The organism is Streptococcus sp. 544 (genome assembly GCF_013277385.1).
Lineage (GTDB): Bacteria > Bacillota > Bacilli > Lactobacillales > Streptococcaceae > Streptococcus > Streptococcus mitis_BA.
Genome location: NZ_VMMU01000011.1, coordinates 1 through 57464 on the forward strand (window position 1 = coordinate 1; position 57464 = coordinate 57464).

Annotated in this window: 63 protein-coding genes and 1 pseudogene (1 of these 64 running past the window's edge); 53 read left to right on the top strand and 11 right to left on the bottom strand. The window is 39.7% G+C overall.

The window, feature by feature from the left end; all coding sequences use genetic code 11:
• Positions 1–219: 219 nt before the first annotated feature.
• From rpsJ to HT728_RS06260, 32 genes are all read left to right on the top strand, one after another.
• A complete protein-coding gene (rpsJ, locus tag HT728_RS06105; protein ID WP_033630409.1) occupies positions 220–528 on the top strand; it encodes a 30S ribosomal protein S10 in 309 nt (102 codons plus the stop codon).
• A gap of 216 nt (positions 529–744) precedes the next feature.
• Entirely contained in the window at positions 745–1371 is a 627-nt protein-coding gene (gene rplC / locus HT728_RS06110; RefSeq protein WP_000160197.1) for a 50S ribosomal protein L3, read from the top strand.
• 24 nt (positions 1372–1395) lie between these two features.
• The gene (gene rplD / locus HT728_RS06115) at positions 1396–2019 is read left to right on the top strand and encodes a 50S ribosomal protein L4 (protein WP_000024539.1); all 624 of its coding nucleotides are present in this window, start codon (positions 1396–1398) and stop codon (positions 2017–2019) included.
• A complete protein-coding gene (locus HT728_RS06120) occupies positions 2019–2315 on the top strand; it encodes a 50S ribosomal protein L23 (RefSeq protein ID WP_001055347.1) in 297 nt (98 codons plus the stop codon). The genes rplD and HT728_RS06120 overlap by 1 nt, the downstream gene beginning before the upstream one ends.
• Positions 2316–2332: 17 nt before the next feature.
• Entirely contained in the window at positions 2333–3166 is an 834-nt protein-coding gene (gene rplB / locus HT728_RS06125; protein WP_000512911.1) for a 50S ribosomal protein L2, read from the top strand.
• A gap of 103 nt (positions 3167–3269) precedes the next feature.
• Positions 3270–3551, top strand: coding sequence for a 30S ribosomal protein S19 (rpsS, locus tag HT728_RS06130; protein ID WP_000533766.1), 282 nt, complete (start codon positions 3270–3272; stop codon positions 3549–3551).
• Positions 3552–3562: 11 nt separating this feature from the next.
• Complete coding sequence (gene rplV / locus HT728_RS06135; RefSeq protein ID WP_000818137.1) at positions 3563–3907, top strand: 50S ribosomal protein L22; 345 nt, start codon at positions 3563–3565, stop codon at positions 3905–3907.
• Positions 3908–3919: 12 nt separating this feature from the next.
• Positions 3920–4573, top strand: coding sequence for a 30S ribosomal protein S3 (gene rpsC, locus HT728_RS06140; RefSeq protein ID WP_000529936.1), 654 nt, complete (start codon positions 3920–3922; stop codon positions 4571–4573).
• A gap of 3 nt (positions 4574–4576) precedes the next feature.
• The gene (rplP, locus tag HT728_RS06145) at positions 4577–4990 is read left to right on the top strand and encodes a 50S ribosomal protein L16 (RefSeq protein WP_000960946.1); all 414 of its coding nucleotides are present in this window, start codon (positions 4577–4579) and stop codon (positions 4988–4990) included.
• 9 nt (positions 4991–4999) lie between these two features.
• Complete coding sequence (rpmC, locus tag HT728_RS06150; protein ID WP_000772918.1) at positions 5000–5206, top strand: 50S ribosomal protein L29; 207 nt, start codon at positions 5000–5002, stop codon at positions 5204–5206.
• Between the two features lie 24 nt (positions 5207–5230).
• Entirely contained in the window at positions 5231–5491 is a 261-nt protein-coding gene (gene rpsQ / locus HT728_RS06155; protein ID WP_000440801.1) for a 30S ribosomal protein S17, read from the top strand.
• Between the two features lie 25 nt (positions 5492–5516).
• Positions 5517–5885 carry a 50S ribosomal protein L14 gene (rplN, locus tag HT728_RS06160; protein WP_000616545.1) on the top strand — a complete coding sequence of 123 codons (369 nt, stop codon included), beginning with the start codon at positions 5517–5519 and terminating at the stop codon, positions 5883–5885.
• Between the two features lie 78 nt (positions 5886–5963).
• On the top strand, positions 5964–6269 hold the full coding sequence (rplX, locus tag HT728_RS06165; protein ID WP_000497691.1) for a 50S ribosomal protein L24: 306 nt from the start codon (positions 5964–5966) through the stop codon (positions 6267–6269).
• Between the two features lie 23 nt (positions 6270–6292).
• Positions 6293–6835: a 50S ribosomal protein L5 gene (gene rplE, locus HT728_RS06170; protein ID WP_000013542.1), complete on the top strand. Its 543-nt coding sequence runs from the start codon at positions 6293–6295 to the stop codon at positions 6833–6835.
• Between the two features lie 17 nt (positions 6836–6852).
• Positions 6853–7038 carry a type Z 30S ribosomal protein S14 gene (locus HT728_RS06175; RefSeq protein ID WP_001085697.1) on the top strand — a complete coding sequence of 62 codons (186 nt, stop codon included), beginning with the start codon at positions 6853–6855 and terminating at the stop codon, positions 7036–7038.
• Between the two features lie 180 nt (positions 7039–7218).
• Positions 7219–7617: a 30S ribosomal protein S8 gene (rpsH, locus tag HT728_RS06180; protein WP_000245504.1), complete on the top strand. Its 399-nt coding sequence runs from the start codon at positions 7219–7221 to the stop codon at positions 7615–7617.
• Positions 7618–7808: 191 nt separating this feature from the next.
• Complete coding sequence (gene rplF / locus HT728_RS06185; RefSeq protein ID WP_000086622.1) at positions 7809–8345, top strand: 50S ribosomal protein L6; 537 nt, start codon at positions 7809–7811, stop codon at positions 8343–8345.
• 83 nt (positions 8346–8428) lie between these two features.
• The gene (rplR, locus tag HT728_RS06190) at positions 8429–8785 is read left to right on the top strand and encodes a 50S ribosomal protein L18 (protein ID WP_000624044.1); all 357 of its coding nucleotides are present in this window, start codon (positions 8429–8431) and stop codon (positions 8783–8785) included.
• Positions 8786–8802: 17 nt separating this feature from the next.
• Positions 8803–9297, top strand: a complete 495-nt coding sequence (gene rpsE / locus HT728_RS06195; protein ID WP_000874202.1) for a 30S ribosomal protein S5 — start codon at positions 8803–8805, stop codon at positions 9295–9297.
• Positions 9298–9310: 13 nt separating this feature from the next.
• On the top strand, positions 9311–9493 hold the full coding sequence (rpmD, locus tag HT728_RS06200; RefSeq protein ID WP_000057241.1) for a 50S ribosomal protein L30: 183 nt from the start codon (positions 9311–9313) through the stop codon (positions 9491–9493).
• A gap of 144 nt (positions 9494–9637) precedes the next feature.
• A complete protein-coding gene (rplO, locus tag HT728_RS06205) occupies positions 9638–10078 on the top strand; it encodes a 50S ribosomal protein L15 (RefSeq protein ID WP_000766087.1) in 441 nt (146 codons plus the stop codon).
• 12 nt (positions 10079–10090) lie between these two features.
• The gene (gene secY, locus HT728_RS06210) at positions 10091–11401 is read left to right on the top strand and encodes a preprotein translocase subunit SecY (protein WP_049511466.1); all 1311 of its coding nucleotides are present in this window, start codon (positions 10091–10093) and stop codon (positions 11399–11401) included.
• Between the two features lie 263 nt (positions 11402–11664).
• On the top strand, positions 11665–12303 hold the full coding sequence (locus HT728_RS06215; protein ID WP_023932501.1) for an adenylate kinase: 639 nt from the start codon (positions 11665–11667) through the stop codon (positions 12301–12303).
• Between the two features lie 116 nt (positions 12304–12419).
• On the top strand, positions 12420–12638 hold the full coding sequence (gene infA, locus HT728_RS06220) for a translation initiation factor IF-1 (protein ID WP_001029883.1): 219 nt from the start codon (positions 12420–12422) through the stop codon (positions 12636–12638).
• A 24-nt stretch (positions 12639–12662) separates the two neighbouring features.
• Positions 12663–12779 carry a 50S ribosomal protein L36 gene (gene rpmJ / locus HT728_RS06225; protein WP_001808836.1) on the top strand — a complete coding sequence of 39 codons (117 nt, stop codon included), beginning with the start codon at positions 12663–12665 and terminating at the stop codon, positions 12777–12779.
• A gap of 17 nt (positions 12780–12796) precedes the next feature.
• Positions 12797–13162: a 30S ribosomal protein S13 gene (gene rpsM, locus HT728_RS06230; RefSeq protein WP_000090781.1), complete on the top strand. Its 366-nt coding sequence runs from the start codon at positions 12797–12799 to the stop codon at positions 13160–13162.
• A 17-nt stretch (positions 13163–13179) separates the two neighbouring features.
• Complete coding sequence (rpsK, locus tag HT728_RS06235) at positions 13180–13563, top strand: 30S ribosomal protein S11 (RefSeq protein WP_001118385.1); 384 nt, start codon at positions 13180–13182, stop codon at positions 13561–13563.
• 42 nt (positions 13564–13605) lie between these two features.
• Positions 13606–14541, top strand: a complete 936-nt coding sequence (locus tag HT728_RS06240; protein WP_000568988.1) for a DNA-directed RNA polymerase subunit alpha — start codon at positions 13606–13608, stop codon at positions 14539–14541.
• A gap of 11 nt (positions 14542–14552) precedes the next feature.
• Positions 14553–14939 (top strand): 50S ribosomal protein L17, encoded by a 387-nt coding sequence (gene rplQ / locus HT728_RS06245; RefSeq protein WP_000331493.1) that lies wholly within the window; start codon positions 14553–14555, stop codon positions 14937–14939.
• Between the two features lie 264 nt (positions 14940–15203).
• A complete protein-coding gene (locus HT728_RS06250; RefSeq protein ID WP_000644124.1) occupies positions 15204–15470 on the top strand; it encodes an ACT domain-containing protein in 267 nt (88 codons plus the stop codon).
• Positions 15471–15479: 9 nt separating this feature from the next.
• Entirely contained in the window at positions 15480–16817 is a 1338-nt protein-coding gene (locus HT728_RS06255; RefSeq protein ID WP_173234359.1) for a PFL family protein, read from the top strand.
• Between the two features lie 244 nt (positions 16818–17061).
• Positions 17062–17754 carry a histidine phosphatase family protein gene (locus tag HT728_RS06260; RefSeq protein WP_173234360.1) on the top strand — a complete coding sequence of 231 codons (693 nt, stop codon included), beginning with the start codon at positions 17062–17064 and terminating at the stop codon, positions 17752–17754.
• A 102-nt stretch (positions 17755–17856) separates the two neighbouring features.
• Here HT728_RS06260 and HT728_RS06265 read toward each other — a convergent pair whose 3' ends face one another.
• The 7 genes from HT728_RS06265 to HT728_RS06295 all read right to left on the bottom strand — a co-directional run bounded on the left by HT728_RS06265 (position 17857) and on the right by HT728_RS06295 (position 26514).
• Positions 17857–19515 carry an iron ABC transporter permease gene (locus HT728_RS06265; RefSeq protein WP_173234362.1) on the bottom strand — a complete coding sequence of 553 codons (1659 nt, stop codon included), beginning with the start codon at positions 19513–19515 and terminating at the stop codon, positions 17857–17859.
• The gene (locus HT728_RS06270; RefSeq protein ID WP_173234365.1) at positions 19505–20596 is read right to left on the bottom strand and encodes an ABC transporter ATP-binding protein; all 1092 of its coding nucleotides are present in this window, start codon (positions 20594–20596) and stop codon (positions 19505–19507) included. Before HT728_RS06270 ends, HT728_RS06265 begins: the two co-directional genes overlap by 11 nt.
• A 12-nt stretch (positions 20597–20608) precedes the next feature.
• Complete coding sequence (locus tag HT728_RS06275) at positions 20609–21655, bottom strand: ABC transporter substrate-binding protein (protein WP_000731166.1); 1047 nt, start codon at positions 21653–21655, stop codon at positions 20609–20611.
• 162 nt (positions 21656–21817) lie between these two features.
• Positions 21818–22858, bottom strand: a complete 1041-nt coding sequence (locus tag HT728_RS06280) for an ABC transporter substrate-binding protein (RefSeq protein WP_173234367.1) — start codon at positions 22856–22858, stop codon at positions 21818–21820.
• A 292-nt stretch (positions 22859–23150) separates the two neighbouring features.
• Positions 23151–23921: a response regulator gene (locus HT728_RS06285; protein WP_080982457.1), complete on the bottom strand. Its 771-nt coding sequence runs from the start codon at positions 23919–23921 to the stop codon at positions 23151–23153.
• The gene (locus HT728_RS06290) at positions 23914–25563 is read right to left on the bottom strand and encodes a histidine kinase (protein WP_173234369.1); all 1650 of its coding nucleotides are present in this window, start codon (positions 25561–25563) and stop codon (positions 23914–23916) included. The genes HT728_RS06285 and HT728_RS06290 overlap by 8 nt, the downstream gene beginning before the upstream one ends.
• A 174-nt stretch (positions 25564–25737) precedes the next feature.
• Positions 25738–26514 carry a glycyl-radical enzyme activating protein gene (locus tag HT728_RS06295; protein ID WP_173234371.1) on the bottom strand — a complete coding sequence of 259 codons (777 nt, stop codon included), beginning with the start codon at positions 26512–26514 and terminating at the stop codon, positions 25738–25740.
• 121 nt (positions 26515–26635) lie between these two features.
• Here HT728_RS06295 and HT728_RS06300 point away from each other — a divergent pair, with 121 nt between their 5' ends.
• The 11 genes and pseudogenes from HT728_RS06300 to HT728_RS06350 all read left to right on the top strand — a co-directional run bounded on the left by HT728_RS06300 (position 26636) and on the right by HT728_RS06350 (position 39017).
• Positions 26636–27382 carry a DeoR/GlpR family DNA-binding transcription regulator gene (locus HT728_RS06300; protein WP_000824973.1) on the top strand — a complete coding sequence of 249 codons (747 nt, stop codon included), beginning with the start codon at positions 26636–26638 and terminating at the stop codon, positions 27380–27382.
• A 12-nt stretch (positions 27383–27394) separates the two neighbouring features.
• Positions 27395–28375 carry a sugar-binding transcriptional regulator gene (locus HT728_RS06305; protein ID WP_173234373.1) on the top strand — a complete coding sequence of 327 codons (981 nt, stop codon included), beginning with the start codon at positions 27395–27397 and terminating at the stop codon, positions 28373–28375.
• A 195-nt stretch (positions 28376–28570) separates the two neighbouring features.
• Complete coding sequence (locus HT728_RS06310; protein WP_000425250.1) at positions 28571–28891, top strand: PTS lactose/cellobiose transporter subunit IIA; 321 nt, start codon at positions 28571–28573, stop codon at positions 28889–28891.
• A 33-nt stretch (positions 28892–28924) separates the two neighbouring features.
• The gene (locus HT728_RS06315) at positions 28925–29233 is read left to right on the top strand and encodes a PTS sugar transporter subunit IIB (protein WP_000238718.1); all 309 of its coding nucleotides are present in this window, start codon (positions 28925–28927) and stop codon (positions 29231–29233) included.
• Positions 29234–29249: 16 nt separating this feature from the next.
• Positions 29250–30539: a PTS sugar transporter subunit IIC gene (locus tag HT728_RS06320; RefSeq protein WP_173234375.1), complete on the top strand. Its 1290-nt coding sequence runs from the start codon at positions 29250–29252 to the stop codon at positions 30537–30539.
• Positions 30540–30700: 161 nt separating this feature from the next.
• A complete protein-coding gene (locus tag HT728_RS06325; RefSeq protein WP_173234377.1) occupies positions 30701–33139 on the top strand; it encodes a glycyl radical protein in 2439 nt (812 codons plus the stop codon).
• 18 nt (positions 33140–33157) lie between these two features.
• Positions 33158–33826, top strand: coding sequence for a fructose-6-phosphate aldolase (locus HT728_RS06330; RefSeq protein WP_173234379.1), 669 nt, complete (start codon positions 33158–33160; stop codon positions 33824–33826).
• A 17-nt stretch (positions 33827–33843) separates the two neighbouring features.
• Positions 33844–34932 (top strand): glycerol dehydrogenase, encoded by a 1089-nt coding sequence (locus HT728_RS06335; protein ID WP_112444601.1) that lies wholly within the window; start codon positions 33844–33846, stop codon positions 34930–34932.
• 350 nt (positions 34933–35282) lie between these two features.
• Complete coding sequence (leuS, locus tag HT728_RS06340) at positions 35283–37784, top strand: leucine--tRNA ligase (RefSeq protein ID WP_173234381.1); 2502 nt, start codon at positions 35283–35285, stop codon at positions 37782–37784.
• 110 nt (positions 37785–37894) lie between these two features.
• Positions 37895–38590 (top strand): GNAT family protein, encoded by a 696-nt coding sequence (locus HT728_RS06345; protein ID WP_173234383.1) that lies wholly within the window; start codon positions 37895–37897, stop codon positions 38588–38590.
• A gap of 11 nt (positions 38591–38601) precedes the next feature.
• Positions 38602–39017: pseudogene (locus HT728_RS06350) on the top strand (GNAT family N-acetyltransferase).
• Positions 39018–39865: 848 nt separating this feature from the next.
• On the opposite strand, the gene HT728_RS06355 reads toward HT728_RS06350, so the two are convergent.
• The 3 genes from HT728_RS06355 to HT728_RS06365 all read right to left on the bottom strand — a co-directional run bounded on the left by HT728_RS06355 (position 39866) and on the right by HT728_RS06365 (position 41060).
• Positions 39866–39958: a type I toxin-antitoxin system Fst family toxin gene (locus HT728_RS06355; protein WP_000970296.1), complete on the bottom strand. Its 93-nt coding sequence runs from the start codon at positions 39956–39958 to the stop codon at positions 39866–39868.
• Between the two features lie 341 nt (positions 39959–40299).
• Positions 40300–40392, bottom strand: a complete 93-nt coding sequence (locus tag HT728_RS06360) for a type I toxin-antitoxin system Fst family toxin (RefSeq protein ID WP_000970381.1) — start codon at positions 40390–40392, stop codon at positions 40300–40302.
• A gap of 575 nt (positions 40393–40967) precedes the next feature.
• Positions 40968–41060: a type I toxin-antitoxin system Fst family toxin gene (locus HT728_RS06365; protein ID WP_000970382.1), complete on the bottom strand. Its 93-nt coding sequence runs from the start codon at positions 41058–41060 to the stop codon at positions 40968–40970.
• A gap of 133 nt (positions 41061–41193) precedes the next feature.
• On the opposite strand from HT728_RS06365, the gene ruvB reads away from it, so the two are divergent.
• The 9 genes from ruvB to HT728_RS06410 all read left to right on the top strand — a co-directional run bounded on the left by ruvB (position 41194) and on the right by HT728_RS06410 (position 52414).
• Positions 41194–42192, top strand: coding sequence for a Holliday junction branch migration DNA helicase RuvB (ruvB, locus tag HT728_RS06370; RefSeq protein WP_188111569.1), 999 nt, complete (start codon positions 41194–41196; stop codon positions 42190–42192).
• The gene (locus tag HT728_RS06375) at positions 42173–42745 is read left to right on the top strand and encodes a nucleotidyltransferase family protein (protein WP_173234387.1); all 573 of its coding nucleotides are present in this window, start codon (positions 42173–42175) and stop codon (positions 42743–42745) included. Before ruvB ends, HT728_RS06375 begins: the two co-directional genes overlap by 20 nt.
• Positions 42746–43051: 306 nt before the next feature.
• Positions 43052–43810, top strand: a complete 759-nt coding sequence (locus HT728_RS06380) for an isoprenyl transferase (protein WP_000466719.1) — start codon at positions 43052–43054, stop codon at positions 43808–43810.
• An 8-nt stretch (positions 43811–43818) separates the two neighbouring features.
• Positions 43819–44622, top strand: coding sequence for a phosphatidate cytidylyltransferase (locus HT728_RS06385; RefSeq protein WP_173234389.1), 804 nt, complete (start codon positions 43819–43821; stop codon positions 44620–44622).
• Positions 44623–44643: 21 nt separating this feature from the next.
• Positions 44644–45903: an RIP metalloprotease RseP gene (rseP, locus tag HT728_RS06390; protein ID WP_173234391.1), complete on the top strand. Its 1260-nt coding sequence runs from the start codon at positions 44644–44646 to the stop codon at positions 45901–45903.
• A gap of 12 nt (positions 45904–45915) precedes the next feature.
• Positions 45916–47769: a proline--tRNA ligase gene (locus tag HT728_RS06395; RefSeq protein ID WP_173234393.1), complete on the top strand. Its 1854-nt coding sequence runs from the start codon at positions 45916–45918 to the stop codon at positions 47767–47769.
• A gap of 98 nt (positions 47770–47867) precedes the next feature.
• Complete coding sequence (gene bglA, locus HT728_RS06400) at positions 47868–49247, top strand: 6-phospho-beta-glucosidase (RefSeq protein ID WP_173234395.1); 1380 nt, start codon at positions 47868–47870, stop codon at positions 49245–49247.
• Between the two features lie 190 nt (positions 49248–49437).
• Positions 49438–51246: a glutamine--fructose-6-phosphate transaminase (isomerizing) gene (glmS, locus tag HT728_RS06405; protein WP_173234397.1), complete on the top strand. Its 1809-nt coding sequence runs from the start codon at positions 49438–49440 to the stop codon at positions 51244–51246.
• A 118-nt stretch (positions 51247–51364) separates the two neighbouring features.
• On the top strand, positions 51365–52414 hold the full coding sequence (locus HT728_RS06410; RefSeq protein WP_173234400.1) for an LLM class flavin-dependent oxidoreductase: 1050 nt from the start codon (positions 51365–51367) through the stop codon (positions 52412–52414).
• Between the two features lie 345 nt (positions 52415–52759).
• On the opposite strand, the gene HT728_RS06425 is transcribed toward HT728_RS06410, so the two are convergent.
• Positions 52760–56884 (bottom strand): pullulanase, encoded by a 4125-nt coding sequence (locus HT728_RS06425; protein ID WP_240148984.1) that lies wholly within the window; start codon positions 56882–56884, stop codon positions 52760–52762.
• A gap of 474 nt (positions 56885–57358) precedes the next feature.
• Here HT728_RS06425 and HT728_RS06430 point away from each other — a divergent pair, with 474 nt between their 5' ends.
• Positions 57359–57464, top strand: partial view of a thiol-activated cytolysin family protein gene (locus HT728_RS06430; RefSeq protein WP_173234402.1) — the beginning only. The gene runs 1892 nt beyond the window's last position; 106 of the gene's 1998 nt are visible here — the first part of the coding sequence; the start codon lies at positions 57359–57361; its stop codon lies off the right edge, out of view.

Here is a 57464-nt window from a genome sequence, read left to right on the forward strand (position 1 = left end):
GTTACTTTGAGAAGTTACACATTGTAAAAAAACGAAAAAATAGCAACAAATCCCTTGCAATCGCAGGGGCTTTGTGTTATTCTATTATGGTGCTGTAAATTACAGCTTTAGCTTTGATGCAAGAGGTTGCGATACGCTCGGTTGCATTGCCACGCAACACCGCGTCGGTTTTCTTGTGGAGCTAGCCTATTATCTTAAATAGACGAAAAGGAGAAAAAGATGGCAAACAAAAAAATCCGTATCCGTTTGAAAGCTTATGAACACCGTACGCTTGACACAGCGGCTACAAAAATCGTAGAATCAGCTACTCGTACAGGTGCACAAGTTGCGGGTCCAATCCCACTTCCAACTGAACGTAGCCTCTACACAATCATTCGTGCGACTCACAAATACAAAGACTCTCGCGAACAATTTGAAATGCGTACACACAAGCGTTTGATCGATATCGTTAACCCAACTCAAAAAACAGTTGATGCTTTGATGAAATTGGATCTTCCAAGTGGTGTAAACGTAGAAATCAAACTTTAATCTAAAATATAAAAGAGCAGAGGCTGGTGTTTCAATCTAATTGAACACGGGCTAAACTCGGTGTGGAAAAGATAAACTTCCTAGTGCCTGCTAGACACTGCGTCAGTTTTCTATTTTCACTTTGAGTTTGACGCCCTTTGTATCTTAGACTTGAGCATAAAAAACGCTCGTTAAAAACTTTTTGAATAAAAAATATAGAAAAGGAACTATTTTCTCATGACAAAAGGAATCTTAGGGAAAAAAGTGGGAATGACTCAAATCTTCACTGAAGCTGGCGAATTGATCCCTGTAACAGTTATTGAAGCAACTCCAAACGTTGTTCTTCAAGTTAAAACTGTTGAAACAGACGGATACAACGCTATCCAAGTTGGTTTCGATGACAAACGCGAAGTATTGAGCAACAAACCTGCTAAAGGACATGTAGCGAAAGCTAACACGGCTCCTAAGCGCTTCATTCGTGAATTCAAAAACGTTGAAGGCTTGGAAGTTGGTGCTGAAATCACAGTTGAAACATTCGCAGCTGGAGACGTTGTTGACGTAACTGGTACTTCTAAAGGTAAAGGTTTCCAAGGTGTTATCAAACGCCACGGACAATCACGTGGACCAATGGCTCACGGTTCTCGTTACCACCGTCGTCCAGGTTCAATGGGACCTGTTGCACCTAACCGCGTATTCAAAGGTAAAAACCTTGCAGGACGTATGGGTGGCGACCGCGTAACAATTCAAAACCTTGAAGTTGTACAAGTTGTTCCAGAAAAGAACGTTATCCTTATCAAAGGTAACGTACCAGGTGCTAAGAAATCTCTTATCACTATCAAATCAGCAGTTAAAGCTGGTAAATAATAAAGAAAGGGGAAATCAGTCACAATGGCAAACGTAACATTATTTGACCAAACTGGTAAAGAAGCTGGCCAAGTTGTTCTTAACGATGCAGTATTTGGTATTGAACCAAATGAATCAGTTGTGTTTGATGTGATCATCAGCCAACGCGCAAGCCTTCGCCAAGGAACACACGCTGTTAAAAACCGCTCTGCAGTATCAGGTGGTGGACGCAAACCATGGCGTCAAAAAGGAACTGGACGTGCTCGTCAAGGTTCTATCCGCTCACCACAATGGCGTGGTGGTGGTGTTGTCTTCGGACCAACTCCACGTTCATATGGCTACAAACTTCCACAAAAAGTTCGTCGCCTAGCTCTTAAATCAGTTTACTCTGAAAAAGTTGCTGAAAACAAATTTGTAGCCGTTGATTCTCTTGAATTTACAGCTCCAAAAACTGCTGAATTTGCAAAAGTTCTTGCAGCATTGAGCATCGATTCTAAAGTTCTTGTTATCCTTGAAGAAGGAAATGAATTCGCAGCTCTTTCAGCTCGTAACCTTCCAAACGTGAAAGTTGCAACTGCTACAACTGCAAGTGTTCTTGACATCGCAAATAGCGACAAACTTCTTGTCACACAAGCAGCTATCTCTAAAATCGAGGAGGTTCTTGCATAATGAATTTGTATGATGTTATCAAAAAACCTGTCATCACTGAAAGCTCAATGGCTCAACTTGAAGCAGGCAAATATGTATTTGAAGTTGACACTCGTGCACACAAACTTTTGATCAAGCAAGCTGTTGAAGCTGCTTTCGAAGGTGTTAAAGTTGCCAATGTTAACACAATCAACGTAAAACCAAAAGCTAAACGTGTTGGACGTTACACTGGTTTTACTAACAAAACTAAAAAAGCTATCATCACACTTACAGCTGATTCAAAAGCAATCGAGTTGTTTGCTGCTGAAGCTGAATAATCTAAGGAGGAAATATCGTGGGAATTCGTGTTTATAAACCAACAACAAACGGTCGCCGTAATATGACTTCTTTGGATTTCGCTGAAATCACAACAAGCACTCCTGAAAAATCATTGCTTGTTGCTTTGAAGAGCAAGGCTGGTCGTAACAACAACGGTCGTATCACAGTTCGTCACCAAGGTGGTGGACACAAACGTTTCTACCGTTTGGTTGACTTCAAACGTAACAAAGACAACGTTGAAGCAGTTGTTAAAACAATCGAGTACGATCCAAACCGTTCTGCAAACATCGCTCTTGTACACTACACTGACGGTGTGAAAGCATACATCATCGCTCCAAAAGGTCTTGAAGTAGGTCAACGTATCGTTTCAGGTCCAGAAGCAGATATCAAAGTCGGAAACGCTCTTCCACTTGCTAACATTCCAGTTGGTACTTTGATCCACAACATCGAGTTGAAACCAGGTCGTGGTGGTGAATTGGTACGTGCTGCTGGTGCATCTGCTCAAGTATTGGGTTCTGAAGGTAAATACGTTCTTGTTCGTCTTCAATCAGGTGAAGTTCGTATGATTCTTGGAACTTGCCGTGCTACAGTTGGTGTTGTCGGAAACGAACAACACGGACTTGTAAACCTTGGTAAAGCGGGACGTAGCCGTTGGAAAGGTATCCGCCCAACAGTTCGTGGTTCTGTAATGAACCCTAACGATCACCCACACGGTGGTGGTGAAGGTAAAGCACCAGTTGGTCGTAAAGCACCATCTACTCCATGGGGCAAACCTGCTCTTGGTCTTAAAACTCGTAATAAGAAAGCGAAATCTGACAAACTTATCGTTCGTCGTCGCAACGAAAAATAATATTAAACTAGTCGCTTAAGCAACTAGTAAATCCGCCAGCTCGGTAGCGCTCCATGTGAGCGCAAGCCGCTGTGGTACAACATTTAAAGGAGAAAATATAAAAATGGGACGCAGTCTTAAAAAAGGACCTTTCGTCGATGAGCATTTGATGAAAAAAGTTGAAGCTCAAGCTAACGACGAAAAGAAAAAAGTTATTAAAACTTGGTCACGTCGTTCAACGATCTTCCCAAGTTTCATTGGTTACACTATTGCAGTTTATGACGGACGTAAACACGTACCTGTTTACATCCAAGAAGACATGGTAGGTCACAAACTTGGTGAGTTTGCACCAACTCGTACTTACAAAGGTCACGCTGCAGACGACAAGAAAACACGTAGAAAATAAGGAGAACATAAATGGCAGAAATTACTTCAGCTAAAGCAATGGCTCGTACAGTACGTGTTTCACCTCGTAAATCACGTCTTGTTCTTGATAACATCCGTGGTAAAAGCGTAGCCGATGCAATCGCAATCTTGACATTCACTCCAAACAAAGCTGCTGAAATCATCTTGAAAGTTTTGAACTCAGCTGTAGCTAACGCTGAAAACAACTTTGGTTTGGATAAAGCTAACTTGGTAGTATCTGAAGCATTCGCAAACGAAGGACCAACTATGAAACGTTTCCGTCCACGTGCGAAAGGTTCAGCTTCACCAATCAACAAACGTACAGCTCACATCACTGTAGCTGTTGCAGAAAAATAAGGAGGTAAAATCGTGGGTCAAAAAGTACATCCAATTGGTATGCGTGTCGGCATCATCCGTGATTGGGATGCCAAATGGTATGCTGAAAAAGAATACGCGGATTACCTTCATGAAGATCTTGCAATCCGTAAATTCGTTCAAAAAGAACTTGCTGACGCAGCAGTTTCAACTATCGAAATCGAACGCGCAGTAAACAAAGTTAACGTTTCACTTCACACTGCTAAACCAGGTATGGTTATCGGTAAAGGTGGTGCTAACGTTGATGCACTCCGTGCAAAACTTAACAAATTGACTGGAAAACAAGTACACATCAACATCATCGAAATCAAACAACCTGATTTGGATGCTCACCTTGTAGGTGAAGGAATTGCTCGTCAATTGGAGCAACGTGTTGCTTTCCGTCGTGCACAAAAACAAGCAATCCAACGTGCAATGCGTGCTGGAGCTAAAGGAATCAAAACTCAAGTATCAGGTCGTTTGAACGGTGCAGATATCGCCCGTGCTGAAGGATACTCTGAAGGAACTGTTCCGCTTCACACACTTCGTGCAGATATCGATTACGCTTGGGAAGAAGCAGATACTACATACGGTAAACTTGGTGTTAAAGTATGGATCTACCGTGGTGAAGTTCTTCCAGCTCGCAAAAACACTAAAGGAGGTAAATAACCAATGTTAGTACCTAAACGTGTTAAACACCGTCGTGAATTCCGTGGAAAAATGCGCGGTGAAGCAAAAGGTGGAAAAGAAGTAGCATTCGGTGAATACGGTCTTCAAGCTACAACTAGCCACTGGATCACTAACCGCCAAATCGAAGCTGCTCGTATCGCCATGACTCGTTACATGAAACGTGGTGGTAAAGTTTGGATTAAAATCTTCCCACACAAATCATACACTGCTAAAGCTATCGGTGTGCGTATGGGATCTGGTAAAGGGGCACCTGAAGGTTGGGTAGCACCAGTTAAACGTGGTAAAGTGATGTTCGAAATCGCTGGTGTATCTGAAGAGATCGCTCGCGAAGCGCTTCGTCTTGCTAGCCACAAATTGCCAGTTAAATGTAAATTCGTAAAACGTGAAGCAGAATAAGGAGAAGGCATGAAACTTAATGAAGTAAAAGAATTTGTTAAAGAACTTCGTGGTCTTTCTCAAGAAGAACTCGCGAAGCGCGAAAACGAATTGAAAAAAGAATTGTTTGAACTTCGTTTCCAAGCTGCTACTGGTCAATTGGAACAAACAGCTCGCTTGAAAGAAGTTAAAAAACAAATCGCTCGTATCAAAACAGTTCAATCTGAAGCGAAATAATAGACTAGGGAAGGAGAAATTTCAATGGAACGCAATAATCGTAAAGTTCTTGTTGGACGTGTTGTATCTGACAAAATGGACAAGACAATCACAGTTGTAGTTGAAACAAAACGTAACCACCCAGTCTATGGTAAACGTATTAACTACTCTAAAAAATACAAAGCTCATGATGAAAACAATGTTGCCAAAGAAGGCGATATCGTACGTATCATGGAAACTCGCCCGCTTTCAGCTACAAAACGTTTCCGTCTTGTAGAAGTTGTTGAAGAAGCGGTCATCATCTAATCAAACCTGAAAGGAGAAAACTGAAATGATTCAAACAGAAACTCGTTTGAAAGTCGCAGACAACAGCGGTGCTCGCGAAATCTTGACTATCAAAGTTCTTGGTGGTTCAGGACGTAAATTTGCAAACATCGGTGATGTTATCGTGGCATCTGTAAAACAAGCTACTCCTGGTGGTGCGGTTAAAAAAGGTGACGTTGTTAAAGCAGTTATCGTTCGTACTAAATCAGGTGCTCGTCGTGCTGATGGTTCATACATCAAATTTGACGAAAACGCAGCAGTTATCATCCGTGAAGACAAAACTCCTCGCGGAACACGTATCTTTGGCCCAGTTGCACGTGAATTGCGTGAAGGTGGCTTCATGAAGATCGTGTCACTTGCTCCAGAAGTACTTTAATTTTTAGAAACAAACTAGTCCCCTGGATTTACCTCCAGGGTGCCCTTATGGGCGTAAGAAAAATCAAGGAGAAACCTAATGTTTGTAAAAAAAGGCGACAAAGTTCGCGTAATCGCTGGTAAAGATAAGGGAACAGAAGCTGTTGTCCTTACTGCCCTTCCAAAAGTAAACAAAGTTATCGTTGAAGGTGTTAACATCGTTAAGAAACACCAACGTCCAACTAACGAGCTTCCTCAAGGTGGTATCATCGAGAAAGAAGCAGCTATCCACGTATCAAACGTTCAAGTTTTGGACAAAAATGGTGTAGCTGGTCGTGTTGGTTACAAATTTGTAGACGGTAAAAAAGTTCGCTACAACAAAAAATCAGGCGAAGTGCTTGATTAATCACGAAGGAAAGGAGAAGTATAATGGCAAATCGTTTAAAAGAAAAATATCTTAATGAAGTAGTTCCTGCTTTGACAGAACAATTCAACTACTCATCAGTGATGGCTGTGCCTAAAGTAGATAAGATCGTTTTGAACATGGGTGTTGGTGAAGCTGTATCAAACGCTAAAAGCCTTGAAAAAGCTGCTGAAGAATTGGCACTTATCTCAGGTCAAAAACCACTTATCACTAAAGCTAAAAAATCAATCGCCGGCTTCCGTCTTCGTGAAGGTGTTGCGATCGGTGCAAAAGTTACCCTTCGTGGTGAACGTATGTACGAATTCTTGGATAAATTGGTTTCAGTTTCACTTCCACGTGTACGTGACTTCCATGGTGTTCCAACAAAATCATTTGATGGACGCGGAAACTACACACTTGGTGTGAAAGAACAATTGATCTTCCCAGAAATCAACTTTGATGACGTTGACAAAACTCGTGGTCTTGACATCGTTATCGTAACAACTGCTAACACTGACGAAGAGTCACGTGCATTGCTTACAGGCCTTGGAATGCCTTTTGCAAAATAATATAGGAGGTAAATCTAATGGCTAAAAAATCAATGATTGCTAAGAACAAACGTCCAGCGAAGTTCTCTACTCAAGCTTATACTCGTTGTGAAAAATGTGGTCGCCCACATTCAGTTTACCGCAAATTTAAACTTTGCCGTGTTTGCTTCCGTGAATTAGCTTACAAAGGACAAATTCCTGGTGTAACAAAAGCATCTTGGTAATTCTAGCTTTCAATCCCGTCGTGATTCGTCGTTATCTGCTTTTGCCTAACTCAAGTTATGCCTGCAAGCAGATGCCTAGACTCACTTAGGAATTGAAACCTAGAAACATATTCTGAGCCTAGCTCAATCATTAACTAGCAAGTGCAACTTGCAAACTACTAGTAAGAGGAGAAAAACAAAATGGTTATGACTGACCCAATCGCAGACTTCCTAACTCGTATTCGTAACGCTAACCAAGCTAAACACGAAGTACTTGAAGTACCTGCATCAAACATCAAAAAAGGGATTGCTGAAATCCTTAAACGCGAAGGTTTTGTAAAAAACGTTGAAATCATCGAAGATGACAAACAAGGCATCATCCGTGTATTCCTTAAATACGGACCAAACGGTGAGAAAGTTATCACTAACTTGAAACGTGTTTCTAAACCAGGACTTCGTGTCTACAAAAAACGTGAAGACCTTCCAAAAGTTCTTAACGGACTTGGAATTGCTATCCTTTCAACTTCTGAAGGTTTGCTTACTGATAAAGAAGCACGTCAAAAGAATGTTGGTGGTGAGGTTATCGCTTACGTTTGGTAAAATCAAGATACAAAGCTCGTAAAGAACAAAGCAAAATTAGGAAGTTGGAGAAGTTTGTTTACAAACAAGCCAACTTATCTATTTTGCACAGTTCTTAGAGCGTGTTCAGTTCAGCTCTTGAACTAAATAAGTATCTGAACCCCGTGAAAACTGGCCGTTCTGGCCTGACAATCTAACAGGAGAAAATAAACATGTCACGTATTGGTAATAAAGTTATCGTGTTGCCTGCTGGTGTTGAAATCACTAACAATGACAACCTTGTAACTGTAAAAGGACCTAAAGGAGAACTTACTCGTGAGTTCTCAAAAGATATTGAAATCCGTGTGGAAGGTACTGAAGTAACTCTTCACCGTCCAAACGATTCAAAAGAAATGAAAACTATCCACGGAACTACTCGTGCCCTTTTGAACAACATGGTTGTTGGTGTATCAGAAGGATTCAAGAAAGAACTTGAAATGCGCGGGGTTGGTTACCGTGCACAACTTCAAGGATCTAAACTTGTTTTGGCTGTTGGTAAATCTCATCCAGACGAAGTTGAAGCTCCAGAAGGAATTACTTTTGAACTTCCAAACCCAACAACAATCGTTGTTAGCGGAATTTCAAAAGAAGTAGTTGGTCAAACAGCTGCTTACGTACGTAGCCTTCGTTCACCAGAACCATATAAAGGTAAAGGTATCCGTTACGTTGGTGAATTCGTTCGCCGTAAAGAAGGTAAAACAGGTAAATAATGTTGAGTGGTTGATTCTCAACCACCGACCTATTTTCCAACTTTGTGCATAGCACACGATTTAAAACTAAAGAGGTGAAAACTGTGATTTCAAAACCAGATAAAAACAAACTCCGCCAAAAACGCCACCGTCGCGTTCGCGGAAAACTCTCTGGAACTGCTGATCGCCCACGTTTGAACGTATTCCGTTCTAATACAGGCATCTACGCTCAAGTGATTGATGACGTAGCGGGTGTAACGCTCGCAAGTGCTTCAACTCTTGACAAAGAAGTTTCAAAAGGAACTAAAACTGAACAAGCCGTTGCTGTCGGTAAACTCGTTGCAGAACGTGCAAACGCTAAAGGTATTTCAGAAGTGGTGTTCGACCGCGGTGGATATCTATATCACGGACGTGTGAAAGCTTTGGCTGATGCAGCTCGTGAAAACGGATTGAAATTCTAATAGGAGGACACTAGAAAATGGCATTTAAAGACAATGCAGTTGAATTAGAAGAACGCGTAGTTGCTGTCAACCGTGTTACAAAAGTTGTTAAAGGTGGACGTCGTCTTCGTTTCGCAGCTCTTGTTGTTGTTGGTGACCACAACGGTCGCGTAGGATTTGGTACTGGTAAAGCTCAAGAAGTTCCAGAAGCAATCCGTAAAGCAGTAGATGATGCTAAGAAAAACTTGATCGAAGTTCCTATGGTTGGAACAACAATCCCACACGAAGTTCTTTCAGAATTCGGTGGAGCTAAAGTATTGTTGAAACCTGCTGTAGAAGGTTCTGGAGTTGCCGCTGGTGGTGCAGTTCGTGCCGTTGTGGAATTGGCAGGTGTGGCAGATATTACATCTAAATCACTTGGTTCTAACACTCCAATCAACATTGTTCGTGCAACTGTTGAAGGTTTGAAACAATTGAAACGCGCTGAAGAAGTTGCTGCCCTTCGTGGTATTTCAGTTTCTGATTTGGCATAAGAAAGGGGATAAAATGGCTCAAATTAAAATTACTTTGACTAAGTCTCCAATCGGACGCATTCCATCACAACGTAAAACTGTTGTAGCACTTGGACTTGGCAAATTGAACAGCTCTGTTATTAAAGAAGATAACGCTGCTATCCGTGGTATGATCACTGCAGTATCTCACTTGGTAACAGTTGAAGAAGTAAACTAATGAATTTTTAGGGGATGTGCACTATACCATCCCCTAAAACTAGATATAGTCATCTATGATGACGTCGTATAGGCGAGTTGATGGGGGAGACAACCTTTTCTCCCTTATCGGCGCTAGCATTTTACAAAAGAGGAGAAAATAAAAATGAAACTTCATGAATTGAAACCTGCAGAAGGTTCTCGTAAAGTACGTAACCGCGTTGGTCGTGGTACTTCATCAGGTAACGGTAAAACATCTGGTCGTGGTCAAAAAGGTCAAAAAGCTCGTAGCGGTGGCGGAGTTCGCCTTGGTTTTGAAGGTGGACAAACTCCATTGTTCCGTCGTCTTCCAAAACGTGGATTCACTAACATCAACGCTAAAGAATACGCAATTGTGAACCTTGACCAATTGAACGTCTTTGAAGATGGTGCTGAAGTAACTCCAGTTGTTCTTATCGAAGCAGGAATTGTTAAAGCTGAAAAATCAGGTATTAAAATTCTTGGTAACGGTGAGTTGACTAAGAAATTGACTGTGAAAGCAGCTAAATTCTCTAAATCAGCTGAAGAAGCTATCACTGCTAAAGGTGGTTCAGTAGAAGTCATCTAAGAGAGGTGACCTATGTTTTTTAAATTATTAAGAGAAGCTCTTAAAGTCAAGCAGGTTCGATCAAAAATTTTATTTACAATTTTTATCGTTTTGGTCTTTCGTATCGGGACTAGCATTACAGTTCCTGGTGTGAATGCCAATAGCTTGAATGCTTTAAGTGGATTATCCTTCTTAAACATGTTGAGCTTGGTCTCAGGGAATGCCCTAAAAAACTTTTCGATTTTTGCCCTAGGAGTTAGTCCTTATATCACCGCTTCTATCGTTGTCCAACTCTTGCAAATGGATATTTTACCTAAATTTGTAGAGTGGGGTAAACAAGGGGAAGTAGGTCGAAGAAAATTGAATCAAGCTACTCGTTATATTGCTCTAGTTCTTGCTTTTGTGCAATCTATCGGGATTACAGCTGGTTTTAATACCTTGGCTGGAGCTCAATTGATTAAAACTGCTTTAACTCCACAAGTTTTTCTGACGATTGGTATCATCTTAACAGCTGGTAGTATGATTGTCACGTGGTTGGGAGAGCAAATTACAGATAAGGGATACGGAAACGGTGTTTCCATGATTATCTTTGCCGGGATTGTTGCCTCAATTCCAGAGATGATTCAGGGCATCTATGTGGACTACTTTGTGAACGTGCCAAGTAGCCGTATCACTTCATCTATCATTTTCGTAATCATTTTGATTATTACTGTATTGTTGATTATTTACTTTACAACTTATGTTCAACAAGCAGAATACAAAATTCCAATCCAATATACTAAGGTTGCACAAGGTGCTCCATCTAGCTCTTACCTTCCATTGAAGGTAAACCCTGCTGGAGTTATCCCTGTTATCTTTGCAAGTTCCATTACTGCAGCGCCTGCGGCGATTCTTCAATTTTTGAGCGCCACAGGTCATGATTGGGCTTGGGTAAGGGTAGCACAAGAGATGTTGGCAACCACTTCTCCAACTGGTATTGCCATGTATGCTTTGTTGATTATTCTCTTTACATTCTTCTATACGTTTGTACAGATTAATCCTGAAAAAGCGGCAGAGAACCTACAAAAGAGCGGTGCCTATATCCATGGAGTTCGTCCTGGTAAAGGTACAGAAGAATATATGTCTAAACTTCTTCGTCGTCTTGCAACGGTTGGTTCCCTCTTCCTTGGTGTGATTTCCATTTTGCCGATTGCAGCTAAAGATGTATTTGGTCTTTCTGATGTTGTTGCCTTTGGGGGAACAAGTCTCTTGATCATTATCTCTACAGGTATCGAAGGAATCAAGCAATTGGAAGGTTACCTATTGAAACGTAAGTATGTTGGTTTCATGGATAGAACAGAATAAAAGTATTTACTGATACTCTTCGAAAATCTCTTCAAACCACGTCAGCTTTATCTGCAACCTCAAAGCAGTGCTTTGAGCAACCTGCGGCTAGCTTCCTAGTTTGCTCTTTGATTTTCATTGAGTATGAAGCAGTAAATGCTGAGGGAGTGGAGGTTTAACTCTAACATTAGTGAGAGTTTGGTCTCCCCTCTTCTATTTTGTTTTTAAATAGGGGTGAAAAGACTTTTTGCTTCTATTTAAAAATAAAATAAGGAGATCAGATCATGAATCTTTTGATTATGGGCTTACCTGGTGCAGGTAAGGGAACTCAAGCAGCAAAAATCGTAGAACAATTCCATGTTGCACATATCTCAACAGGTGATATGTTCCGCGCTGCAATAGCAAATCAAACTGAAATGGGTGTTCTTGCTAAGTCATACATTGACAAGGGTGAATTGGTTCCTGATGAAGTTACAAATGGAATCGTAAAAGAACGTCTTTCACAAGATGATATTAAAGAAACAGGATTCTTATTGGATGGTTACCCACGTACAATCGAACAAGCTCATGCCTTGGACAAAACATTGGCTGAACTTGGCATTGAACTAGAAGGTGTTATCAATATTGAAGTGAACCCTGACAGCCTCTTGGAACGTTTGAGTGGCCGTATCATCCACCGCGTAACTGGAGAAACTTTCCACAAGGTCTTTAACCCACCAGTTGACTATAAAGAAGAAGATTACTACCAACGTGAAGATGATAAGCCTGAGACAGTAAAACGTCGTTTGGATGTGAATATTGCTCAAGGAGAACCAATCATTGCTCACTACCGTGCCAAAGGTTTGGTTCATGACATCGAAGGTAATCAAGATATCAATGATGTCTTCTCAGATATTGAAAAAGTATTGACAAATTTGAAATAAAGCGTTTTTCACACTTGCAAAAATCCGCTACAAATGTTATACTGAGATAGTCTGACTTATAATTGTTGTCTCTGTGTCTAGAGGCATCGAATCGAAATTTATGGAGGTGCTTTTGCGTGGCAAAAGACGATGTGATTGAAGTTGAAGGCAAAGTAGTTGATACAATGCCGAATGCAATGTTTACGGTTGAACTTGAAAATGGACATCAGATTTTAGCAACAGTTTCTGGTAAAATTCGTAAAAACTATATTCGTATTTTAGCGGGAGATCGTGTTACTGTCGAAATGAGTCCATATGACTTGACACGTGGACGTATCACTTACCGCTTTAAATAATCGAAAAACTTGGAGGGATAAGAAATGAAAGTAAGACCATCGGTCAAACCAATTTGCGAATACTGTAAAGTTATTCGTCGTAATGGTCGTGTTATGGTAATTTGCCCAGCAAATCCAAAACACAAACAACGTCAAGGATAAGATAGAAAGGAGAAAACATGGCTCGTATTGCTGGAGTTGACATTCCAAATGACAAACGCGTAGTAATCTCATTGACTTATGTTTATGGTATCGGACTTGCAACATCTAAGAAAATTTTGGCTGCTGCTGGAATCTCAGAAGATGTTCGTGTACGTGATCTTACATCAGATCAAGAAGATGCTATCCGTCGTGAAGTGGATGCAATCAAAGTTGAAGGCGACCTTCGTCGTGAAGTAAACTTGAACATCAAACGTTTGATGGAAATCGGTTCATACCGTGGTATCCGTCACCGTCGTGGACTTCCTGTCCGTGGACAAAACACTAAAAACAACGCTCGCACTCGTAAAGGTAAAGCTGTTGCGATTGCTGGTAAGAAAAAATAATATAGGAGGTAAAAGTCTTGGCTAAACCAACACGTAAACGTCGTGTGAAAAAGAATATCGAATCTGGTATTGCTCATATTCACGCTACATTTAATAACACTATTGTTATGATTACTGATGTGCATGGTAATGCAATTGCTTGGTCATCAGCTGGTGCTCTTGGTTTCAAAGGTTCTCGTAAATCTACACCATTCGCTGCCCAAATGGCTTCTGAAGCTGCTGCTAAATCTGCACAAGAACACGGTCTTAAATCAGTTGAAGTTACTGTAAAAGGTCCAGGTTCTGGTCGTGAGTCAGCTATTCGTGCGCTTGCTGCCGCTGGTCTTGAAGTAACAGCAATTCGTGATGTGACTCCAGTGCCACACAATGGTGCTCGTCCTCCAAAACGTCGCCGTGTATAATCATCGCATTACACTGCTTTTCGTTTAAGAGGGAGTAACTAAATGATCGAGTTTGAAAAACCAAATATAACAAAAATTGATGAAAATAAAGATTATGGCAAGTTTGTAATCGAACCACTTGAACGTGGCTACGGTACAACTCTTGGTAACTCTCTTCGTCGTGTACTTCTAGCTTCTCTACCAGGAGCAGCTGTGACATCTATCAACATTGATGGTGTGTTACATGAGTTTGACACAGTTCCAGGTGTTCGTGAAGACGTGATGCAAATCATTCTGAACATTAAAGGAATTGCAGTGAAATCGTACGTTGAAGACGAAAAAATCATCGAACTGGATGTTGAAGGTCCTGCTGAAGTAACAGCTGGTGACATTTTGACAGATAGCGATATTGAAATTGTAAATCCAGATCATTATCTCTTTACAATCGGTGAAGGTTCTTCCCTAAAAGCGACTATGACTGTTAACAGTGGTCGTGGATATGTACCTGCTGATGAAAATAAAAAGGATAATGCACCAGTTGGAACACTTGCTGTAGATTCTATTTATACACCAGTTACAAAAGTCAACTATCAAGTGGAACCTGCTCGTGTAGGTAGCAATGATGGATTTGACAAATTAACCCTTGAAATCTTGACAAATGGAACAATTATTCCAGAAGATGCTTTAGGGCTTTCAGCACGTATTTTGACAGAACATCTTGATTTGTTTACAAATCTTACTGAGATTGCTAAGTCAACTGAAGTGATGAAAGAAGCTGACACTGAATCTGACGATCGTATTTTGGATCGTACGATTGAGGAACTGGACTTGTCTGTGCGTTCATACAACTGTTTGAAACGTGCCGGTATCAATACTGTGCATGATTTGACAGAAAAATCTGAAGCAGAGATGATGAAAGTACGAAATCTTGGACGCAAGAGTTTGGAAGAAGTGAAACTCAAACTCATTGATTTGGGTCTTGGATTAAAAGATAAATAAAGGAGGAATACATGGCTTACCGTAAACTAGGACGCACTAGCTCACAACGTAAAGCAATGCTTCGCGATTTGACAACTGACCTTTTGATCAACGAATCAATCGTGACAACTGAAGCTCGTGCTAAAGAAATCCGTAAAACTGTTGAAAAAATGATTACTCTAGGTAAACGTGGTGATTTGCATGCACGTCGTCAAGCAGCTGCTTTCGTACGTAATGAAATCGCATCTGAAAACTATGATGAAGCAACTGATAAGTACACTTCTACTACAGCACTTCAAAAATTGTTCTCAGAAATCGCACCTCGTTATGCTGAACGTAACGGTGGATACACTCGTATCCTTAAAACTGAACCACGTCGTGGTGATGCAGCGCCAATGGCGATCATCGAATTAGTATAAAATCATCAATTTTGTTGAGTGTTATGATGATGGAGTCTTGTGCTCTTAGTCTAGCTCTGGTCTACCGCTAGGATTTCGGTCCTAGCGGGAACACTCATCATAAGTTGGGATAGTAGACGCTTGTTTACGAAATTGTTTTTTTCTTAAGAACAACTTCGTAAGCAGGCGTTTTTGAGTATTTTCGTTAGAATTATGCTATACTATTTGAAAAGAATCCTGTTTAATGTTCAGGTTTCCTATTAAAAGAAGAATTGGAGTTTACTTATGAAAGCCATTATAACTGTTGTTGGTAAAGATAAATCTGGAATTGTTGCAGGTGTTTCTGGTAAAATTGCAGAATTAGGATTGAATATTGACGATATCTCTCAAACTGTCTTGGATGAATATTTTACGATGATGGCTGTTGTATCTAGTGATGAAAAGCAAGATTTTACCTATCTTCGTAATGAATTTGAAGCTTTTGGGCAAACTTTGAATGTAAAAATCAATATTCAGAGTGCAGCGATTTTCGAAGCTATGTATAATATCTAGGAGGTTATCATGGATATTAGACAAGTTACTGAAACCATCGCCATGATTGAGGAGCAAAACTTTGATATCAGAACCATTACCATGGGGATTTCCCTTTTGGACTGTATTGATCCAGATATCAATCGTGCTGCGGAAAAAATTTATCAAAAAATTACGACCAAGGCGGCTAATTTAGTAGCTGTTGGTGATGAAATTGCGGCTGAGTTGGGAATTCCTATCGTTAATAAGCGTGTATCGGTGACACCTATTTCTCTGATAGGGGCAGCGACAGATGCGACGGACTACGTGGTTCTGGCAAAAGCGCTTGATAAGGCTGCGAAAGAAATCGGTGTGGATTTTATTGGTGGTTTCTCTGCCTTGGTACAAAAGGGGTACCAAAAGGGAGATGAGATTCTTATCAATTCTATTCCTCGTGCTTTGGCTGAAACGGACAAGGTCTGCTCGTCAGTCAATATAGGCTCAACCAAGTCTGGTATCAATATGACGGCTGTCGCAGATATGGGACGAGTTATCAAGGAAACAGCAACTCTATCTGATATGGGGGCAGCTAAGTTGGTTGTGTTTGCTAATGCTGTTGAGGATAATCCATTTATGGCAGGTGCCTTCCATGGTGTTGGGGAGGCAGATGTTATCATCAATGTTGGAGTTTCTGGTCCTGGTGTGGTGAAACGTGCCTTGGAAAAAGTTCGTGGAGAGAGTTTTGATGTAGTAGCAGAAACAGTCAAGAAGACTGCCTTTAAAATCACTCGTATCGGTCAATTGGTTGGTCAGATGGCTAGTGAGAGACTGGGTGTGGAGTTTGGTATTGTGGACTTGAGTTTGGCGCCAACTCCTGCGGTTGGAGATTCTGTAGCACGTGTCCTAGAAGAAATGGGACTTGAGACAGTTGGAACACACGGGACGACAGCTGCCTTGGCTCTCTTGAACGACCAAGTTAAGAAAGGCGGAGTGATGGCCTGCAACCAAGTCGGTGGTTTGTCTGGTGCCTTTATCCCCGTTTCAGAGGATGAGGGAATGATTGCTGCAGTGCAAAATGGCTCTCTTAATTTGGAAAAACTAGAAGCTATGACGGCTATCTGTTCCGTTGGTTTGGATATGATTGCCATTCCGGAGGATACACCTGCTGAAACCATTGCGGCCATGATTGCAGATGAAGCTGCAATTGGTGTCATTAACATGAAAACAACAGCTGTTCGTATCATTCCAAAAGGAAAAGAAGGCGATATGATTGAATTTGGTGGTCTTCTTGGTACAGCTCCAGTTATGAAAGTCAATGGGGCTTCGTCTGTTGATTTCATCTCTCGTGGAGGACAAATCCCAGCACCAATTCATAGTTTTAAAAATTAAAAAAATAAGAGAAATTTTAAGTTCTATTTAAGGTTGGATGTGTATACTATAATCATTAAATAAAGACCTCCTAATATTATTTGAAACAGATAACACTGATTTAGTTTGAATTTGATTTTCATCTAATATCTTTATTTAATAGAACTCCTAAACTTTTTCATAATAATCTCCTGCAAAAGTCACCTGTCTGGGTGGCTTTTGTTTTATCATCCATGATATAATAGAAGCAAACGGAGGACGGAAAATGGTAAAAGTACGATTGTATTTGGTACGTCATGGCAAGACTATGTTTAACACGATTGGTCGCGCGCAAGGTTGGAGCGATACTCCCTTAACAACTGAAGGTGAACGAGGGATTCAAGAATTAGGAATCGGTTTGCGAGAATCTGGTCTACAGTTTGAGCGCGCTTATTCCAGTGATTCTGGTCGCACCATTCAGACAATGGGAATTATCCTTGATGAACTTGGTTTGCAGGGGAAAATCCCTTATCGCATGGACAAGCGTATCAGAGAATGGTGTTTTGGTAGCTTTGATGGAGCCTACGATGGCGATCTTTTCATGGGCATTATTCCTCGTATCTTTAATGTGGACCACGTTCACCAATTATCTTATGCGGAACTGGCTGAGGGTTTGGTAGAGGTCGATACAGCTGGTTGGGCTGAGGGCTGGGAAAAACTCAGTGGCCGAATTAAGGAAGGTTTTGAAGCGATTGCCAAAGAAATGGAAGAGCAAGGTGGGGGCAATGCTCTCGTTGTCAGCCATGGAATGACCATTGGAACCATTGTTTATCTGATCAATGGTATGCATCCACATGGTCTCGATAATGGTAGCGTGACGATTCTTGAATATGAGGACGGTCAGTTTAGCGTAGAAGTTGTCGGCGACCGTAGTTACCGGGAACTAGGACGTGAGAAGATGGAGGAAGTCTCCATTTAATCAGTCTAGACTTACTTGCCATGAGCTAGGGATTTGATAGGAATATCAAGATAAGAAAAAACAGCCGAGGGTAATCCTTTCGGCTGTTTTTGATGGGGAAAACTAAAGTGTAATGCTGTTGCTTTTAGAGATTTTCATGAACAAGAGCAAGGAAGCTACTGTTAGAACAGTCAGGATAGTTGACAAGGCTGCGGCTACACCGTAATTTCCTCTGAGAACCTCTGTATAAATAGCTACAGTCATTGTTCTTGTTTTGACATTGTAGAGGAGGATAGAAGTAGAGAGTTCTGAAATCATTGTGACCCAAGATAGGATGGCTCCAGAAATAATACCAGATAGCATCATTGGAGTTGTAATCTTGGCAAAGGTATTGAGACGGCTACTTCCTAAGCTTTCCGCGGCTTCTTCAATACTTGGGGCTATTTGTTGTAAGCTAGCAACAGATGAGCGAATAGTATAAGGCAATCTTCTGACAGATAGGGACATAATCAAGATGAAAGCAGTTCCTGTAATCATAAGAAATCCACTTCCAAATAGGCCAGTATTGAAGGAAGAAATGAAGGCAATCCCTAGAACGGTTCCTGGTACAATATAAGGTACCATACTGAGGCTGTCAATTAAGTTTGTAAACAAATTCCGTTTTCTAACGGCTAGGTAGGAGATAAATGTTGCGAATAGGACAACTAGAACTAAGGCAATCAAAGGGATACGAATAGTATTGAAAATAGCAGAGCCCATACGATTGAAAGCTACCTTGTAACTATTTAGAGAATAACCTTTGACAAATACCATACCTGATGTTTTTAGGAAAGAGGTATAAATCAAGTAGATTTGAGGTAAAACAGAGATAAAGATAATTCCGTAGACTGTTGTATAAATGGCAGCCATTTTTCCTTTTGTAGTTTTTTTAGGCTCAATTGGATGGAGCGAATTCATGCTGAAACTGTAGCGATTTGCAATGTGTTTTTGGATAAGGAAAATCGCCAAGGCAATGATAATCGCCATAATTGCTAAAGCAGATGCAAAAGCAGAATTTCCTCCAACCTCGCTAATAAATTGGGTATAAATCAAGACTGGGAAAGTCCGATATCCTTCACCAATTAACATAGGTGTCCCAAAGTCTGAGAATGCTCTCATAAATACAAGTAGGGCAGCAGCTAGTAAGGTTGGAACGAGGAGAGGTAAAACAACCGTTACGATACGCTTAAATCCGAAGGACCCCATGCTTTCAGCGGCTTCAAGTAGAGAATTGTCAATACTTTTCATTGTCCCAGCAACGTATAGAAATACCAGTGGGAATAGTTGCAGTGTAAAGACAAGTACAATTCCTTTGAATCCATAAATATCGATAGCTGGAAGATGAAGGGCATTTGTCAGGAATTTAGTAATGACCCCATTTCGTCCCAGCAAGAGAATCCAGGAGTAGGCTCCCACGAAAGGAGCTGACATAGAAGCAATGATAATCAATATTTGTAGAAATTTCTTTCCCTTGAAGTCATACATAGAGAAGAGATAAGCTAATAGGGTTCCTACAACTAAGGAAGTGACAGTAGCGGTAATGGAAACCTTGAAACTGTTGACAAGTGTCTCAGAGTAGTAGGCTTTACCAAAGAAAGTGACAAAATTAGCTAGTGAAAATTGTCCTTCATGTATGAGTGCTTGCTTGAGCACGGTAACGATAGGATAAACCAGAAAGACAAGATAGGTAAGAAAGATGAAGAAAGAGGAGGCTGTCCAAATATTTAGTTTTTTACGTTCCATGGTTGACTCCTTTTATCAGGTTTTGCGAACCATCTGCAGAAAAGACGTTTAATTTTTGGGTATTGATTCGTAGACGAATACGATCGCCTTTTTGTAGATCTTCTTCAAAAGTTGATTCTTCGCTAACTTGAATTTTTGAGGCAAAACCTGTCTCAATGAAATACTCCGTATTTAGTCCAAGATAGACGCTATCGCTAATAGTTCCTTCAATATCTCCAGATTCATCTTTGATAAACTCTTCAGGACGAATACTTACATGAATAGCTTGCTCCTCAGCCTGATCAAGAGCTGGCATTCGAAGGGCATAGCCATCTGAAAAAACGATATAAGCGCCGTTGCTCCGTTTTTCGAGATTAGCAGGGATAATATTTGTGCGTCCGATAAAGGTTGCTACAAACTCATTAGCTGGTTTATGATAGAGTTCTTTTGGCCGACCGATTTGTTGGATAACTCCGTCTTTCATAACAGCAATTTGGTCTGAAATAGCCATGGCTTCTTCTTGGTCGTGGGTCACATAAACGGTTGTAATTCCCACTTCGTGTTGGATTTCTCGAATAGCTTGACGCATATCCAAGCGAAGTTTGGCATCTAGGTTACTGAGCGGCTCGTCCATGAGGAGAACACTTGGATTAACAGCTAAGGCACGTGCCAAGGCGACACGTTGTTGTTGTCCACCACTGAGTTTATCAGGCTTTCGATCCGCATATTGAGCAATTTGCATGAGTTCAAGATATTTATTGGTCTGTTGTACTAATTCTTCTTTTGGAACCTTCTTTTGCTTGAGACCAAAAGCAACATTATCTCGGACAGTCAAATGTGGGAAAATAGCGTAGTTTTGGAAAACCATCCCGATATTGCGTTTGCTGGGTTCCATATTATTGATTTTTGTATCATCGAAGTAAAATTCTCCGCCTTCGATACTGTTGAAACCTGCAATCATACGAAGAAGGGTCGTTTTCCCACACCCTGAGGGTCCAAGAAGGGTAAAGAGACTTCCTTTTGGAATTGTAATGTTCAAATTCTCAATAACAGGGACATCGTGGTAGATTTTTTTGGCGTTAATAATTTTGATCTCACTCATAGTGAACCTCTTTTACTGTTTAGATTGGATATCTGTAAAGACTTCGTTGTATTTCTTAACGATATCTGATTTATTCTTGATGACATAATCATAATCTTCAGTGAGTGTTTTGATTTTGTCAATTGGTTTCATATTTTCGCTTGTTTTAGCATTTTTACGAACAGGCCGGTTAGTAGTGGTTGTACCAAGTGTATCTTGTACTTCTTGAGAGATAATGAAATCGATAAATTTCTTGGCATTTTCCATATTTTTAGCTTTTTTAACGATAGCAGCACTAGCAGGTAGGAAGACTGTTCCTTCTTTTGGATAGACTACCTTGATATTAGCTCCGTCATTTAAGAGTTTAACTGCTGGATCTTCATAAGAGAGACCAACAGCCATTTCTCCGTCAGCGACTGCTTTATAGACACCAGATGAACTTGAACCGATTTTCCCATCAATAAGTGTGAAGAGATCTTTTACATAAGACCAAGCTTTATCGTCTTTGTAACCACCTTGAGCTTGTAGCATATTTGTTAATTGAGCAAAGGCGCTAGAAGAGTTTGCTGGGTCAGCAGTTGCGATTTTTCCTTTTAGTTCAGGTTTGAGAAGGTCGCTATATCCTTCGATGTTCATGCCTTTCGTTAAATCAGGATTGACGATTAAAACACTACCATCTAGTGTATAAGGTGTAGAGTAGCCAGTTGTGTTTTGATATTCTTTGATAACATTATCATTTTCTTTTGAAGTATAGTTTTCAAAGAGTTCTCCGTGGGTAGCATATTGTGTATAAGAACCACCAAAGATGACATCGGCTACAGGAGCTTCTTTTTCTGACTCTAGTTTTTTGAAAAGTTCTCCAGTACCAGCTTGAATCAGTTCTACTTTGATACCGTATTTTTCTTCAAAGGCAGGAATAGTTGCTCCGATTAAGCCCTCTGAGTTTGGTGAATAAACGACTAGCGAACCGCCGTCTCCTTTATCAGATGAACCGCCATCGGCAGATTCATTAGAAGAACAAGCAGCAAGACCAAAAAGAGCTAGTCCGCAAGCAGCATAATACATCCATTTCTTTTTCATGATGGATACCTCCGTTATGTTATTTAAGTTTATTTTAAAACAATGTAAGCGTTTTTAAAACCGATAATTCTATTCTATTAGAGTAAAATTCTCTACAAAAACGGAAGTAATCTTTTTGATTTTATAGTAGGGTTTGACAGTTAATCACTGGTAAGTCAAATTTTATTTTTTAGATTGGATATCTGTAAAAATATCATTGTACTTTTTAAGAATAGTAGATTTATTTTTAATGACATAATCGGAATCTTCAGTGGCAATATTGATTTCTGTCATAGCCTTCATATTTTTATTGGTTTTAGCATTTTTACGAATGGGCCTGATTGTAGTTTCAGTTCCTAGTTTATCTTGGATTTCTTGAGAAAGGAGGAAATCGATAAATTTCTTAGCATTTTTCATGTGTTTGGCATTTTTGATGATAGCTGCGTTACCAGGTAAAAAGACGGTTCCTTCTTTTGGATAAATAACTTTTACATCAACCCCATCATTTAAGAGTTTTAAGGCAGGGTCTTCATAGGTGAGTCCAACAGCCATTTCCCCATCGGCGACAGCTTTGTAAACATTCGAAGAGCTAGATGCAATTTTTCCATCTACTAGGGTAAATAGATTTTTCACATAGGTCCAAGCTTGTTCATTTTCGTATCCACCTTGGTCTACAAGCATGTTTGTTAGTTGTGCAAAGGCGCTAGAAGCATTACTAGGATCAGCAGTAGCGATTTTTCCTTTTAATTTAGGATTGAGTAGATCATTGTAGCCTTCAATTTTAATATCTTTTGTAAGAGCTGAATTGGCAATGATAACACTGACATCCAATGTATAAGGTGTGTAGAATCCTATTTTATTTTGATATTCAGGGATTATCTGGTCGTTCTCTTGAGAAATATAAGGTTCAAAAAGATTTTCGTTAGAAGAGAAGAGGGCGTAGGAGCCTCCGAAAATGACATCAGCTACAGGGGATTCTTTTTCGGCCTCAGCTTTTTTGAACAATTCACCAGTGCTGGCTTGTACTAAGTCAACCTTAATACCATATTTTTCTTCGAAGGCAGGTATTGTCTCTTCGATAAGGTCTTCAGGGTTAGGCGAGTAGACAACCAAAGTGCTATCTGAATCTTTTTCAGTGCTAGTTTCCGCTTCTATAGGTGAAGAACATCCTGATAAAGAAAGGAATATCCAGCCACAAGAGAGAAAGAATAGTATTTTTTTCATAAGTATCTCCTTTTTTACGAACATTTTCTCTACCTAGATTGTTAATGTCTTTAAATTGTAGAGTTCTACAGGATATAATAAAAACCTTAAAGAAATCTAAAACGAAAAATAGGAAATGGGTATCTAGAGCAAGGATGGGTACACTGTAACTGGGATTTCGATGGTAATCCTCTTCAATGCACGTCATTTTATCTGCAATCTCAAAGCTATGATTTGAGTAGTTAGCACTTTGATTTTCATTGAGTAAAAGTACAAAATAAAAAGATTGCCTGATTTGAGCAATCCTTTTACATCAATGGTTTTTATCCATGAGTTTTAATTCTTTTGGAGAAATATGGAGATATTTTTTAAAAACTTTGGCAAAATATTTATAGTCTGAAAATCCAACTTGTTCAGAGATGTCGCTTAAGGGAGAATTAGGGGACTCAGCCATTTTATCTATAGCTTGCTTGAGGCGGTAGCGTAAGATATATTCATTTAGCGTCATTGGGAAGTCTTCTTTGATAACCTTATATAGATAACTTTCACTATATCCTAGATTCTCTGCAATGCTAGAAATGGTAAAGTGCATGCAGTAGTGTTGGTGCACAAATTCAAGAATTTGCTGAATGATTTGGTTTTGTGTATCCACTTGTTGGATAGAGGTGAGTAAAGTTTGATATTCTTCTAAAAAAGGAGTTTCTTGATAAGTGCTAACTCGTAATCGCAAAACAATTTTTTGAAGACATTCTGTCAATTCCTTGGTATCAATTGGTTTGGATAAGAAATCTACCGCGCCATATTGCATGGCTTTTTTGGCATTTTGAAAATCGTTATAACCTGATAAGATAACTTTTTCATAGGAGAGAGTACGAGTGGCTTCAAACATCATAAAAGCATCCATAATTGGCATGGTGATGTCTGTTAAGACAATATGAGGTTCTTTTTCTTGGATGAGTTTCATTCCCTCTTGACCGTGACTGGCAGTTCCTACGACTTGGATACCTAGGGCAGAGTAGTCTACGGCAATCTCTAGCCATTTTCGAATGAGGTGTTCATCTTCTACGATAATGAGCTTAAACATGAGTTAGTCCTTTCGTTATAAATTTGACCCAAGTTTCTCCATGGCGATTGACTCCTAAATCTAGCTGGACATCAGAAAAGAAATTGCTCAATCGTTTATAGCTGTTAACGATGCCATGCTGGGTATGAGGGCTTTCTAAAGAGTCTAAAATAGCGAGTCGCTCTTGTTTTGTGAGTCCTCCAGCATTATCCTTGACTAAAAAAATTAGAGAATCTGATTCCAAGGTAATTTGGATATCAATATGAAGATCAATACGGTATTGCATCCCATATTTTATAGCATTTTCTACTAGAGGAAGTAAGAAAAGTTTAGGAATAGGCTGATTATCAACAGTTTCTGGGCAGACAATATCATATGAAAAGTGCTCGAAACGAATCTTATGAATAATAAGGTAATCCTCTATAATCTTTAAATCTTGGCAAATGGTTGTTTCTTTTTCTAAATCGGTGATACTGTAGCGAAGAATGCGCGTGAGGTTTTGAATCAGGTCTTGTGTGAGAGCGGCATCCATTAAAGAAGTGATTTTAATCGTCTCAAGTGTATTGTAGAGAAAATGAGGATTGAACTGAGCTTCCAGCATTTTTCTTTCAAAAATCCACTTTTCTTTTTCTATGGTCAACATTTTTTGATGAAGTTGATCTAATTCGTACAACATATTGTTGATTTTTTCTGCCATAAACTCAAACTCATCACCTGTTTGTAGAGAAAGCCTTTTTTCTGCTTGTTTAGGAATTTCTTGAAGTTGGTAAACCAAACTTTCAATAGGAACAGCGTTGTGTGTGGCAATTTTATGAGCAATTCGTCTTGCTTGCCAGAAGTAGAGGAAGAATATACATAAGGTGAGGACGGAGGCTAGGCCGAGTAAGCTAGGAATGGGAAAAAAGGATTGAAAAGTATAGATTGAAAAAATAGCACCGACTTTTTCTTTTTGAACAATAAGCGGTTCATTCGCATACCAGTGGGTGCGAGAGTGTAGGAGTTTTTCATCAAATTTTTCAAGAGTGGAGCGAGTAAACTGATTTGTATTGTTGGAAAACATATTTCCAAAGCTATCGGTAATGATGTATTTGGAATTGATCATTGGGAAACTTGAGATGAAATCATTCTCATTTACGAAAGCAATAGTATAGGCCTTAACTCGTTGGTTTTGAAGTAGTGGTTTGATAAAGAGTGTGTAATGTTGCTTATCTGAAGAGAGTGCAATTTTTTCTGTCACTTTTTCTTGAGAAGGATTTTGAATGAGTAGTTTTAGATAGTAGGGAGATAAAATACTTTCTTGATGATTGCGATTGGTACTAAATAGTAATTCACCTGTATCACTTAGGATAATGAGGTCGGAACTAAGCTTCAGTCTAGCTTTTGTCTCGTAAAATAAGCTAAAGACTTCTCGCTCTGTGTGTTTGCCGTCCAAAAATTCAGGAATCATTTTATAGTTCATAGTAGTCAGGAGCTCATTATTTGCTTCTTTCATTTCTTGAACTTGTTTGACAATCTGTCTCGTGTCTTTGGAGAGTTGCTGCTTTTGTAAAAAATAGGAAAAACCAAAAAGTAAAATGAGTAGTAAAAGTGAGGTCACAAAGGCTGCGATAGAGCTTCTATGGAGAATTTCTTTTTGGAGAGATTTTTTAAAGGAATGAGACATCCGCTACCTCCTTGGAAGGGTTTTCTGTTATAAGTATAGCAGTTTAAAAATTTTAGAGCAAGGTAAAATAGAAAAGGTTTGGCTAAAATTTTTTAGCTAAACCTTTTGAGAAGTTAAGTATGTATTATAGATGCTTGTTATCTGCAAATAGCTAGAGCATTTCAAGGAAATAAACTAGAAATAACAATTAATATGATGGTTCAGAAATACCTTTTGATAATCAATAAGATCTTCAGGATGAAGTGCGTGGACTCCATCCATTTCATATTTCCGATTTAATAAACGATATTTGTTTTCACCAAATTGATGAAAAGGGAGTAGTTGAACTTGGTCGATATTTAATGAGTTAAATAGAGTAGCGAATTCTTCTGCATCCTCTAAACTATTGTTAAAATCAGGAATCACCGGGATTCTTAAAACGATAGTTTTATGTTGAGAAAAAGCATAATGAATGTTTTTAATAATCATTTGATTAAAAACCCCAGTCACTTTTTTATGTTTTATAGAATTATAATGTTTTAGGTCTGTGTAGATAAAATCCACATATTGGATTAAATCAACAAATTTTTCATGATCAACAAAGGCAGTAGTTTCAATGGCAGTGTGTATGTGATGTTCTTTAGCTGACTTTAAGATGGCTTTAGCAAATTCAAACTGAGCAAATATTTCACCCCCTGATAAAGTTAAACCTCCACCGGATTCTTCGTAAAATTCTTTATCTTTTAATACCTCTGTAATAATTTCTTCTACAGTTTTTTCTTCACCTACTAAAGTGAATTTTTCTCGTTGAGCATCTTTCATTTTTTCAGGTTTCATTCTTTGAGATTCAGGATTAGAACACCATGGACAGCGCAGAGGACATCCTTTTAAAAAAACAGTTGTACGAATACCCGGACCGTCATGAATTGAAAAGTGTTGAATATTAAAAATAATTCCTTTAGATATTTCCATAAGAGTTCCTCCTCTTTATAATTCTATCCTATCACAAAAACGAAAGAAAAACAATTACGAACGAAAGTTTAATTTGTTGTTTTTTGCTTTTTATTTTGGTAGAATAAAACGGAGGTGTAAAATGAAAAGATTGGAACAAATTATTAAATTAGTATCAGAATATGAAAAGATTGATGTTAATACATTATCGGAAAAATTAAATGTATCGAAAGTAACGATTAGAAAAGATTTAGATAAATTAGAGTCAAAAGGTTTATTACACAGAGAGCATGGATATGCTGTATTAAATAGTGGAGATGACTTAAATGTACGTTTGTCAATTAATTATGAAATTAAGAGAAAAATTGTTCAAGAAGCAGTAAAATTGGTATCAGATAATGAAACAATAATGATAGAATCTGGTTCAACCTGTGCTTTACTTGCTGAGGAAATTTGCAAGCAAAAAAGAAATGTCACTATTGTAACAAATTCATTTTTTATAGCAAATTTTGTAAGAGGTTATGATTCATGTCGTGTTATTGTTCTTGGTGGAGAGTTTCAGAAAGATTCACAGGTTACCGTAGGACCTTTATTAAAAGAAATGATACAGACTTTTCATGTGCGTCAAGCTTTTGTTGGGACAGATGGCTACGATAAAGAGATGGGCTTTACAGGAAAAGATTTAATGCGCAGTGAGGTAGTTCAATATATTTCAGCAGCGTCGGATAAAGTCATTGTGCTAACTGACTCAAGTAAATTTGATAAAAGGGGTACAGTAAGAAGATTTGCTTTAAGTCAAGTCTATGAAGTAATAACAGACGAAAAACTTTCTAAACAAAATATAGCTACATTAGAAAATGCTGGGATAATGGTTAAGGTAGTTTCGTAAGAGGTTAAGTGTATGAATCAAGATAGGAATAAACTGCTCTCTAAAATTGCTTATCTGTATTATATTGAAAACTTAAATCAGTCACAAATAGCAGCAAAATTAGGAATTTATAGAACCTCTATTAGTAGAATGTTAACAGAAGCAAGGAATGCAGGAATTGTTAAAATTGAAATAGAGAATTTTGATACCAATATGTTTAAGTTGGAAAATTATGTAAAAGAAAAATATGGTCTGGAAAGTTTAGAAATTATTCCAAATGAATTTGATGATACTCCAACAATTTTATCTGAAAGAATTTCTCAAGTTGCAGCAGGTGTCCTTAGGAATTTAATTGATGATAATATGAAAATTGGCTTTTCTTGGGGGAAAAGTTTAAGTAATTTAGTAGATCTAATCCACAGCAAAAGTGTCCGAAATGTTCACTTCTATCCTCTAGCAGGTGGTCCTAGTCACATACACGCTAAATACCATGTGAATACACTGATCTATGAAATGTCTAGAAAATTTCATGGAGAGTGTACATTTATGAATGCAACAATTGTGCAAGAGAATAAATTGTTAGCAGATGGTATTTTGCACTCAAGATATTTTGAAGATTTGAAAAATAGTTGGAAAGATTTAGATATAGCTGTGGTTGGGATTGGTGATTTTAGTAATAAAGGAAAACATCAATGGTTAGACATGCTTACAGAGGATGACTTTAAAGAATTGACAAAAGTTAAAACTGTAGGGGAAATTTGTTGTCGATTCTTTGATTCAAAAGGTAAAGAAGTTTATGAGAATTTACAGGAAAGAACGATAGCGATCTCTTTGGAAGATTTAAAAAATATTCCTCAAAGTTTAGCTGTTGCTTACGGTGATACGAAAGTATCTGCGATTCTTTCTGTCTTGCGTGCTAATTTAGTAAATCATTTGATTACAGATAAAAATACAATTTTAAAAGTCTTGGAAGAAGATGGTGATTTTTCTTTTCGAAATATTTTATGTGAGTGAAAATGATAGACTGATTCAGTTTATCGTTTTTCTTTTTAGTAGATTGCACATTTGTGCTTATATAAATAAAAATTGTTTATTTGTTGATTTTTAGATTGACAAGTTTCTTATGTAGTTGTATTCTATAGTTACAAAAGAAAATTTTAAAATTTCAAATGAAAAAAGCTTTTTACATAGTGAAATGAGGAGGAATTTATGGAAATGATTGTTCCAGATCAAATTATCATGGGTTTAATTTTATATGCTGGCGATGCGAAACAACATATTTATAAAGCGTTAGATTATATAAAAAACGGTACATGTGAACGATGTGAAGAAGAAATCCAGTTAGCTGATGCAGCCTTATTAGAAGCCCATAATCTACAAACAAAATTCTTGGCACAGGAAGCGTCTGGTACAAAGACAGAAATAACAGCTCTCTTTGTTCATTCACAAGATCATCTCATGACTAGTATGACGGAGATTAATTTAATCAAAGAAATTATTAGTTTGAGAAAAGAACTTCATAAAAAATAATACTAGAGTATTAACATAGAGGAGGAAAATATAATGGTGAAGATTGGTTTGTTTTGTGCAGCAGGCTTTTCTACTGGTATGCTTGTAAATAATATGAAAATTGCAGCGCAATCTAGTGGAGTTGATGCAGAAATAGAGGCGTTTTCTCAGTCTAAATTAGCGGATTATGCCCCAAATCTAGATGTTGCACTATTGGGGCCTCAAGTTGCTTATACATTAGATAAATCAAAAGAAATTTGTGATAAGTGTGATGTTCCGATAGCTGTTATTCCGATGATGGACTATGGTATGTTAGATGGGAAAAAAGTATTAGATTTGGCCCTATCTTTGATTAGTGGGTAAGAAAAGGAGTTTTATTATGGCAAAGATGGATGTTCAGAAAATCATTGCACCAATGATGAAATTTGTGAATATGCGTGGTATTATAGCTCTAAAAGATGGTATGTTGGCTATTTTACCATTAACAGTAGTTGGGAGTTTGTTCTTAATTATGGGGCAATTACCCTTTGAAGGATTGAATCAAAGTATTGCTAGTGTATTTGGAGCAGATTGGACAGAGCCTTTTATGCAAGTCTATTCAGGAACTTTTGCTATTATGGGTCTAATTTCTTGTTTTTCAATTGCCTATTCTTATGCTAAGAATAGTGGAGTAGAGGCTTTACCAGCTGGGGTTCTTTCTGTATCTGCATTCTTTATTTTACTAAGATCATCTTATATCCCTAAACAAGGTGAGGCGATTGGGGACGCTATTAGTAAAGTTTGGTTTGGAGGCCAAGGAATTATCGGCGCTATCATTATAGGTTTGGTAGTAGGAAGTATTTATACCTTCTTTATAAAGAGAAAAATTGTTATTAAGATGCCAGAACAAGTTCCACAAGCTATTGCCAAACAGTTTGAAGCAATGATTCCAGCATTTGTAATTTTCTTACTTTCTATGATTGTATATATTTTAGCGAGCTCATTGACTAATGGCGGAACATTCATAGAAATGATTTATTCTGTTATTCAGGTTCCGTTGCAAGGTTTAACTGGATCGTTGTATGGTGCGATTGGAATTGCCTTCTTTATATCATTTTTGTGGTGGTTTGGTGTTCATGGGCAATCGGTAGTAAATGGAGTAGTGACAGCTCTGCTTTTATCTAATCTTGATGCTAATAAAGCTATGTTAGCCTCTGGTAATCTATCATTAGAAAATGGAGCACATATTGTTACTCAACAGTTTTTAGATTCATTTTTAATTCTATCTGGTTCAGGGATTACGTTTGGTCTTGTAGTTGCCATGCTTTTTGCAGCAAAATCAAAACAATACCAAGCCTTAGGGAAAGTAGCAGCTTTTCCAGCAATATTTAACGTAAATGAGCCAGTTGTATTTGGATTTCCGATTGTCATGAATCCAGTTATGTTTGTACCTTTCATTCTTGTTCCTGTACTTGCAGCTGTTATAGTATATGGAGCTATTGCAACAGGTTTCATGCAGCCATTTTCAGGAGTTACATTACCTTGGAGCACCCCAGCTATTATATCAGGATTTATGGTTGGTGGATGGCAAGGAGTTATTACTCAGCTGGTGATATTAGCGATGTCTACATTAGTTTATTTCCCATTCTTTAAAGTACAGGATCGTTTAGCTTGTCAGAATGAAGCATGATAATTCTAAAAAAACATTTGTGTATTATCATTAAACACACACATTTGTGCTAAAAATTAGAGAGTTAAAGTTTTTCTAGTTAAAAGCTTGAAATTTTCTAAAAAACCAGGTATTATATTTTCGAAAGAAACAAAAATATTTTCGAAAGAAAGGTGCTTATTATGGTAAATAAAGAAGTAGCAAGAACAACAATCAAGACAGAATATTTTGGCAGCCTTACTGAAAGGATGAACAAATATCGAGAAGATGTTTTAAATAAAAAACCTTATATTGATGCTGAAAGAGCAGTTCTAGCAACACGCGCTTATGATCGATATAAGGAACAACCTAATGTCCTAAAACGCGCCTATATGCTCAAAGAAATTTTGGAAAATATGACTATCTATATCGAAGAAGAATCTATGATTGCGGGAAATCAGGCTTCTTCCAATAAAGATGCTCCTATTTTTCCAGAATATACGCTAGAATTTGTTCTCAATGAGTTGGATCTTTTTGAAAAGCGTGATGGAGATGTTTTCTATATTACTGAAGAAACAAAAGAACAACTTAGAAGTATTGCTCCGTTTTGGGAAAATAATAATTTACGTGCTAGAGCTGGTGCCTTGTTACCTGAAGAAGTGTCTGTTTATATGGAAACAGGATTCTTCGGTATGGAAGGTAAGATGAATTCTGGAGATGCTCACTTAGCAGTTAACTATCAGAAACTGTTGCAATTTGGTTTAAGAGGTTTTGAAGAGCGAGCTCGTAAAGCGAAAGCAGCTCTAGATTTAACAGATCCAGCAAGTATTGATAAATATCATTTTTACGACTCTATAGTTATCGTAATCGATGCTATTAAAGTATATGCAAATCGCTTTGTTGCTCTTGCTAAAAATTTAGCTGAAAATGCAAATCCTAAACGTAAGAAAGAATTACTTGAGATTGCAGATATTTGCTCTAGAGTCCCATATGAACCGGCAACTACTTTTGCAGAAGCTATTCAATCAGTTTGGTTTATTCAATGTATTTTACAAATTGAATCTAATGGCCACTCTCTTTCATATGGTCGTTTTGATCAATATATGTATCCATATATGAAGGCTGATTTAGAAAGTGGTAAAGAAACAGAAGATAGCATTGTTGAACGTCTGACAAATCTTTGGATTAAGACAATTACAATTAATAAGGTTCGCAGTCAAGCACATACATTTTCTTCAGCAGGAAGTCCTTTATATCAAAATGTTACAATTGGTGGACAGACTCGAGATAAGAAGGATGCTGTTAACCCATTATCTTATTTGGTATTAAAATCAGTTGCACAAACCCATCTACCGCAACCTAATCTAACTGTACGTTACCATGCAGGTTTAGATGCTCGTTTCATGAATGAGTGTATTGAAGTGATGAAACTTGGTTTTGGTATGCCTGCATTTAATAATGATGAGATTATTATTCCTTCTTTTATTGCAAAAGGAGTATTGGAAGATGATGCTTATGATTACAGTGCCATTGGATGTGTTGAAACGGCAGTTCCAGGGAAATGGGGCTATCGTTGCACAGGTATGAGTTATATGAACTTCCCTAAGGTTCTACTTATCACGATGAATGATGGAATTGATCCGGCTTCGGGTAAACGGTTTGCACCAAGCTTTGGTCATTTTAAGGATATGAAGAACTTTTCTGAATTAGAAAATGCTTGGGATAAAACACTAAGATATTTGACACGAATGAGTGTTATTGTTGAAAATTCTATTGATTTATCATTGGAACGAGAAGTTCCTGATATTCTATGTTCAGCATTGACTGATGACTGTATTGGTCGTGGAAAACACCTGAAAGAAGGTGGAGCAGTATATGATTATATATCAGGTTTGCAAGTTGGAATTGCAAATTTGTCGGATTCATTAGCTGCAATTAAAAAATTGGTATTTGAGGAAGAACGTATAAGCCCAAGTCAGCTTTGGCATGCACTGGAAACAGATTATGCCGGAGAAGAGGGTAAGGTCATTCAAGAAATGTTGATTCATGATGCACCTAAGTACGGTAATGATGATGATTATGCTGACAAATTGGTTACTGCTGCTTATGACATTTATGTTGATGAAATTGCTAAATATCCTAATACACGTTATGGAAGAGGTCCTATTGGAGGAATTCGTTATTCAGGAACATCTTCTATCTCAGCCAACGTAGGACAGGGACGTGGAACATTAGCAACGCCAGATGGACGCAACGCGGGTACACCGTTAGCAGAGGGTTGTTCACCATCACATAATATGGATCAACACGGCCCTACATCTGTTTTAAAATCTGTTTCAAAATTACCAACAGATGAAATCGTAGGTGGGGTTCTCTTAAATCAGAAAGTAAATCCTCAAACGTTAGCCAAAGAAGAAGATAAATTAAAACTAATTGCTTTGTTACGAACATTCTTTAATCGTTTACATGGGTACCATATTCAATACAATGTTGTTTCCAGAGAGACGTTGATTGACGCTCAAAAACATCCTGAAAAACACAGAGATTTAATTGTTCGTGTTGCAGGATACTCTGCATTCTTCAATGTTCTTTCTAAGGCAACCCAAGATGATATTATAGGACGTACTGAGCATACATTGTAAAATAAAGAGGTTCTTTTTATGGAATTTATGCTTGACACATTAAATTTAGATGAGATTAAAAAGTGGTCTGAAATTTTACCACTAGCTGGGGTAACTTCAAATCCCACTATTGCAAAAAGAGAGGGTTCTATTAATTTTTTTGAACGAATCAAAGATGTAAGAGAATTGATTGGCTCTACACCCTCTATTCATGTTCAGGTGATTTCTCAAGATTTTGAAGGTATCTTAAAAGATGCTCATGAAATTCGGAGACAAGCAGGAGATGATACATTTATCAAAGTACCTGTTACTCCAGCTGGATTACGTGCAATAAAGGTGCTAAAAAAAGAGGGTTACCATATCACTGCAACAGCTATTTATACAGTTATTCAGGGATTATTAGCTATCGAAGCAGGAGCGAATTACCTAGCTCCATATTATAATAGAATGGAAAATCTGAACATTGATTCAAATTCTGTCATTCGTCAATTAGCTCTTGCTATTGATAGACAGAACTCTCCTAGTAAGATTTTAGCTGCATCCTTTAAAAATGTAGCACAAGTAAATAATGCTTTAGCTGCAGGTGCGCATGCTGTTACAGCAGGAGCAGATGTTTTTGAATCAGCTTTCGCCATGCCATCTATCCAAAAGGCGGTTGATGATTTTTCTGACGATTGGTTTGTTATTCAAAATGGTCGTTCCATTTAGATAGAGAGGAAATACATATGAGAATTTTTGCTAGCCCTTCTAGATATATTCAAGGGGAAAATGCTTTGTTTGAAAATGCCAAATCAATATTGGATTTGGGGAATCGTCCTATTCTATTATGCGATCAGTTGGTTTATGATATTGTTGGAAAACGATTTGAAGATTACCTACATAGGTATGGTTTCCATATTGTTCTAGCCCAGTTTAATGGTGAAGCTTCTGACAATGAAATCAATCGAGTTGTTGCCTTGGCTGAGAAAGAAAATTGTGATAGTATTATCGGTCTTGGTGGTGGAAAGACGATTGATAGTGCAAAAGCTATTGCAGATTTGATTGAAAAGCCTGTTATTATTGCTCCAACAATTGCATCGACTGACGCACCTGTATCTGCTTTATCTGTTATTTATACAGATGAAGGTGCATTTGATCATTATCTATTTTATTCTAAAAATCCAGATTTAGTTTTGGTTGATACAAAAGTTATTTCACAAGCCCCTAAGCGTTTATTAGCGTCTGGTATTGCAGATGGTTTAGCAACTTGGGTTGAGGCGCGTGCGGTTATGCAGGCAAATGGAAAAACTATGTTGGGACAACAGCAAACGTTGGCTGGAGTTGCAATTGCGAAGAAATGTGAAGAAACGCTGTTTGCAGATGGTTTACAGGCTATGGCAGCTTGTGAAGCTAAAGTGGTGACACCAGCATTAGAAAATATTGTTGAAGCTAATACTTTATTGAGTGGCCTAGGTTTTGAAAGTGGAGGATTAGCTGCGGCGCATGCAATTCATAATGGTTTTACTGCATTGACAGGTGACATTCATCATTTAACACATGGTGAAAAAGTAGCTTATGGAACTTTGGTACAACTATTGTTGGAAAATAGACCTAAAGAAGAACTTGATAAGTATATTGAGTTTTACAAAAAAATTGGTATGCCAACAACTCTAAAAGAAATGCATTTAGATCAAGTTGGATATGATGATTTAATAAAAGTTGGTAAACAAGCAACTATGGAGGGTGAGACAATCCATCAGATGCCGTTTAAGATTTCGCCTTCAGATGTTGCTCAAGCTATCATCGCTGTAGACGCCTATGTAAATTCAAAATAAACAATAAGGACTACTGTTTTCCAAATGGTAGTCTTTTATTGATTCTCGTATTGAATTCTACGTTCTTCATAAATTAAAAAGCGACACAGGTTGTCGGCTATTTACTATAAATACATTAATTAGCATTCCAGTCGTATCTTCGGTCTAAAATTAGTATTTTGTGTTATAAGAGATAAGCTTCTTGTTTTGCTCTTTGATTTCCCGCATAACAATAAGATAAAAAAGTGGGTGATAGAGCAATTCAGAGCCATCAAAATTAATGAAATACAGTATACAGTTTTTTCTTTTAACACATTTCAAATTCCCTCAAAAATGGTATAATAGTAACATCACAAAATTGGAGAGAGACCATGAGTTTTTACAATCATAAAGAAATTGAGCCTAAGTGGCAGGGCTACTGGGCAGAACATCATACATTTAAGACAGGAACAGATGCATCAAAACCGAAGTTTTATGCTCTTGATATGTTCCCTTATCCATCTGGAGCGGGTCTGCACGTAGGACACCCAGAAGGTTATACCGCAACGGATATCCTCAGCCGTTACAAACGTGCGCAAGGCTACAATGTCCTTCACCCAATGGGTTGGGATGCTTTTGGTTTGCCTGCAGAGCAATACGCTATGGATACAGGTAATGACCCAGCAGAATTTACGGCTGAAAATATTGCCAACTTTAAACGCCAAATCAATGCGCTTGGATTTTCTTATGACTGGGATCGTGAAGTCAATACAACAGATCCAAACTACTACAAGTGGACTCAATGGATTTTCACTAAGCTTTACGAAAAAGGCTTGGCCTATGAAGCGGAAGTGCCAGTAAACTGGGTTGAGGAATTGGGAACTGCCATTGCCAATGAAGAAGTACTTCCTGACGGAACTTCTGAGCGTGGAGGATATCCAGTTGTTCGCAAACCAATGCGCCAATGGATGCTCAAAATCACGGCCTATGCGGAGCGTTTGCTTAATGACTTAGATGAACTTGATTGGCCAGAGTCTATCAAGGACATGCAACGTAACTGGATTGGTAAATCTACTGGTGCTAATGTAACCTTCAAGGTTAAGGGAACTGATAAGGAATTTACTGTTTTTACCACTCGTCCTGATACTCTTTTCGGTGCGACTTTCACCGTTTTGGCTCCTGAGCATGAACTAGTAGATGCCATCACAAGCACAGAGCAAGCAGAAGCAGTAGCAGACTACAAACACCAAGCCAGCCTCAAGTCTGACTTGGCTCGTACAGACCTTGCCAAAGAAAAAACAGGGGTTTGGACTGGTGCTTATGCCGTCAACCCTGTCAATGGTAAGGAAATTCCAATCTGGATTGCGGATTACGTTCTTGCTAGCTATGGAACAGGTGCTGTCATGGCTGTTCCAGCCCACGACCAACGTGACTGGGAATTTGCCAAACAATTTGACCTTCCAATTGTCGAAGTACTTGAAGGTGGAAACGTTGAAGAAGCTGCCTACACAGAAGATGGCCTTCATGTCAATTCAGACTTCCTAGATGGACTCAACAAAGAAGACGCTATTGCTAAGATTGTGGCTTGGTTGGAAGAAAAAGGCTGTGGACAAGAGAAGGTTACCTACCGTCTCCGCGACTGGCTCTTTAGCCGTCAACGTTACTGGGGTGAGCCAATTCCTATCATTCATTGGGAAGATGGAACTTCAACAGCTGTCCCTGAAAGTGAATTGCCGCTTGTCTTGCCTGTAACCAAGGACATCCGCCCTTCAGGTACTGGTGAAAGTCCACTAGCTAACTTGACAGATTGGCTTGAAGTGACTCGTGAAGATGGCGTCAAAGGTCGTCGCGAAACCAACACCATGCCGCAATGGGCAGGTTCAAGCTGGTACTACCTCCGCTATATTGATCCACACAATACTGAGAAATTGGCTGATGAGGACCTTCTCAAACAATGGTTGCCAGTAGATATCTATGTGGGTGGTGCAGAGCATGCCGTTCTTCACTTGCTTTACGCTCGTTTCTGGCATAAATTCCTCTATGACCTCGGTGTTGTTCCGACTAAGGAACCATTCCAAAAACTCTTTAACCAAGGAATGATTTTGGGAACAAGCTACCGTGACCACCGTGGGGCTCTTGTGGCAACTGATAAGGTTGAAAAACGTGACGGTTCTTTCTTCCATGTGGAAACAGGGGAAGAGTTGGAGCAAGCGCCAGCCAAGATGTCTAAGTCCCTCAAGAACGTAGTTAACCCAGACGATGTGGTGGAACAATACGGTGCCGACACCCTTCGTGTCTATGAAATGTTTATGGGACCACTTGATGCTTCGATTGCTTGGTCAGAAGAAGGTCTGGAAGGAAGCCGTAAGTTCCTTGACCGTGTTTACCGTTTGATTACAAGTAAAGAAATCGCTACGGAAAACAATGGCGCTCTTGATAAGGTCTACAACGAAACGGTCAAAGCTGTCACTGAACAAATTGAGTCCCTCAAATTCAACACAGCCATTGCCCAACTGATGGTCTTTGTCAACGCTGCCAACAAGGAAGACAAGCTCTATGTGGACTACGCTAAAGGCTTTATCCAATTGATTGCACCGTTTGCACCTCACTTGGCAGAAGAGCTCTGGCAAACTGTTGCAGCAACAGGTGAGTCAATCTCTTACGTGACTTGGCCAACGTGGGATGAAAGTAAATTAGTTGAAGACGAAATCGAAATTGTTGTCCAAATTAAAGGAAAAGTTCGTGCCAAACTCATGGTCGCTAAAGACCTATCACGCGAAGAATTGCAAGAAATCGCTCTAGCGGATGAAAAAGTCAAGGCAGAAATTGACGGTAAGGAAATCGTGAAAGTAATTGCGGTGCCGAATAAACTGGTTAATATCGTAACGAAATAAATTTAAAAGTCCTTCAGAGTAGAATCTGGAGGATTTTTTGAATCTTCTTATGAAAGTATGATATACTATGGGCAACTATAAAGTTTGAAAAGTGAAACAAGGAGAATACTATGTCAGTAAATGAATATGGTCAAATGATTGGGGAGTCAATGGGAGGTTATACTCCAGGTGAATTGCCTTCTATTGATTTCTTAGAAGGGCGATATGCTCGAATAGAAGCTCTTTCAGTGGAAAAGCATGCGGAGGATTTATTAGCTGTTTATGGTCCGGATACTCCTCGGGAGATGTGGACCTACCTCTTTCAGGAACCAGTAGCAGATATGGAGGAGTTGGTCAGCCTTTTAAATCAGATGTTGGCTCGTAAGGACCGTTTTTACTATGCAATCATAGACAAGGCAACTGGTAAGGCTTTGGGAACTTTTTCTCTCATGCGCATTGACCAGAATAACAGAGTAATAGAAGTGGGAGCTGTCACTTTTTCTCCAAAACTCAGGGGGACAAGGATAGGGACAGAAGCCCAGTATCTCTTGGCTCGCTATGTCTTTGAGGAGCTTAACTATCGTCGTTATGAGTGGAAATGCGATGCTCTTAACCTGCCATCCAGACGAGCTGCGGAGCGTTTGGGCTTTATTTATGAAGGAACTTTCCGTCAGGCAGTGGTTTATAAAGGGCGTACGAGGGATACGGATTGGTTGTCTATGATTGATAAGGACTGGCCAAAAGTCAAAGCTCGTTTGGAAACATGGTTGGCTCCTGAAAATTTTGATAAAAATGGGCGGCAGTACAAGAGCTTGAGAGAATTCTAAGAGGTGATGACATGATAACTATTAGAAAGCAAGAAATTGTCAAGCTAGAGGATATTTTGCATCTCTATCAGGCAGTCGGTTGGACAAATTATACCCATCAACCTCAGATGCTGGAGAAGGCCTTGTCTCATTCATTAGTAATTTATCTGGCACTTGATGGTGATGCTGTAGTGGGCTTGATTCGTTTGGTTGGAGATGGTTTTTCATCAGTTTTTGTACAGGATTTGATTGTTTTGCCTAGCTATCAGCGCCAAGGGATTGGTAGCTCCTTGATGAAAGAGGCTTTAGAGGATTACAAAGATGCTTATCAAGTCCAGCTGGTGACAGAACAGACAGAAAAAACGTGGGATTTTATCGTTCTTTGGGTTTTGAAGACTTATCTACCTATGATTGTATAGGAATGACTTGGATAAACAGAGAAAAATAATAAAACTTGTTTGTTCTTAAGTAAAGTTTAAGGATGGTCTAGTATTATATAGTTATTAAATAAAGACCTCCTAACTTTATTTAATGAAATCCTAAAACTTTTTTCATCATAATCTCCTAATGAAGTCACCCAATCAGGTGGCTTTTTGCGTGGGTAGGTGATGGTGATAGAATTTTTTTACAAAATAGTAAAATTTGAGAAAAGTTAAGCTAGTTTTAAGCTTTGTCTTGTATCATATAGATATTAAATAAAGACCTCCTAACTTTATTTAATAAAATCCTAAACTTTTCTTTTTCATAATAATCTCCCTTAACTCCACCCAATCAGGTGGAGTTTTTTGGCTCTATTTCAGGCTTTTGGGGACTATTCTAAAAATCATTTTTCGATATTTTTCGGTATTTTTCGGATTTTGGTCGGGGAATTGGCGGGGACTTTTTGAGATTTTGGCGGGGATTTTTTAGCGAATATGACTAAGAAATAGGCTTGCTGTTACTTCAGCTACTTCAAACTCAATTTGATTGTAAGTGACTGTTAATTGAAGGACTGGAACTACTGTAATAATGATTTTGCTTGTCTAGTAGTGGCGTATTAAATGAGGAGTGACATATAAGATTGTCTCTTCGTTTACTAAATCAAAATTTCTATGAAATTGATAGAATCCCTAATTTTCTTTTAAACTTGAAAGTCTTGTTGTAAAGTGGTTAAAGCTTGAGAAGATGAGGATGTAAAGTTTTGACAAATTTTGTGAACTGTGGGATAATGGAGAGGAATTAAGGATTAGTTCTATATCATGGACTAGAAAAGACCCCAAGCTAACTTCCACATTAAGCTTGGGGTCTTTTTTGACACTATCTATCTTTGTTTAGCCATTTATCGACTAAGCGAAGAACAACGCCGACCACAATTGGTCCGATGATAGTTTTAAGGATTAGTTCCATCATGGGCTATCTCACCTCCTTTCGTAGGCGGTGTAGAAGTGCCGTAGAATATTAGACCACATAAGTGCTAAACTCAGGAGTCACCCAATCGGGTGGAGTTTTTTGGCTCTATTTCAGGCTTTTGGGGACCATTCTAAAAATAGTTTTCCGATAACTTTCGCTTAATCTTGAAAAATTTATTGGACAGATTCTAAAGTTGGACAAGCTGAGTAGATGAGAATATAAACCTTTGACAAATTTTGTGAACTGTGGGATAATAAAAAGGAATTGAGTACTAGTTCTATATCATAGGCTAGAAAAGACCCCAAGCTCACGACCAAATAAGCTTGAGGTCTTTTTTGACACTATTTGTCCTTGTTTAGCCATTTATCGACTATACGAAGAACGACACCGACCACAATTGGTCCGATGATAGTTTTGAGTACTAATTCCATCATGGGCTATCTCATCTCCTTTCGTAGGCGGTGTAGCAGTGCCGTAAATATTATATCACATAAGTGCTAAAGTCGGGAGTCGCCTAATCAAGTGAAGTTTTTTGGCTCTATTTCAGGCTTTTGGGGACTATTCTAAAAATCATTTTTCGATATTTTTCGGATTTTGGTCGGGGAATTGGCGGGGATTTTTTAGTGAATATGACTAAGAAATAGGTCTGTTGTCGCTTCAGCGAGTTCGTCCTCTACTTGATTGTAAGTTGCTGTTAATTGAAGGACTGGAACTGCTGTAATAATGCTCTTGGTTGTCAAGGAGTGGCCTATTAAATGAGGAGTGACATATAAGATTGTCTCTTCGTTTACTAAATCAAAATTTCTATGAAATTGATAGAATCCCTAATTTTCTCTTAAACTTGAAAGTCTTGTTGTAAAGCGGTTAAAGCTTGAGAAGCTGAGGATGTAAAGTTTTGACAAATTTTGTGAACTATGGGATAATAAAATGGAATTAAGTATTGTGTCTATATCATAGGCTAGAAAAGACCCCAAGCTCACGACCAAATAAGCTTGGGGTCTTTTTGACACTATTTGTCCTTGTTTAGCCATTTATCGACTAATCGAAGAACGACACCGACCACAATTGGTCCGATGATAGTTTTGAGTACTAATTCCATCATGGGCTATCTCACCTCCTTTCGTAGGCGGTGTAGCAGTGCCGTAGAATATTAGACCACATAAGTGCTAAAGTCGGGAGTCGCCCAATTAGGTGGCTTTTTTGTTTGTGGCTTGGATTTTTGATATAATAGAGCCATGAATAGAATTTTAGACAATGAGATAATAGGGGACGAGGAGTTAGTAGAACGCACGCTCCGTCCTCAGTACTTACGTGAATATATTGGACAGGATAAGGTCAAGGACCAGCTCCAAATCTTTATCGAAGCTGCCAAAATGAGAGATGAAGCGCTGGATCATGTCCTCTTATTTGGACCTCCAGGTCTGGGGAAAACGACCATGGCTTTTGTTATTGCCAATGAATTGGGAGTAAATCTCAAGCAGACTTCGGGTCCAGTCATTGAAAAAGCCGGTGATCTGGTAGCGATTTTGAATGACTTAGAGCCTGGGGATGTCCTTTTTATTGATGAGATTCATCGCTTGCCCATGTCGGTGGAAGAGGTGCTTTATAGTGCTATGGAGGACTTCTACATAGATATTATGATTGGGGCTGGTGAGGGTAGTCGCAGTGTTCATTTGGAGTTGCCACCTTTTACCTTGATTGGTGCGACGACTCGGGCTGGTATGCTCTCAAATCCACTACGGGCACGTTTTGGGATTACAGGTCATATGGAGTATTATGCTCATGCTGACTTGACGGAAATTGTTGAGCGGACGGCAGATATTTTTGAGATGGAAATCACTCATGAGGCAGCATCTGAGTTGGCCCTACGTAGTCGTGGGACCCCTCGTATTGCCAATCGTCTCCTCAAGCGCGTGCGCGATTTTGCCCAGATAATGGGAAATGGGGTTATCGATGATCTTACTACCGATAAGGCTTTGACTATGCTGGATGTTGACCATGAAGGTCTGGACTATGTGGATCAAAAAATCCTTCGGACCATGATTGAGATGTACGGTGGTGGCCCTGTCGGATTAGGAACTCTTTCTGTTAACATAGCAGAAGAGCGTGAGACAGTTGAAGACATGTATGAGCCCTACTTGATTCAAAAAGGCTTTATCATGCGGACGCGGTCTGGACGGGTGGCGACTGCTAAGGCATATGATCACTTAGGTTATGAATACAATGAAAAATGAGCAAGAAATCCTAAATGCTTTTAGAAAAAATCCAGATATGATGGCTATTCTGACTATCATACGAAACCTTGGTCTGAAAGACTCGTGGTTGGCAGCGGGTTCTGTCAGAAATTTTATCTGGAATCTCTTGTCAGACAAATCCCCTTTTGACTGTGAAACAGATGTAGATGTTATTTTCTTTGATCCAGATATTTCTTATGAGGAAACCTTGTCCCTAGAGAAAAAGCTGAGAGAGGACTTCCCTCAGTACCAGTGGGAATTGAAAAATCAAGTCTATATGCACCAGCACAGTCCTCACACTTCTCCCTATACCAGTTCTCGTGATGCTATGAGTAAGTATCCAGAACGATGTACGGCTGTTGGACTACGCTTGAATGAAGAATCAGATTTTGAACTCTATGCACCTTATGGTTTGGAGGATATTGTGAATTTTCAAGTTCGTCCAACTCCTTATTTCTTAGAAAATGAAGACCGAATGGAACTTTATCAAACACGTCTATCCAAGAAAAATTGGCAGGAGAAATGGAAAAATTTGATTTTTAAAACTTCTTAAGGAAACTTTAAGCTAGGGAGTGTATACTAAGTCCATAAGTTAAGAAGACCTTAACTTAAACTCCTAAAACTTTTTCATAATAATCTCCCTATAAAAAATAAAGTCGCCCAATCAGGCGGCTTATTTTTTTGAAAAAAGGGCTTGGTGCCTGAGAATAATACTCAATGAAAATCAAAGTGTAAACTAGGAAGCTAACCGCAGGTTGCTCAAAACANNATTTTCGAAGAGTATAAATAGCTTAGTGATAGAAGAAAATGGGGAAATATGGTATAATGAAACGATAGATTTTTGAATAGGAATAAGATCATGTTTGGATTTTTTAAGAAAGATAAGGCTGTGGAAGTAGAGGTTCCGACACAGGTTCCTGCTCATATCGGCATCATCATGGATGGGAATGGCCGTTGGGCTAAAAAACGTATGCAGCCGCGGGTTTTTGGGCACAAGGCGGGCATGGAAGCGTTGCAAACTGTGACCAAGGCAGCCAACAAACTGGGTGTCAAGGTTATTACAGTTTATGCTTTTTCTACGGAAAATTGGACCCGTCCAGATCAGGAAGTCAAGTTTATCATGAACTTGCCAGTAGAGTTTTATGATAATTATGTCCCGGAACTGCATGCGAATAATGTTAAGATTCAAATGATTGGGGAGACAGACCGCCTGCCTAAGCAAACCTTTGAAGCTCTGACTAAGGCTGAGGAATTGACTAAGAACAACACAGGATTGATTCTTAATTTTGCCCTCAACTATGGTGGACGTGCTGAGATTACACAGGCTCTTAAGTTGATTTCCCAGGATGTGTTAGATGCCAAAATCAACCCAGGTGACATCACAGAGGAATTGATTGGTAATTATCTTTTTACCCAGCATTTACCTAAGGACTTGCGAGATCCGGACTTGATTATCCGTACTAGTGGAGAATTGCGTTTGAGCAATTTCCTTCCATGGCAGGGAGCCTATAGTGAGCTTTATTTTACGGACACCTTGTGGCCTGATTTTGACGAGGCAGCCTTGCAGGAAGCCATTCTTGCCTACAATCGTCGTCATCGCCGATTTGGAGGAGTTTAGGAGGAAATATGACACAGGATTTACAGAAAAGAACCTTGTTTGCAGGGATTGCCCTGGCTATTTTCCTACCAATTTTAATGATTGGTGGTCTCTTGCTTCAGATAGCAATTGGAATCATAGCCATGCTAGCCATGCATGAACTTTTGAAGATGAGAGGTCTAGAGACCATGACGATGGAGGGCCTCTTAACCCTCTTTGCAACCTTTGCCTTGACCATTCCCTTGGAGAATTACCTGACTTTTTTGCCAGTTGATGGGAATGTGGTTGCCTATAGTGTTTTGATTTCAATCATGTTAGGAACGACTGTGTTTAGCAAGTCTTATACGATTGAGGATGCGGTTTTCCCTCTTGCTATGAGCTTCTATGTGGGCTTTGGTTTTAATGCTCTATTAGATGCTAGAATTGCAGGTTTAGATAAGGCGCTTTTGGCCTTGTGTATCGTCTGGGCGACAGACAGTGGTGCCTATCTTGTTGGGATGAACTATGGGAAACGAAAGTTAGCACCAAGGGTATCGCCTAATAAAACCCTTGAGGGTGCCTTGGGTGGTATTTTAGGTGCTATTTTAGTAACCATCATCTTTATGATGTTTGACAGTACAGTTGCTCTTCCGTATGGAATTTACAAGATGTCAGTCTTTGCTATTTTCTTTAGCATTGCTGGACAATTTGGTGATTTACTAGAAAGTTCGATCAAGCGTCACTTTGGTGTTAAGGATTCTGGGAAATTTATTCCTGGACATGGTGGTGTTTTGGATCGTTTCGATAGTATGTTGCTTGTATTTCCAATCATGCACTTGTTTGGACTCTTTTAATCAAAAGACGGAGGAAATACTATGCTCGGAATTTTAACCTTTATTCTGGTTTTCGGGATTATTGTGGTGGTGCATGAGTTTGGGCACTTCTACTTTGCCAAGAAATCAGGGATTCTAGTCCGTGAATTTGCCATTGGTATGGGGCCAAAAATCTTTGCTCATATTGGCAAGGATGGAACGGCCTATACCATTCGGATCTTACCTCTAGGTGGCTATGTTCGTATGGCCGGTTGGGGTGATGATACCACTGAAATCAAGACAGGAACTCCTGTCAGTTTGACGCTTACTGATGATGGTAAGGTTAAACGCATCAATCTTTCAGGTAAAAAATTAGATCAAACAGCCCTCCCTATGCAGGTGACCCAGTTTGATTTTGAAGATAAGCTCTTTATCAAGGGCTTGGTTCTGGAAGAAGAAAAAACATTTGCAGTAGATCACGATGCAACGGTTGTGGAAGCAGATGGTACTGAGGTTCGGATTGCTCCCTTGGATGTTCAATATCAAAATGCGACTATCTGGGGGAAACTGATTACCAACTTTGCAGGTCCTATGAACAACTTTATCTTAGGTGTCGTTGTTTTCTGGATTTTAATCTTCATGCAGGGTGGAGTCAGAGATGTCGATACCAACCAGTTCCATGTCATGCCCCAAGGGGCCTTGGCTAAGGTGGGAGTATCAGAAACGGCACAGATTACCAAGATTGGCTCACATGAGATTAGCAACTGGGAAAGTTTGATTCAGGCTGTGGAAACAGAAACCAAAGGTAAGACAGCCCCGACCTTGGATGTGACTATTTCTGAAAAGGGTAGTGACAAACAAGTCACTGTTACACCCGAAGAAAGTCAAGGCCTTTACCTTCTAGGTGTTCAACCGGGGATTAAGTCAGATTTTGTATCTATGTTTGTAGGTGGTTTTACAACTGCTGCTGACTCGGCCCTACGAATTCTATCAGCTCTGAAAAATCTGATTTTCCAACCGGATTTGAACAAGCTGGGTGGACCTGTTGCTATCTTTAAGGCAAGTAGTGATGCCGCTAAAAATGGAATTGAAAATGTCTTGTACTTCTTGGCAATGATTTCCATCAATATTGGGATTTTTAATCTTATTCCGATTCCAGCCCTGGATGGTGGTAAGATTGTGCTCAATATCCTAGAAGCTATCCGCCGCAAACCATTAAAACAAGAAATTGAAACTTATGTCACCTTGGCCGGAGTGGTCATCATGGTTGTCTTGATGATTGCTGTGACCTGGAATGACATTATGCGACTCTTTTTTAGATAATCGAGGAATATTATGAAACAAAGTAAAATGCCTATCCCAACGCTTCGCGAAATGCCAAGCGATGCTCAAGTTATTAGCCATGCTCTTATGTTGCGAGCTGGTTATGTTCGTCAAGTCTCAGCAGGTGTTTATTCTTACCTACCACTTGCCAACCGTGTGATTGAAAAAGCCAAAAACATCATGCGCCAAGAATTCGACAAGATTGGTGCTGTTGAGATGTTGGCTCCTGCCCTCCTCAGTGCAGAATTGTGGCGCGAATCAGGTCGTTACGAAACTTATGGTGAAGACCTTTACAAACTAAAAAACCGTGAAAAATCAGACTTTATCCTAGGTCCAACTCACGAAGAAACCTTTACAGCTATTGTCCGTGATTCTGTTAAGTCTTACAAGCAATTGCCACTCAACCTTTACCAAATCCAGCCTAAGTATCGTGATGAAAAACGTCCGCGTAATGGACTTCTTCGTACACGTGAGTTTATCATGAAGGATGCTTATAGTTTCCACGCTAACTATGATAGCTTGGACAGTGTTTATGATGAGTATAAGGCTGCTTATGAGCGTATTTTCACTCGTAGTGGTTTAGACTTCAAGGCTATCATCGGTGACGGTGGAGCCATGGGTGGTAAGGACAGTCAAGAATTTATGGCCATTACACCTGCCCGTACAGACCTTGACCGCTGGGTTGTCTTGGACAAGTCAGTTGCCTCATTTGATGAGATTCCTGCAGAAGTGCAAGAAGAAATCAAGGCAGAATTGCTCAAATGGATGGTCTCTGGTGAAGATACCATTGCTTACTCAAGTGAATCTAGCTATGCGGCCAACTTGGAAATGGCAACAAACGAGTACAAACCAAGCAACCGTGTTGTCGCTGAAGAAGAAGTGACTCGGGTTGCAACACCAGATGTTAAGTCAATCGATGAAGTTGCAGCCTTCCTTAACGTTCCAGAGGAACAAACAATCAAAACCCTCTTCTACATGGCAGATGGTGAGCTTGTTGCAGCCCTTCTAGTTGGAAATGACCAACTCAACGAAGTCAAGTTGAAAAACTACTTGGGAGCAGATTTCTTTGACGTTGCTAGCGAAGAAGAAGTGGCGAATCTTGTTCAAGCAGGATTCGGTTCACTTGGACCAGTTGGTTTGCCAGAGAATGTTAAAATTATTGCAGATCGTAAGGTGCAAGATGTTCGCAATGCAGTTGTCGGTGCTAACGAAGATGGCTACCACTTGACTGGTGTGAATCCAGGTCGTGATTTTACTGCAGAATATGTGGATATCCGTGAAGTTCGTGAGGGTGAAATTTCTCCAGACGGACAAGGTGTCCTTAACTTTGCGCGTGGTATCGAAATTGGTCACATCTTCAAACTCGGCACTCGCTATTCAGCAAGTATGGGAGCAGATGTTTTGGATGAAAATGGCCGTGCTGTGCCAATTATCATGGGATGTTACGGTATCGGTGTCAGTCGTCTCCTTTCAGCAGTGATGGAGCAACACGCTCGCCTCTTTGTTAACAAAACGCCAAAAGGTGAATACCGTTACGCTTGGGGAATCAACTTCCCTAAAGAATTGGCACCATTTGATGTACACTTGATCACTGTCAATGTCAAGGATGATGAAGCGCAAGCCTTGACAGAAAAGCTTGAAGCAAGCTTGATGGGAGCTGGTTACGAAGTCTTGACAGATGACCGTAACGAACGTGTCGGTGTTAAGTTCAGCGATAGCGACTTGATTGGATTGCCAATCCGTATTACTGTTGGGAAGAAAGCGGCCGATGGCATCGTAGAAGTCAAGATTAAAGCGACTGGTGATACCATCGAAGTTCATGCAGATAACGTGCTTGAAACGCTTGAAATCCTCAGCAAGAAATAAAAACTATAATCAGAAGAAAAACAAGGAAAAAATGTAACTAGTTTTTGCCTTGTTTTTTCTGTATAATGGGAAAAATGAGTAGATAAAGAGGTAAATGTATGCTAAGATTTCCAAAGGATTTTGTCTGGGGATCCTCTACTTCTGGGCCACAAACAGAAGGACGTGTAGCTGGTGACGGTAAGGGAGATAATCTCTGGGATTACTGGTTCCAAGTGGAGCCAAATCGTTACTATAATGGGATTGGTCCAGATAAAACATCAACCTTTTATGAAAACTGGGAACAGGATATTGAGCTACTGTTAGAAACTGGTCACACGGCCTTTCGGACTTCTATTCAGTGGTCACGGATTTTTCCACAAGGGCGTGGAAAAGTCAATTCTCAGGGTGTAGATTTTTACCGTAAGGTTTTTGAAGGTATTAAGGCTAAAGGGATTCGTCTTTTAGTCAATCTTTATCATTTTGATTTGCCTTTTGCCCTTCAAGAAGCTGGTGATGGTTGGGAAAATAAGGCAACTGTCTCAGCCTATGAAGACTATGCTCGTTTTTGTTTTGAGACTTATGGAGATTTAGTGGATCAATGGATTACCTTTAACGAGCCCATCGTTCCAGTAGAATTTGGCTATTTTTACGATGCCCATTATCCACATAAGGTGGATGCAGAAGCGGCGGTTAAAGTAGCTTATCACACACAATTAGCTAGCAGTCTAGCGGTCAAGGCCTGTCATGAACTTTTGCCAGATTCCAAGATTGGGATTGTCTTAAATTTGACACCGGCTTATCCACGTAGCCAGCATCCTGCTGATGTCAAGGCTGCTAGGATTGCGGACCTTTTTCAGGCCCAATCTTTCTTAGATCCGTCTGTTTTGGGAACTTATCCACAGGAGTTGGTAGAAATCTTGCATGAATACGGTCTCTTGCCTGATACTACAGAGGAGGAGTTGGAACTCATTCGTGACAATACGGTGGACTTCCTTGGTGTCAACTACTATCAACCTTTGCGTGTTATGGCGCCTCAATTTGCTAAGCATCCAGAGAGTCCACTCTTACCCGAACATTTTTACGAGCCTTATGTGATGCCTGGACGTAAAATCAATCCTCATCGTGGCTGGGAGATTTATGAGCAAGGGATTTATGACATTGCCCAAAATATCAAGGAAAATTATGGCAATATTGAGTGGATGTTGACAGAGAATGGTATGGGTGTTGAAGGGGAAGAAAAATTCCGTGAGAATGGAATGATTCAAGATGATTACCGTATTGACTTTGTAAAAGGTCATCTTCGTGAACTGCACCGTGCCATTGAAGATGGAGCCAATTGTAAGGGCTACTTAATTTGGACCTTTATCGATTGTTGGTCATGGCTTAACAGCTATAAAAATCGCTATGGTTTGGTCGAATTAGACTTGGAAACGCAAGAACGTCGTCTGAAGAAATCAGGGCACTGGTTCAAGGAATTAAGCGATAATAATGGATTTTAAAAAGGACTCTGACTGATTATCCTAATTGGTCAGAGTTTTTTGCTTACAGGAGATGAATTTTAACTATACCAATTTTAACTCTTGACAAGTGAAAGAAACAAGTATATACTGTTTTTGCTGATTCTATAAAAGAGGAATTAGACTATACCAATTTAAGGAGAAAGCACAGCTTGCCTGTGTCGTATATACTATGTGTGGAATTGTTGGTGTTGTTGGAAACACAAATGCAACTGATATTTTGATTCAAGGGCTTGAAAAGCTCGAATACCGTGGCTATGATTCTGCGGGAATTTTTGTCCTAGGTGGTGCTGAAAATCACCTAGTCAAGGCTGTCGGTCGTATCGCAGAATTATCTGCTAAGACAGCTGGTGTTGAGGGTACAACTGGTATCGGACATACTCGTTGGGCGACTCACGGGAAACCAACGGAAGACAATGCTCACCCACACCGCTCTGAGACAGAACGTTTTGTCTTGGTTCACAATGGGGTCATTGAGAACTATCTTGAAATCAAGGAGGAATACCTTGCAGGACACCACTTCAAGGGGCAAACAGATACTGAAATCGCCGTTCACTTGATTGGAAAATTTGCGGAAGAAGATGGCTTGTCAGTTCTTGAAGCCTTCAAAAAAGCCCTTCACATCATCCGTGGTTCTTATGCCTTTGCCTTGGTTGACTCACAAAATCCAGATGTCATCTATGTGGCTAAGAACAAATCACCACTTTTGATTGGTCTTGGTGAAGGCTACAATATGGTCTGCTCAGATGCTATGGCTATGATTCGTGAAACCAACCAATACATGGAAATTCATGACCAAGAGTTGGTAATCGTCAAGGCTGATAGCGTGGAAGTTCAAGACTATGATGGTAACAGTCGTGAACGTGCTAGCTATACTGCGGAACTTGACTTGTCAGATATCGGTAAGGGAACTTACCCTTACTACATGCTCAAGGAAATTGACGAGCAACCAACAGTGATGCGTAAGTTGATCCAAGCCTACACAGATGAGGTTGGTCAAGTAGTCGTAGACCAAGCTATCATCCAGGCTGTTCAAGACGCAGACCGTATTTACATCCTTGCAGCTGGGACATCTTACCACGCAGGATTTGCTTCTAAGAAGATGCTGGAAGAATTGACAGCTACACCAGTTGAACTTGGAATTTCATCTGAGTGGGGTTACGGTATGCCACTTCTCAGCAAGAAACCACTCTTCATCTTTATCAGCCAGTCTGGTGAAACAGCAGATAGCCGTCAGGTTTTGGTCAAGGCTAATGAAATGGGAATCCCAAGCTTGACAGTGACAAATGTCCCAGGTTCAACTCTTTCTCGTGAAGCCAACCATACCATGCTCCTTCATGCAGGTCCTGAAATTGCCGTGGCATCAACCAAGGCCTATACAGCGCAAATTGCAGCCCTTGCCTTCCTTGCAAAAGCAGTCGGAGAAGCAAATGGCAATGCCAAAGCGCAAGCCTTTGATTTAGTTCATGAGTTGTCAATCGTAGCTCAGTCTATCGAATCAACTCTTTCAGAGAAAGAAACCATTGAAGTCAAGGTTCGTGAGCTACTTGAAACAACTCGTAACGCCTTTTACATCGGACGTGGTCAAGATTACTACGTAGCCATGGAAGCAAGTCTCAAACTTAAAGAGATTTCTTACATCCAGTGTGAAGGCTTTGCGGCAGGAGAACTTAAGCACGGAACTATTGCCTTGATTGAAGAAGGAACACCTGTTTTGACTCTCTTGTCAGATCCAGTCCTTGCCAACCACACTCGTGGAAATATCCAAGAGGTGGCAGCCCGTGGTGCAAAAGTCCTCACTATCGCAGAAGAAAATGTTGCTAAAGAGACAGACGATATCGTCCTTACGACTGTACACCCTTACCTCTCACCAATTTCAATGGTCGTACCAACACAATTGGTCGCTTACTTTGCAACACTCCACCGTGGTCTCGATGTGGACAAACCACGTAACCTTGCTAAGTCAGTAACGGTAGAATAAGCTAAAAAAGTCTAGTTATCTAGGCTTTTTCTTGTGAGCAAATAGGTTGCTTGTACTCAAGATTCGTGTTAGAATAATTTTTCAAATTGAAGGACAGAAATAGACAGGGAGTATCAAAATGGTAGAATTGGGAATTTCAACATTTGGGGAAACAACGGAGCTTGAAGGGACTGGACAGACTTACAGTCATGCTGAACGCATTCGTCAGTTGGTGGCAGAGATTGAATTGGCTGACAAAGTTGGTTTGGACGTGTATGGGATTGGTGAGCATCATCGGGAAGACTTTGCGGTATCAGCCCCAGAGATTGTTCTGGCCGCTGGGGCAGTTAATACCAAGAAAATCCGTTTGACCAGTGCAGTCAGCATTCTCTCGAGCATGGATCCGATTCGCTTGTTCCAACAGTATGCCACTATCGATGCTTTATCAAATGGACGAGCGGAGATTATGGCCGGAAGGGGTTCTTTCACGGAATCTTTTCCCTTGTTTGGCTATGATTTGAAAGACTACGAATCCCTTTTTGATGAGAAATTAGATTTGCTTCAGTTAGTCAATGAAAAGACCAAGTTAGACTGGCAAGGTCGATTGACCCAAACAATCTCTGGCAAAGAAGTTTATCCTCGTCCAGTTCAGGATCGATTACCCTTATGGATAGCGACAGGTGGTCATGTCGAATCAACAGTGAAGATTGCTCAGGCAGGCTTGCCGATTGTCTATGCCATTATTGGTGGCAATCCGCGTTATTTTAAAAAGTTGATTCAGGCTTATCGTGAGATTGGGAGCGAAGTGGGTCATGCCAGTCATGAACTAAAGGTTGGAGCCCATTCTTGGGGTTGGATTGCTGAAGATGGCGAGCAGGCTGTAAAAGATTATTTCCATCCGACTAAGCAAGTAGTGGATGCTATTTCCAAAGACCGTCCGCACTGGCAGGAATTGCGTTATGAGCAATATTTGGAGCAAGTTGGGCCAAATGGTGCTATGTTTGTGGGCAATCCAGATCAGGTAGCCGAAAAATTGATTCGCATGATTGAAGATCTAGGTTTGGACCGCTTTATGCTCCATCTACCGCTTGGTTCCATGCCTCATGATCAGGTTCTGAGAGCTATTGAACTTTTCGGAACGCAAGTGGCTCCAAAAGTACGGGCTTATTTTACCATGACAGAGGCTTAATAAAAAATCCTAATCAAGTTTATTAGGACAACAAATATTGTACAAAAATCAATCCCCCAAGCGTTAAGTCTAGGGGGATTTTTCTATAGGAGGGCTAGTTTATACTCTTCCAAAATCTCTTCAAACCACGTCAGCTTCCATCTGCATCCTCAAAGCAGTGCTTTGAGCAGCCTGAGGCTAGCTTGCTCTTTGATTTTCATTGAGTTTTAGTTCTCTTTTTTGTTTTTTAGTAAAGCGAGACCTAGAAGGGCGAGGAGACTAATTCCTGCAAACAGAAGTTTGTTATCGTTGTGCTTAGTTATATCTAGTTATATCTAGCTAAGCAAAGGTTATACAGTAGCAGTTTTAGCTAACCCATTCACCGTTTTCATTGACCAAATAGCCTTCAACTCTTGTATTAACTGCAAGTTTACCTGATGAATCAACATAGTACCATTTGCCAGAAACTTCAAACCATTGATTTTCTTTCATAGCTCCTGATGGCTCAAGATAGTACCAAGTATCTCCATCCTTAACCCAACCGGTTGACATAGAACCGTTACTATTTAGGAAGTACCAAACATTGCCATCTTTTACCCAACCAGTTACCATAGAGCCATCATCTTTTAGATAATACCAAGTATCTCCATCTTTCACCCAACCAGTAGCTAGAGAACCATCTGCTTTATGGAGATACCAGATACCATTTTCTTGTTTCCAACTAGCTTTAGTTGCCTGATTTGGAGTTTCCGGTTTCTTATTTGTATAAGCTGGGGTGTAGGAAGTTACAATAGCTTGTGTAGAAGTAGCTGGAAGTGATTGAGTATTATTGTCTTTATGTGGTTGTGAAGCTTGTGAATCAGTTGTAGCTTGGCTAGGTTTGTTTTCTGCATCGGCTACTGTTGCAGATGGTTTAGTAGAATCAGGTTTAGTTTGTGGAGCTGGATCTTGATGTGCAGGGTGAGAAGCTTCATTTTGATGTTCAGGCTTGGAAGGGCTTGAGTCTGGTTTTTCTTCCACAGCTGGGGCAACGATGGCACCACCTTGAGAGACTCGAAGAACAGTAGCTGTAAGGGCATTCAATTTCAAACCTTTTTCAGTCCATTTAAGCCCTTGAGGGTTGGCAATTCCTACTGGTCCTGCTTGGTTTTCATCTGCCAAAACTTCAGCATTTCTTAGATGGGCAAAGGCAGTTCCCAAATTAAATTCGCGAGCTTTTTCATCCGCATTGACAAAGACTGCGTAGATATCACCGTTTGGAGCAGTAATTTGGTAGCCAATCACTACATCCTCTTTTTCCACACCATTTTGACCTGGGACAGTGATGAGGTGGACACGGTCTTTGATATCTTGGAGACTCTTAAGTCGGAAGGCATCTGTAGATTGACGAAGGGCAATCAAACCTTTCATATAGTTACGGCTCTTGACATTTTCAGGATAAGCTTTACTATCTGTAGCCTTAGTCCAGTCAAACTTGTTGACTGCATCGCTAGAATCGTAAGAATCATGGATGAAGTAAGGATAGTCAAATGGGTTGCCGTCCTTATCACGCAACAAGTGAGATTTGTTTGGTTGTTTGTCCTCTGCTACTGGAGTCTTGTAGGCTGGGTCACGGAATTGTTTGGTGCGACCATATTCCTGACCAGAGTGGATAAATGGAGTTCCTTGAGCTGTCAAGACCATGAGATTTCCAAGTCGCAAACGACGGTGGATTTCAGCATAGTTCTCAGCCTTGCTTGGGTCTTTTTTGATAGACTGGGCAATGATGTCAAAGAGGGTCAAGTTATCATGGGCTGCGATGTATTGGATGACATCTCCAGGATTGTCTGCTTCAAAGTTGGTTGGCTGAGCAATGAGATTTTTGAAGACAGTGTTGACATCACGCTTGCCACCTGTGATAAAGGCAGGTTGACCTTCATTTGGATAACCAGACTTGAGGTTGTTACGGATGTCATCTGAGAAGACAGCGACAGTATCGGTATGTTTCATCCAATCTTGGTCAGCTGCTTTAGTAGGCATGTTTTCATCACCGGCATAGGTTCTCCAACCTTCACCCAGCATGATGAGATTTGGATTGAGGGCGCGTGCAGCCTTATAAGCTTCTTCGATAGAAGCCGCATCATGGTCTCCCATCATATCGAAGCGGAATCCATCTACTTTGTAGGTATCGACTAGGTATTTGATAGAATCAACTAGGAGCCGTTTGGTCATATGGTGAGTTGTCCCCAAACGTCCACCACCAAAGCTAGTTCGAGGTGTTCCGTCAGCATCCATAAAGTGGTAGTAGTTTGGCTCTAGGTCTTCAAAGAGATCGACTTTGGCTGTATGGTTATACACTACGTCCAGGATAGCTCCCATGCCACGTTTGTGGATTTCGTTGATGAGGTTTTTAAACTCTGCGATTCGTTTTTCTGGATTTTTAGGATCGCTTGAATACATACCAGTCAATGAGAAGTAGTTTTGAGGATCATATCCCCAGTTGTAGTTGCTGTTGCTTGAAGCATAGTCAGACAAGCGTTCATGGTTTTTCAATTCATTGACAAAGTAGTAAGACAAGACTGGAAGGAGCTGGATGTGGGTTACCCCCAAGTCTTTGAGATAGTCTAGTTTTTCAATAAAGGCTTCAAAGGTACCAAATGGTTTGGTCAAGTCTTTTGCAATGGCAGGATCTGAAGTGAAGTCACGCACATGAGCTTCGTAGATAACGGCATCTTCACGAGTCTTGAAGTTGTGAATCTTACCATAAGTCAAGTCTTGAGGTCCTAGTTTAGCTGGATCTACAAAGGCAGCTTTAGCCACTTTATGGGAAGCGTCTGTTTTTGCAAGATCGCTGTTCCAAGCAGCGAGGGACTTAGCGTAAGGATCGAGTGCAAGAACAGTTTTACCTTGACGCTCAATTTGGTATTGATAATAGTATCCAGTGAAATCCGTGATTCCTAATTTGTTTGTGCTATCTAGAGTTTGTTTCCAAGTTCCTCTTTCCCCTTTTTCAAGAGCGACAGTTCCAACCACTTTTTCAGGGTCATTCTTGTCGTAGACAACAACAGAAACCTTATCAGCACTTGGTGACCAAAGAGTCAAATCAACTTGTTTTCCTTCTTCTTTTAAGTCAGCTCCAAGTTTGCCATCATAGCTGTAAGTCTCATCTTTAAGGCGCCAGCTTGTTTTGGTAGTGAAGTGGTCGGAATTGTAGCTAACAGTATATGGATGTTTTGTATCTGAGAAATCTCCGCTGTAAGTCACTTTCTTACCAGCTTCATCGATTGCAACATCGGTGATAGTTACCTTGTTTCCTAGGTGATTAGTGATGTTGGAGTGCTTGAGGATATCCTCTTTTTTGGCACCGACTAGTGTTGAAAAACTACTTTCAATGCTAGAAGTGCCTACGTGTTGGGCTCCTGTCATACGGATATCATGGACATAGTATGGATTTGTGTAAATTGATTCATCATCGTCTTTTAGGAAAATTTGGCTATGATTTTTCAAATCTGTGAACTTATAATCTTCTTTACGGATCTTCACGTCGTCTCCTTGTTTACTCTCATCTAGTAATAAAAAGCCGAATTCTTTGGCGGCATCCTTAAGAGGAATGTCGATATAGCGGCCATATTTGCCTGTAGCCGTAAAGTCTGTTCCGTCAGGCCATTGAGCGCTACTTGGATTTTTCACATCTCCCCAGTACCAGAGAGATTTCTTGTCATAGTTGCCGTCAGTGCGGTAATAGTTGACGCGAACAGTTCCTGCAGGTTGTGGCTCGTAAGAGAAAACCTTGTAATCTTGGTCCAACCAAGCCTCGTTCATTTTTGGAACTAGTTTTTCGACCGATTTATCGCCGGTTAGATTTTTTCCAGCTGTATTATTGATGAGGAAGCTAATCTTCTTGGCTTGTTCTCCCTTTAATTTAACATCTAGGTAGTAGCCGTAGTCGTCTTTTTTAGCATCCTTAAAAGACAGGGCTCCGTTTGGCCAGTTTTCAGATGGTTTTTCAACATCGTCCCAAGTCCATAGTCCTTGAGCATCCTTGTTTTCTTCAGGAAGTTTTTTGACATGGATACGGAAGTAGTTGTCTTCGATTGGCTCTTCTGCCTTAGTTTCAGTCGTTACTGGACTCGTAGAAGTAGTTGGTTCACTTGAACGATCTTGCCCGGTTTGTGGTGCTGAATCGACTGGGATTGCAACAGGAGTGGTTGGCTCTGTTGCAGGTTTTTCTTCTTTTTTCTCTAGGGAAGCGTTTGCATTGTCAGGTGAAGAAAAATCGCTTTCGTTCTTGCCAGCGATGTTTGTTGCATCAGTAAGAGATTGAGTAAGGGCAGTAGTAGTTTCACTATTACTTGCGTTAGTGGTTGGTGTACTTTCGTCGGCTGAGATAGTTGGTGTGGCCATGGCAAGTAGGACAAGACTTGCTCCGATAAGGACAGAACCAGTTCCATTTTTGAGGGAACGGATGCTGTAGACCATTTTTTTCTCAGTTTGAGCTGGTGTTTTTCTCATAATGATTCTCCAATCAATAAATTTCTATATCAGTATAGCATGTAGTAAAACAATATGCAAGCGTTTTCTTTAGTTTGTCAAAGAAATTCTTACTTTTGAGAAGTTTTCTGTACTATTTTATATATCAGTATAAATGACGGAGATAAAAATGTCACATAAGCAAAGCCGTATTATTAGGAAGATGATGTGTTCCCAGCTATTTTTATTCAGAAATTGATCTCTAATATTTCTTTAAAAAGTTCATCTAGCGAAACTGTAAATAGGAAGAGAAAAAGCTAGCGCTTCTCAAGTTTTATCTAGTTTCCAAACTATAGTATTTACTGGAAATCTAAAGAAAATATCAGAAAAATTCAGCAAACGTTTTCTTCTTATTTTCTTGACTTTTTTGCTGGTTTGTGCTTGACTTTTACTTGAAATTTGATAGACTATAGACAAATAGGAAAACGTATTCATTTAAAAACGGAGGAATAAGGAATGAATCAAGAAAAACGTTTGCATCGCTTTGTCAAAAAGTGTGGACTCGGTGTGTGTAGTGCTGTTGTTGCGGCCTTTTTATTGAACGCTCAGGGAGTAGCTTTGG

Coding starts and splice junctions, on each gene's coding strand:
- rpsJ (WP_033630409.1), top strand. CDS start 220: ATGGCAAACAAAAAAATCCGTATCCGTTTGAAAGCTTATGAACACCGT.
- rplC (WP_000160197.1), top strand. CDS start 745: ATGACAAAAGGAATCTTAGGGAAAAAAGTGGGAATGACTCAAATCTTC.
- rplD (WP_000024539.1), top strand. CDS start 1,396: ATGGCAAACGTAACATTATTTGACCAAACTGGTAAAGAAGCTGGCCAA.
- HT728_RS06120 (WP_001055347.1), top strand. CDS start 2,019: ATGAATTTGTATGATGTTATCAAAAAACCTGTCATCACTGAAAGCTCA.
- rpsS (WP_000533766.1), top strand. CDS start 3,270: ATGGGACGCAGTCTTAAAAAAGGACCTTTCGTCGATGAGCATTTGATG.
- rplV (WP_000818137.1), top strand. CDS start 3,563: ATGGCAGAAATTACTTCAGCTAAAGCAATGGCTCGTACAGTACGTGTT.
- rplP (WP_000960946.1), top strand. CDS start 4,577: ATGTTAGTACCTAAACGTGTTAAACACCGTCGTGAATTCCGTGGAAAA.
- rpmC (WP_000772918.1), top strand. CDS start 5,000: ATGAAACTTAATGAAGTAAAAGAATTTGTTAAAGAACTTCGTGGTCTT.
- rpsQ (WP_000440801.1), top strand. CDS start 5,231: ATGGAACGCAATAATCGTAAAGTTCTTGTTGGACGTGTTGTATCTGAC.
- rplN (WP_000616545.1), top strand. CDS start 5,517: ATGATTCAAACAGAAACTCGTTTGAAAGTCGCAGACAACAGCGGTGCT.
- rplX (WP_000497691.1), top strand. CDS start 5,964: ATGTTTGTAAAAAAAGGCGACAAAGTTCGCGTAATCGCTGGTAAAGAT.
- rplE (WP_000013542.1), top strand. CDS start 6,293: ATGGCAAATCGTTTAAAAGAAAAATATCTTAATGAAGTAGTTCCTGCT.
- HT728_RS06175 (WP_001085697.1), top strand. CDS start 6,853: ATGGCTAAAAAATCAATGATTGCTAAGAACAAACGTCCAGCGAAGTTC.
- rpsH (WP_000245504.1), top strand. CDS start 7,219: ATGGTTATGACTGACCCAATCGCAGACTTCCTAACTCGTATTCGTAAC.
- rplF (WP_000086622.1), top strand. CDS start 7,809: ATGTCACGTATTGGTAATAAAGTTATCGTGTTGCCTGCTGGTGTTGAA.
- rpsE (WP_000874202.1), top strand. CDS start 8,803: ATGGCATTTAAAGACAATGCAGTTGAATTAGAAGAACGCGTAGTTGCT.
- rpmD (WP_000057241.1), top strand. CDS start 9,311: ATGGCTCAAATTAAAATTACTTTGACTAAGTCTCCAATCGGACGCATT.
- rplO (WP_000766087.1), top strand. CDS start 9,638: ATGAAACTTCATGAATTGAAACCTGCAGAAGGTTCTCGTAAAGTACGT.
- secY (WP_049511466.1), top strand. CDS start 10,091: ATGTTTTTTAAATTATTAAGAGAAGCTCTTAAAGTCAAGCAGGTTCGA.
- HT728_RS06215 (WP_023932501.1), top strand. CDS start 11,665: ATGAATCTTTTGATTATGGGCTTACCTGGTGCAGGTAAGGGAACTCAA.
- rpmJ (WP_001808836.1), top strand. CDS start 12,663: ATGAAAGTAAGACCATCGGTCAAACCAATTTGCGAATACTGTAAAGTT.
- rpsM (WP_000090781.1), top strand. CDS start 12,797: ATGGCTCGTATTGCTGGAGTTGACATTCCAAATGACAAACGCGTAGTA.
- HT728_RS06240 (WP_000568988.1), top strand. CDS start 13,606: ATGATCGAGTTTGAAAAACCAAATATAACAAAAATTGATGAAAATAAA.
- rplQ (WP_000331493.1), top strand. CDS start 14,553: ATGGCTTACCGTAAACTAGGACGCACTAGCTCACAACGTAAAGCAATG.
- HT728_RS06250 (WP_000644124.1), top strand. CDS start 15,204: ATGAAAGCCATTATAACTGTTGTTGGTAAAGATAAATCTGGAATTGTT.
- HT728_RS06255 (WP_173234359.1), top strand. CDS start 15,480: ATGGATATTAGACAAGTTACTGAAACCATCGCCATGATTGAGGAGCAA.
- HT728_RS06260 (WP_173234360.1), top strand. CDS start 17,062: ATGGTAAAAGTACGATTGTATTTGGTACGTCATGGCAAGACTATGTTT.
- HT728_RS06265 (WP_173234362.1), bottom strand. CDS start 19,515: ATGGAACGTAAAAAACTAAATATTTGGACAGCCTCCTCTTTCTTCATC.
- HT728_RS06270 (WP_173234365.1), bottom strand. CDS start 20,596: ATGAGTGAGATCAAAATTATTAACGCCAAAAAAATCTACCACGATGTC.
- HT728_RS06275 (WP_000731166.1), bottom strand. CDS start 21,655: ATGAAAAAGAAATGGATGTATTATGCTGCTTGCGGACTAGCTCTTTTT.
- HT728_RS06280 (WP_173234367.1), bottom strand. CDS start 22,858: ATGAAAAAAATACTATTCTTTCTCTCTTGTGGCTGGATATTCCTTTCT.
- HT728_RS06285 (WP_080982457.1), bottom strand. CDS start 23,921: ATGTTTAAGCTCATTATCGTAGAAGATGAACACCTCATTCGAAAATGG.
- HT728_RS06290 (WP_173234369.1), bottom strand. CDS start 25,563: ATGTCTCATTCCTTTAAAAAATCTCTCCAAAAAGAAATTCTCCATAGA.
- HT728_RS06295 (WP_173234371.1), bottom strand. CDS start 26,514: ATGGAAATATCTAAAGGAATTATTTTTAATATTCAACACTTTTCAATT.
- HT728_RS06300 (WP_000824973.1), top strand. CDS start 26,636: ATGAAAAGATTGGAACAAATTATTAAATTAGTATCAGAATATGAAAAG.
- HT728_RS06305 (WP_173234373.1), top strand. CDS start 27,395: ATGAATCAAGATAGGAATAAACTGCTCTCTAAAATTGCTTATCTGTAT.
- HT728_RS06310 (WP_000425250.1), top strand. CDS start 28,571: ATGGAAATGATTGTTCCAGATCAAATTATCATGGGTTTAATTTTATAT.
- HT728_RS06315 (WP_000238718.1), top strand. CDS start 28,925: ATGGTGAAGATTGGTTTGTTTTGTGCAGCAGGCTTTTCTACTGGTATG.
- HT728_RS06320 (WP_173234375.1), top strand. CDS start 29,250: ATGGCAAAGATGGATGTTCAGAAAATCATTGCACCAATGATGAAATTT.
- HT728_RS06325 (WP_173234377.1), top strand. CDS start 30,701: ATGGTAAATAAAGAAGTAGCAAGAACAACAATCAAGACAGAATATTTT.
- HT728_RS06330 (WP_173234379.1), top strand. CDS start 33,158: ATGGAATTTATGCTTGACACATTAAATTTAGATGAGATTAAAAAGTGG.
- HT728_RS06335 (WP_112444601.1), top strand. CDS start 33,844: ATGAGAATTTTTGCTAGCCCTTCTAGATATATTCAAGGGGAAAATGCT.
- leuS (WP_173234381.1), top strand. CDS start 35,283: ATGAGTTTTTACAATCATAAAGAAATTGAGCCTAAGTGGCAGGGCTAC.
- HT728_RS06345 (WP_173234383.1), top strand. CDS start 37,895: ATGTCAGTAAATGAATATGGTCAAATGATTGGGGAGTCAATGGGAGGT.
- HT728_RS06355 (WP_000970296.1), bottom strand. CDS start 39,958: ATGATGGAACTAATCCTTAAAACTATCATCGGACCAATTGTGGTCGGC.
- HT728_RS06360 (WP_000970381.1), bottom strand. CDS start 40,392: ATGATGGAATTAGTACTCAAAACTATCATCGGACCAATTGTGGTCGGT.
- HT728_RS06365 (WP_000970382.1), bottom strand. CDS start 41,060: ATGATGGAATTAGTACTCAAAACTATCATCGGACCAATTGTGGTCGGT.
- ruvB (WP_188111569.1), top strand. CDS start 41,194: ATGAATAGAATTTTAGACAATGAGATAATAGGGGACGAGGAGTTAGTA.
- HT728_RS06375 (WP_173234387.1), top strand. CDS start 42,173: ATGAATACAATGAAAAATGAGCAAGAAATCCTAAATGCTTTTAGAAAA.
- HT728_RS06380 (WP_000466719.1), top strand. CDS start 43,052: ATGTTTGGATTTTTTAAGAAAGATAAGGCTGTGGAAGTAGAGGTTCCG.
- HT728_RS06385 (WP_173234389.1), top strand. CDS start 43,819: ATGACACAGGATTTACAGAAAAGAACCTTGTTTGCAGGGATTGCCCTG.
- rseP (WP_173234391.1), top strand. CDS start 44,644: ATGCTCGGAATTTTAACCTTTATTCTGGTTTTCGGGATTATTGTGGTG.
- HT728_RS06395 (WP_173234393.1), top strand. CDS start 45,916: ATGAAACAAAGTAAAATGCCTATCCCAACGCTTCGCGAAATGCCAAGC.
- bglA (WP_173234395.1), top strand. CDS start 47,868: ATGCTAAGATTTCCAAAGGATTTTGTCTGGGGATCCTCTACTTCTGGG.
- glmS (WP_173234397.1), top strand. CDS start 49,438: ATGTGTGGAATTGTTGGTGTTGTTGGAAACACAAATGCAACTGATATT.
- HT728_RS06410 (WP_173234400.1), top strand. CDS start 51,365: ATGGTAGAATTGGGAATTTCAACATTTGGGGAAACAACGGAGCTTGAA.
- HT728_RS06425 (WP_240148984.1), bottom strand. CDS start 56,884: ATGAGAAAAACACCAGCTCAAACTGAGAAAAAAATGGTCTACAGCATC.